General features: G+C 72.8%; 51 protein-coding genes and 1 pseudogene (2 of these 52 only partly in view). 25 read left to right on the top strand and 27 right to left on the bottom strand.

The window, feature by feature from the left end:
• Positions 1-284, top strand: a pseudogene (locus tag ACGFZP_RS05595) (dihydrofolate reductase family protein) (it extends 843 nt beyond the left edge of the window).
• Between the two features lie 65 nt (positions 285-349).
• Positions 350-1,018: an HAD-IA family hydrolase gene (locus ACGFZP_RS05590; RefSeq protein WP_392928913.1), complete on the top strand. Its 669-nt coding sequence runs from the start codon at positions 350-352 to the stop codon at positions 1,016-1,018.
• 33 nt (positions 1,019-1,051) lie between these two features.
• Here the strand turns inward: ACGFZP_RS05590 and ACGFZP_RS05585 are convergent, their stop codons facing one another.
• Positions 1,052-2,353, bottom strand: coding sequence for a M20 family metallopeptidase (locus ACGFZP_RS05585; protein WP_392928911.1), 1,302 nt, complete (start codon positions 2,351-2,353; stop codon positions 1,052-1,054).
• Positions 2,354-2,608: 255 nt separating this feature from the next.
• On the opposite strand from ACGFZP_RS05585, the gene ACGFZP_RS05580 reads away from it, so the two are divergent.
• Positions 2,609-3,190, top strand: coding sequence for a Uma2 family endonuclease (locus ACGFZP_RS05580; RefSeq protein WP_392928909.1), 582 nt, complete (start codon positions 2,609-2,611; stop codon positions 3,188-3,190).
• Positions 3,191-3,288: 98 nt separating this feature from the next.
• Here ACGFZP_RS05580 and ychF read toward each other — a convergent pair whose 3' ends face one another.
• Together ychF and ACGFZP_RS05570 are read right to left on the bottom strand one after the other, a co-directional pair.
• Positions 3,289-4,362: a redox-regulated ATPase YchF gene (gene ychF, locus ACGFZP_RS05575; protein ID WP_392928907.1), complete on the bottom strand. Its 1,074-nt coding sequence runs from the start codon at positions 4,360-4,362 to the stop codon at positions 3,289-3,291.
• Between the two features lie 75 nt (positions 4,363-4,437).
• A complete protein-coding gene (locus ACGFZP_RS05570) occupies positions 4,438-4,830 on the bottom strand; it encodes a glyoxalase (RefSeq protein ID WP_392928906.1) in 393 nt (130 codons plus the stop codon).
• A gap of 255 nt (positions 4,831-5,085) precedes the next feature.
• Between ACGFZP_RS05570 and ACGFZP_RS05565 the strand changes: the two genes are divergently transcribed.
• Positions 5,086-5,601, top strand: a complete 516-nt coding sequence (locus tag ACGFZP_RS05565; RefSeq protein ID WP_392928904.1) for a DUF6542 domain-containing protein — start codon at positions 5,086-5,088, stop codon at positions 5,599-5,601.
• An 89-nt stretch (positions 5,602-5,690) separates the two neighbouring features.
• Here ACGFZP_RS05565 and ppgK read toward each other — a convergent pair whose 3' ends face one another.
• On the bottom strand, positions 5,691-6,437 hold the full coding sequence (ppgK, locus tag ACGFZP_RS05560; protein ID WP_392928901.1) for a polyphosphate--glucose phosphotransferase: 747 nt from the start codon (positions 6,435-6,437) through the stop codon (positions 5,691-5,693).
• A gap of 158 nt (positions 6,438-6,595) precedes the next feature.
• Positions 6,596-7,570 carry a 4-hydroxy-3-methylbut-2-enyl diphosphate reductase gene (locus tag ACGFZP_RS05555; protein ID WP_392928900.1) on the bottom strand — a complete coding sequence of 325 codons (975 nt, stop codon included), beginning with the start codon at positions 7,568-7,570 and terminating at the stop codon, positions 6,596-6,598.
• Between the two features lie 87 nt (positions 7,571-7,657).
• On the opposite strand from ACGFZP_RS05555, the gene ACGFZP_RS05550 reads away from it, so the two are divergent.
• From ACGFZP_RS05550 to ACGFZP_RS05535, 4 genes are all read left to right on the top strand, one after another.
• Positions 7,658-9,001, top strand: a complete 1,344-nt coding sequence (locus tag ACGFZP_RS05550) for an APC family permease (protein ID WP_392928897.1) — start codon at positions 7,658-7,660, stop codon at positions 8,999-9,001.
• 10 nt (positions 9,002-9,011) lie between these two features.
• Positions 9,012-10,226, top strand: coding sequence for an exodeoxyribonuclease VII large subunit (xseA, locus tag ACGFZP_RS05545; RefSeq protein WP_392928895.1), 1,215 nt, complete (start codon positions 9,012-9,014; stop codon positions 10,224-10,226).
• Positions 10,227-10,285: 59 nt separating this feature from the next.
• A complete protein-coding gene (locus tag ACGFZP_RS05540) occupies positions 10,286-10,537 on the top strand; it encodes an exodeoxyribonuclease VII small subunit (RefSeq protein ID WP_392928893.1) in 252 nt (83 codons plus the stop codon).
• Between the two features lie 111 nt (positions 10,538-10,648).
• Positions 10,649-11,251, top strand: a complete 603-nt coding sequence (locus ACGFZP_RS05535; protein WP_392928891.1) for a malonic semialdehyde reductase — start codon at positions 10,649-10,651, stop codon at positions 11,249-11,251.
• 83 nt (positions 11,252-11,334) lie between these two features.
• Here the strand turns inward: ACGFZP_RS05535 and ACGFZP_RS05530 are convergent, their stop codons facing one another.
• A complete protein-coding gene (locus ACGFZP_RS05530) occupies positions 11,335-11,871 on the bottom strand; it encodes a DUF4245 domain-containing protein (protein WP_392928889.1) in 537 nt (178 codons plus the stop codon).
• A gap of 215 nt (positions 11,872-12,086) precedes the next feature.
• Between ACGFZP_RS05530 and glpX the strand changes: the two genes are divergently transcribed.
• Positions 12,087-13,127, top strand: a complete 1,041-nt coding sequence (gene glpX / locus ACGFZP_RS05525) for a class II fructose-bisphosphatase (RefSeq protein ID WP_392928887.1) — start codon at positions 12,087-12,089, stop codon at positions 13,125-13,127.
• Between the two features lie 163 nt (positions 13,128-13,290).
• Here glpX and ACGFZP_RS05520 read toward each other — a convergent pair whose 3' ends face one another.
• Together ACGFZP_RS05520 and ACGFZP_RS05515 are read right to left on the bottom strand one after the other, a co-directional pair.
• On the bottom strand, positions 13,291-13,647 hold the full coding sequence (locus ACGFZP_RS05520) for a WhiB family transcriptional regulator (RefSeq protein WP_392929650.1): 357 nt from the start codon (positions 13,645-13,647) through the stop codon (positions 13,291-13,293).
• 348 nt (positions 13,648-13,995) lie between these two features.
• Positions 13,996-14,733: a DUF1707 domain-containing protein gene (locus tag ACGFZP_RS05515; RefSeq protein ID WP_392928885.1), complete on the bottom strand. Its 738-nt coding sequence runs from the start codon at positions 14,731-14,733 to the stop codon at positions 13,996-13,998.
• A gap of 155 nt (positions 14,734-14,888) precedes the next feature.
• Between ACGFZP_RS05515 and ACGFZP_RS05510 the strand changes: the two genes are divergently transcribed.
• On the top strand, positions 14,889-16,556 hold the full coding sequence (locus ACGFZP_RS05510) for a fumarate hydratase (RefSeq protein WP_392928883.1): 1,668 nt from the start codon (positions 14,889-14,891) through the stop codon (positions 16,554-16,556).
• An 80-nt stretch (positions 16,557-16,636) separates the two neighbouring features.
• On the opposite strand, the gene ACGFZP_RS05505 is transcribed toward ACGFZP_RS05510, so the two are convergent.
• On the bottom strand, positions 16,637-17,395 hold the full coding sequence (locus ACGFZP_RS05505; protein ID WP_392928881.1) for a GntR family transcriptional regulator: 759 nt from the start codon (positions 17,393-17,395) through the stop codon (positions 16,637-16,639).
• Between the two features lie 194 nt (positions 17,396-17,589).
• Between ACGFZP_RS05505 and ACGFZP_RS05500 the strand changes: the two genes are divergently transcribed.
• A complete protein-coding gene (locus ACGFZP_RS05500; RefSeq protein ID WP_392928878.1) occupies positions 17,590-17,820 on the top strand; it encodes a hypothetical protein in 231 nt (76 codons plus the stop codon).
• 163 nt (positions 17,821-17,983) lie between these two features.
• Positions 17,984-18,118 carry a hypothetical protein gene (locus ACGFZP_RS05495; RefSeq protein ID WP_392928876.1) on the top strand — a complete coding sequence of 45 codons (135 nt, stop codon included), beginning with the start codon at positions 17,984-17,986 and terminating at the stop codon, positions 18,116-18,118.
• Positions 18,119-18,182: 64 nt separating this feature from the next.
• Here ACGFZP_RS05495 and ACGFZP_RS05490 read toward each other — a convergent pair whose 3' ends face one another.
• Positions 18,183-18,464: a hypothetical protein gene (locus ACGFZP_RS05490; protein ID WP_392928874.1), complete on the bottom strand. Its 282-nt coding sequence runs from the start codon at positions 18,462-18,464 to the stop codon at positions 18,183-18,185.
• A gap of 214 nt (positions 18,465-18,678) precedes the next feature.
• On the opposite strand from ACGFZP_RS05490, the gene ACGFZP_RS05485 reads away from it, so the two are divergent.
• From ACGFZP_RS05485 to ACGFZP_RS05475, 3 genes are all read left to right on the top strand, one after another.
• Entirely contained in the window at positions 18,679-21,657 is a 2,979-nt protein-coding gene (locus tag ACGFZP_RS05485; protein WP_392928872.1) for a BTAD domain-containing putative transcriptional regulator, read from the top strand.
• A 601-nt stretch (positions 21,658-22,258) separates the two neighbouring features.
• On the top strand, positions 22,259-23,023 hold the full coding sequence (locus tag ACGFZP_RS05480; RefSeq protein ID WP_392928870.1) for a class I SAM-dependent methyltransferase: 765 nt from the start codon (positions 22,259-22,261) through the stop codon (positions 23,021-23,023).
• 56 nt (positions 23,024-23,079) lie between these two features.
• Positions 23,080-24,891, top strand: a complete 1,812-nt coding sequence (locus ACGFZP_RS05475; protein ID WP_392928868.1) for a SpoIIE family protein phosphatase — start codon at positions 23,080-23,082, stop codon at positions 24,889-24,891.
• A gap of 74 nt (positions 24,892-24,965) precedes the next feature.
• Here the strand turns inward: ACGFZP_RS05475 and ACGFZP_RS05470 are convergent, their stop codons facing one another.
• Positions 24,966-27,158, bottom strand: a complete 2,193-nt coding sequence (locus ACGFZP_RS05470) for an MMPL family transporter (protein ID WP_392928866.1) — start codon at positions 27,156-27,158, stop codon at positions 24,966-24,968.
• 156 nt (positions 27,159-27,314) lie between these two features.
• On the opposite strand from ACGFZP_RS05470, the gene ACGFZP_RS05465 reads away from it, so the two are divergent.
• Positions 27,315-27,929, top strand: a complete 615-nt coding sequence (locus tag ACGFZP_RS05465; RefSeq protein WP_392928864.1) for a TetR/AcrR family transcriptional regulator — start codon at positions 27,315-27,317, stop codon at positions 27,927-27,929.
• 91 nt (positions 27,930-28,020) lie between these two features.
• Here ACGFZP_RS05465 and ACGFZP_RS05460 read toward each other — a convergent pair whose 3' ends face one another.
• On the bottom strand, positions 28,021-28,998 hold the full coding sequence (locus ACGFZP_RS05460; RefSeq protein ID WP_392928862.1) for a LysR substrate-binding domain-containing protein: 978 nt from the start codon (positions 28,996-28,998) through the stop codon (positions 28,021-28,023).
• 192 nt (positions 28,999-29,190) lie between these two features.
• Here ACGFZP_RS05460 and ACGFZP_RS05455 point away from each other — a divergent pair, with 192 nt between their 5' ends.
• The 3 genes from ACGFZP_RS05455 to ACGFZP_RS05445 all read left to right on the top strand — a co-directional run bounded on the left by ACGFZP_RS05455 (position 29,191) and on the right by ACGFZP_RS05445 (position 30,720).
• The gene (locus tag ACGFZP_RS05455) at positions 29,191-29,742 is read left to right on the top strand and encodes a peroxiredoxin (RefSeq protein ID WP_392928860.1); all 552 of its coding nucleotides are present in this window, start codon (positions 29,191-29,193) and stop codon (positions 29,740-29,742) included.
• A 3-nt stretch (positions 29,743-29,745) separates the two neighbouring features.
• Complete coding sequence (locus tag ACGFZP_RS05450) at positions 29,746-30,288, top strand: alkyl hydroperoxide reductase (protein ID WP_392928858.1); 543 nt, start codon at positions 29,746-29,748, stop codon at positions 30,286-30,288.
• Positions 30,289-30,408: 120 nt separating this feature from the next.
• The gene (locus ACGFZP_RS05445) at positions 30,409-30,720 is read left to right on the top strand and encodes a hypothetical protein (RefSeq protein ID WP_392928856.1); all 312 of its coding nucleotides are present in this window, start codon (positions 30,409-30,411) and stop codon (positions 30,718-30,720) included.
• Between the two features lie 119 nt (positions 30,721-30,839).
• On the opposite strand, the gene ACGFZP_RS05440 is transcribed toward ACGFZP_RS05445, so the two are convergent.
• From ACGFZP_RS05440 to ACGFZP_RS05425, 4 genes are all read right to left on the bottom strand, one after another.
• Positions 30,840-32,414: an AI-2E family transporter gene (locus ACGFZP_RS05440; protein ID WP_392928853.1), complete on the bottom strand. Its 1,575-nt coding sequence runs from the start codon at positions 32,412-32,414 to the stop codon at positions 30,840-30,842.
• 449 nt (positions 32,415-32,863) lie between these two features.
• Positions 32,864-33,631 (bottom strand): transglycosylase SLT domain-containing protein, encoded by a 768-nt coding sequence (locus ACGFZP_RS05435; RefSeq protein ID WP_392928851.1) that lies wholly within the window; start codon positions 33,629-33,631, stop codon positions 32,864-32,866.
• A gap of 440 nt (positions 33,632-34,071) precedes the next feature.
• The gene (locus ACGFZP_RS05430) at positions 34,072-35,406 is read right to left on the bottom strand and encodes a PhoH family protein (RefSeq protein WP_392928849.1); all 1,335 of its coding nucleotides are present in this window, start codon (positions 35,404-35,406) and stop codon (positions 34,072-34,074) included.
• Between the two features lie 215 nt (positions 35,407-35,621).
• Positions 35,622-36,416, bottom strand: coding sequence for an isoprenyl transferase (locus tag ACGFZP_RS05425; protein ID WP_209417189.1), 795 nt, complete (start codon positions 36,414-36,416; stop codon positions 35,622-35,624).
• 403 nt (positions 36,417-36,819) lie between these two features.
• On the opposite strand from ACGFZP_RS05425, the gene ACGFZP_RS05420 reads away from it, so the two are divergent.
• Positions 36,820-38,439, top strand: a complete 1,620-nt coding sequence (locus tag ACGFZP_RS05420; protein WP_392928847.1) for a chitinase — start codon at positions 36,820-36,822, stop codon at positions 38,437-38,439.
• Between the two features lie 167 nt (positions 38,440-38,606).
• On the opposite strand, the gene ACGFZP_RS05415 is transcribed toward ACGFZP_RS05420, so the two are convergent.
• Positions 38,607-39,320: a prepilin peptidase gene (locus ACGFZP_RS05415; RefSeq protein ID WP_392928845.1), complete on the bottom strand. Its 714-nt coding sequence runs from the start codon at positions 39,318-39,320 to the stop codon at positions 38,607-38,609.
• A 391-nt stretch (positions 39,321-39,711) separates the two neighbouring features.
• On the opposite strand from ACGFZP_RS05415, the gene ACGFZP_RS05410 reads away from it, so the two are divergent.
• Complete coding sequence (locus ACGFZP_RS05410; protein WP_392928843.1) at positions 39,712-40,926, top strand: pyridoxal phosphate-dependent aminotransferase; 1,215 nt, start codon at positions 39,712-39,714, stop codon at positions 40,924-40,926.
• Positions 40,927-41,102: 176 nt separating this feature from the next.
• On the opposite strand, the gene ACGFZP_RS05405 is transcribed toward ACGFZP_RS05410, so the two are convergent.
• Positions 41,103-42,929, bottom strand: a complete 1,827-nt coding sequence (locus ACGFZP_RS05405; RefSeq protein WP_392928841.1) for a phosphoenolpyruvate carboxykinase (GTP) — start codon at positions 42,927-42,929, stop codon at positions 41,103-41,105.
• A gap of 275 nt (positions 42,930-43,204) precedes the next feature.
• Between ACGFZP_RS05405 and ACGFZP_RS05400 the strand changes: the two genes are divergently transcribed.
• A complete protein-coding gene (locus tag ACGFZP_RS05400) occupies positions 43,205-43,870 on the top strand; it encodes a hemolysin III family protein (RefSeq protein WP_392928839.1) in 666 nt (221 codons plus the stop codon).
• Here ACGFZP_RS05400 and ACGFZP_RS05395 read toward each other — a convergent pair.
• A complete protein-coding gene (locus ACGFZP_RS05395; RefSeq protein WP_392928837.1) occupies positions 43,841-44,260 on the bottom strand; it encodes a hypothetical protein in 420 nt (139 codons plus the stop codon). The two genes, ACGFZP_RS05400 and ACGFZP_RS05395, sit on opposite strands and share 30 nt — an antisense overlap.
• A gap of 306 nt (positions 44,261-44,566) precedes the next feature.
• Here ACGFZP_RS05395 and ACGFZP_RS05390 point away from each other — a divergent pair, with 306 nt between their 5' ends.
• Together ACGFZP_RS05390 and ACGFZP_RS05385 are read left to right on the top strand one after the other, a co-directional pair.
• On the top strand, positions 44,567-46,129 hold the full coding sequence (locus ACGFZP_RS05390; protein WP_392928835.1) for an MFS transporter: 1,563 nt from the start codon (positions 44,567-44,569) through the stop codon (positions 46,127-46,129).
• Positions 46,130-46,137: 8 nt separating this feature from the next.
• Positions 46,138-46,794 carry a TetR family transcriptional regulator gene (locus tag ACGFZP_RS05385; RefSeq protein WP_392928832.1) on the top strand — a complete coding sequence of 219 codons (657 nt, stop codon included), beginning with the start codon at positions 46,138-46,140 and terminating at the stop codon, positions 46,792-46,794.
• A gap of 86 nt (positions 46,795-46,880) precedes the next feature.
• Here ACGFZP_RS05385 and ACGFZP_RS05380 read toward each other — a convergent pair whose 3' ends face one another.
• Positions 46,881-47,729, bottom strand: a complete 849-nt coding sequence (locus ACGFZP_RS05380) for a hypothetical protein (protein WP_392928830.1) — start codon at positions 47,727-47,729, stop codon at positions 46,881-46,883.
• 9 nt (positions 47,730-47,738) lie between these two features.
• Positions 47,739-48,407 carry a papain-like cysteine protease family protein gene (locus tag ACGFZP_RS05375; RefSeq protein WP_392928828.1) on the bottom strand — a complete coding sequence of 223 codons (669 nt, stop codon included), beginning with the start codon at positions 48,405-48,407 and terminating at the stop codon, positions 47,739-47,741.
• 252 nt (positions 48,408-48,659) lie between these two features.
• On the opposite strand from ACGFZP_RS05375, the gene ACGFZP_RS05370 reads away from it, so the two are divergent.
• A complete protein-coding gene (locus tag ACGFZP_RS05370; protein WP_392928825.1) occupies positions 48,660-49,592 on the top strand; it encodes a hypothetical protein in 933 nt (310 codons plus the stop codon).
• A gap of 25 nt (positions 49,593-49,617) precedes the next feature.
• On the opposite strand, the gene ACGFZP_RS05365 is transcribed toward ACGFZP_RS05370, so the two are convergent.
• The 6 genes from ACGFZP_RS05365 to ACGFZP_RS05340 all read right to left on the bottom strand — a co-directional run.
• Positions 49,618-50,376: a sterol desaturase family protein gene (locus ACGFZP_RS05365; RefSeq protein WP_392928823.1), complete on the bottom strand. Its 759-nt coding sequence runs from the start codon at positions 50,374-50,376 to the stop codon at positions 49,618-49,620.
• A gap of 85 nt (positions 50,377-50,461) precedes the next feature.
• On the bottom strand, positions 50,462-51,316 hold the full coding sequence (locus ACGFZP_RS05360; RefSeq protein ID WP_392928821.1) for a GNAT family N-acetyltransferase: 855 nt from the start codon (positions 51,314-51,316) through the stop codon (positions 50,462-50,464).
• A 62-nt stretch (positions 51,317-51,378) separates the two neighbouring features.
• A complete protein-coding gene (locus tag ACGFZP_RS05355; protein WP_392928819.1) occupies positions 51,379-53,442 on the bottom strand; it encodes a thioredoxin domain-containing protein in 2,064 nt (687 codons plus the stop codon).
• 112 nt (positions 53,443-53,554) lie between these two features.
• A complete protein-coding gene (locus tag ACGFZP_RS05350) occupies positions 53,555-54,988 on the bottom strand; it encodes a tyrosine-type recombinase/integrase (RefSeq protein ID WP_392928817.1) in 1,434 nt (477 codons plus the stop codon).
• Positions 54,958-55,392 carry an ImmA/IrrE family metallo-endopeptidase gene (locus ACGFZP_RS05345; RefSeq protein ID WP_392928814.1) on the bottom strand — a complete coding sequence of 145 codons (435 nt, stop codon included), beginning with the start codon at positions 55,390-55,392 and terminating at the stop codon, positions 54,958-54,960. Before ACGFZP_RS05345 ends, ACGFZP_RS05350 begins: the two co-directional genes overlap by 31 nt.
• 124 nt (positions 55,393-55,516) lie before the next feature.
• Positions 55,517-55,823: the 3' portion of a helix-turn-helix transcriptional regulator gene (locus ACGFZP_RS05340; RefSeq protein ID WP_392928812.1), read on the bottom strand. 272 nt of this gene lie beyond the right edge of the window; 307 of the gene's 579 nt are visible here — the last part of the coding sequence; the start codon falls outside the window, past its right edge; it ends in the stop codon at positions 55,517-55,519.

The following is a 55,823-nucleotide window of genomic DNA, read 5'->3' as shown; positions in this document are numbered from 1 at the left end:
AGGCGGCCCTGGCCAAGCTCCCGGCCGGGGACGCCCGACTGCGCGGCGCGACCGTCTACAGCTCGCTGGAGCCGTGCGGTCAGCGGGCCTCCCGGCCGCTGCCCTGCGCCCGGCTGCTCATCGCGGCGGGCGTCCCGCGGGTGGTGGTGGCCTGGCGCGAGCCGGACCTGTTCGTCACCGACTGCCAGGGGACGGCCCTGCTGGAGGCGGCCGGGGTCGAGGTGGTGGAGCTGCCGGAGCTGGCCGACGCGGCCCGTGCGGTCAACGCCCACCTGCTGGGGTAGGGTTTTGTATCGTTACTGAACAATAGACTCGCAGGTCTTCCGAACCCGTAGCGAGGAGCCTCGCCATGCCCGTCAACGCCACCCTGCCGCCCGTCCGCGCCCTGCTGCTGGACATGGACGGCACCCTGGTCGACTCCGACGCCGTGGTCGAGCGCTGCTGGCACCGCTTCGCCGACACCCACGGCCTCGACCGCGCCGAGGCGCTGCGCGTCGCGCACGGCCGCCAGGGCCACCTCACCATGGCCCTGCTGCTCCCCGACCGCCCGGCCGAGCTCAACCTCGCCGACAACGCGCGGATGCTCGCCGACGAGAAGGCCGACGTCGAGGGTGTCGTCGCCGTCCCCGGCGCCGCCGCCTTCCTCGCCTCGCTGGCCGGCCTCCCGCACGCCCTGGTCACCTCCGCCGACGAGCCGCTGGCCCGGGTCCGGATGGCCGCCGCCGGGCTGCCGCTGCCGTCCGTCCTGGTCACCGCCGAATCGGTCGGCGCGAGCAAGCCCGACCCGGAGGGCTTCCTGAAGGGCGCCGCCGCGCTCGGCTTCGCCCCCGCCGACTGCCTCGCCTTCGAGGACTCCGAGGCCGGTATCGCCGCGGCGCTGGCCGCCGGCATGCCCGTGGTCGGCATCGGCCCGCGCGCCGCCGCCCACCACCCCACCGCGCACGCCCTCACCCTGGAGGCGGTCACGGTCACCGCCGCCCCGGACGGCGCCCTCACCGTCGGCATCGCCGGACGGTGAGGGCACCCGCACCCGGGCGGCGGCCTCAGCCGCTCACCCGCGGGCGCGGGTGGCGAGCCAGCCCGCCATCGCCCTGACGCCGACGCCGATCGCCCGCTCGTCCGGCACGAAGGTGTCGTAGTGCGGGAAGGCCGACATCACCCCGGCGCCGGGCGAGCGCACACCGAGGAAGGTGTAGGTGCCCGGGATCCGACGCAGGAACAGCGCGTAGTCCTCCCCGTTGAAGGGGAACGCGCCGTGGTTCACCGTCACCCCGCGGGCGCCGAGAGCCCGGCGCAGGTGCCGGGCCAGCGCGTTGGCGTCGTCCGCGGGGCAGACCATCGCCGGGAACGGGTCCCGGGGGAAGGCCACCGCCGCGCCGGGGTACGACCGCGCCAGCCGGCGGACCTCCTCGCGCAGCTCGGCGGTGCGCTCCTCGGGCCAGCAGCGGTACGTGGCGGCCACCTGGACCTTGCCCTCGGCGTCGGTCTGCACCCGGCTGCGGGCGACCACGAACCGCGTCAGCGGCCCGTCCGGCGTCTGCACGTCCGCGACGAGCCGCGCCAGGTCCGCCTCCGTCTGCGGCAGGGCCACCGTGGCCAGGCCGTTGATCTCGGCCGCCAGCCGGCCCGCCGCCGCGGCCGCGTCCGGCCCGGTCAGCGTCACGGTGGCCCAGTCCTGGCCCGGCAGCCCGCTGCCCGGGGTCACGGACAACTGCCCCACCGGGAACGGTCCGCAGTGCAGGGCGTGGACCTCCTCGGCGCCGGTCTGCTCCAGCACGCCCGCCTTGATCATCGCCGCGGCGCCCTCCAGCCTCTCCTCGCCGGGCTGGAAGAGGAAGGCCACCGTGCCGCTCAACCGGTGCCGCAACTGCGCCAGCACCTGTGCGACGCCGACCCCCACCGCGGTGTGGATGTCGTGCCCGCAGGCGTGCGCCGCCGGGCGGCCGTCCACCGGGGGCATGATCCCGTCCCCCGGCACCGCGTCCATGTCGGCCCGGTAGGCCACCGTCCGCCCGGGGCGCGCGCCCCTCAGCACGGCCACGACCCCGTTGCCGCCCACGCCGGTGGTCACGGTGAGCCCGGCGGCGGTCAGCCGCTCGGCCACCGTCGCGGCGGCGAACGCCTCGGCCCCCGCCACCTGCGGGTGCCGGTGGAGGTCGCGCCGCAGCGCGATCAGATCACGGTCGAGCCGGGCGGCGACGGCCTCGACCGCGGCCTGGTCCACCGGGTCCCGGCGGCGGCCGGAGTCCGCCGCGGCCGGAGCGCCGGACGCCAGCACGGCACCGACGCCGGCCGCCGCGGTGCCCCCGATCAGACCGCGACGACTCAGGACAGGCTTGCTCGGACGGGTCATTCTTCCCCCTGTGATCATGCGGAGCGCCTCCCCGCCCACCGGCACGACCGGCGGCGGGGGCATGGACGGCCTACACCCAGGGCGACGACGAGGGCGACGACCGCCACCGCTCCCACCCCCCTGGAGAACTGATCAACAGTCAATCAAACATTCATCCGATCAGGTCAACCGCCTGCGAATGAACACCAACCGGGAGATCGCGTTCCGCATACCGCCCGCCCTCCGGCCCGGGCCGCGGACCGCTACCGTGAAGCCATGACCGCACTGCCCGACTGGATGCGCCCGCCCCGCGCGGAAGGCTGGTTCGCGGAGGACCTGGACCGCCTCCCCGAGGCGCCACGCCACACCGAGCTCATCGACGGAGCACTCGTCTTCATGATGTCGCCGCAGCGGTCCTGGCACGGCCGCCTCGTCACCGCCCTGACCACCACGCTCGCGGCGCAGGCGCCCGCCGGCATCGAGGTCGAGCGGGAGATGACGATCCGCCTCGACGCCCGCAACCGCCCCGAGCCGGACCTCCTGCTGACGGACCTGCCCTACGACCCCGACCGCACCTGGTACGCCCCCGGGGACGTGAAGCTCGTCGTGGAGGCCGTCTCCCCCGAGTCCGCCCATCGCGACCGCACGGTGAAGCTCCGCAAGTACGCGGAGGCGGGCATCCCGCACTACTGGTGCATCGAGGACGAGGACGGCGCAACTGTCGTCCACGTCTACGAGCTCGACGGACCGACCGGCGCCTACGCACCCGCCGGCATCTTCCGCGGCACCCTCCAGCGCCCGGTGCCCTTCGAGATCACCCTGGACCTCGACAGCCTCACACCGCCGCGCAACAGCTGAGAGGTCGGCCCGGAACGGAGAAGGGGCCCGCCCCTGAGCGGGCGGACCCCATCCGACCCGCCTGTTCGGCAGATCATCCACGCAAGGCGCAGAACCGGTCACACGTTGAAGCGGAACTCCACCACGTCGCCGTCCTGCATGACGTAGTCCTTGCCCTCGATCCGGGCCTTGCCCTTGGAGCGGGCCTCGGCGATGGAGCCGGTCTCGACCAGGTCGGTGAAGGAGATGACCTCGGCCTTGATGAAGCCCTTCTGGAAGTCGGTGTGGATCACACCGGCGGCCTCGGGGGCGGTCGCGCCCTTCTTGATGGTCCAGGCCCTGGTCTCCTTGGGGCCCGCGGTGAGGTAGCTCTGCAGGCCGAGGGTCTCGTAGCCGACGCGGCCGAGGGTGGCCATACCGGTCTCCTCCTGGCCCATGGACTGGAGGAGCTCCAGCGCCTCGTCCTCGTCCATGCCGATCAGCTCGGATTCGATCTTGGCGTTCAGGAAGATCGCCTCGGCGGGGGCGACCAGCGCGCGCTGGGCCTCCTTGAACTCCTCGTCGACCAGCTCGTCCTCGTCGACGTTGAAGACGTAGAGGAAGGGCTTGGTGGTGAGCAGGTGCAGCTCGCGCACCGAGGAGGCGTCGAAGCCCGCCTCGAAGAGGGTCTTGCCGGTCTCCAGGATCGCCTGGGCGGCCTCGGCGGCGGCCAGCGTGGCGGCCGACTCCTTCTTCAGGCGGGCCTCCTTCTGGAGCCGCGGCAGCACCTTCTCGATCGACTGGAGGTCGGCGAGGATCAGCTCGGTGTTGATGGTCTCGATGTCGTCCTTCGGCGAGACCTTGCCGTCGACGTGCACCACGTCCGGGTCGACGAAGGCTCGGATGACCTGGCAGATCGCGTCCGACTCCCGGATGTTGGCGAGGAACTTGTTGCCCAGGCCCTCGCCGACCGAGGCGCCGCGCACGATGCCCGCGATGTCGACGAAGTCGACGGTGGCGGGGAGGATGCGCTGCGAGCCGAAGATCTCCGCGAGCTTGCCCAGCCGCGCGTCCGGTACGCCGACGACGCCCACGTTCGGCTCGATGGTGGCGAACGGGTAGTTGGCCGCCAGCACGTCGTTCTTGGTCAGGGCGTTGAACAGGGTCGACTTGCCGACGTTCGGCAGGCCGACGATTCCGATCGTGAGCGACATGAAGCGCAGTCCCGTGGGCTTGGAGGAGTTGGGTCGGCACCGTGCGGGCCGATCCCCCAGTCTACGGGCAGCGGCTCAGGCGCCCGCCGCCGCCGGTAGCGGCTCCAGGAACTCCAGCCGGTTACCGAGCCGGTCGCTGGAGTGGAACCGACGGTGACCGGGCAGGTTGTCGTCCCAGACGACCTCATGACCATGGGCGGCCAGCCGCTCGGCCAGTGCGTCCAGCGAGCCCACCTGGATCCCCGGGTGGCCCTTGCGGGCCGGCCGGAACTCCGGGACCACGCCGAGGTGCACCTCGACCCCGCCGCCGCGGAACCAGCAGCCGCCGCGTGCGGCCAGCACCGGCGGCTTGACCAGCTCGGTCATACCGAGCACGCCCGCCCAGAACGCGCGGCAGTCCTCCTCCGCGCCGGCCGGAATGTCGAGCTGCACATGGTGCAGGCGTTCGAAGGTGAAGCCGCCGGCCATGAATCCCCCTGGACGAGTTGATCGAAGATCACATCAGTACTCCGTCCGGAGACACGGAGCAAGTCCGAACCGCCATTACACAGTGTGGCGATGATCGGACCGTACGTTGGACGGGTGGAGCAGAGCATCCGAACCCAGCCGCCAGGGCCCAGACGCCGACCGCCTAACGGCGCGGCCGGGGCCGCCGTCCCCGGGCCCGGGCGGGCCCCCGAGACCGACGGGGCCGCCGCAGGACCCTCCTCCCGGCTACGCCCCGTGGCCGGCGCGCCCGAGCGGGCCCGCTCGGGCGGCGCCCGGCTGCGGCTGCCGTTCGGCCCGCGCGCCGAGGGACGTGCGGACGCCCGCGGCGAGGGCCGCCCCGAGGTGCGCGTCTACGGTCGCCGGCGCAACGGCCGGCCGGCCCGGCTGACGGCGGTCGGGGCCGGTGTGGTCGCACTGGCGGCGACCGTCGCGGTGGCCGCCGTGGACCGGATGGTGTTCGGCGGCCTCGGGGTGCTGTTCGGCGTCGGCTACCTGGTGATCTGCTTCCAACTGGCCGTCCGGGTGCGCTTCGTCGACCTGCTGGCCGCCCCGATCAGCGGGCCGATCGCGTTCGCCGCCGCCCTGCTGCTGCTCGGCCCGGTGACCTCCACCGGCGTGACCGCCCAGGTGGTGGCCCTCGCGACGGGGCTGGCGCTGCGGGCCGGCTGGCTGTTCGCCGGCACCGGTCTGGCGGCGGCGATCGTCATCGCCCGGTTCGTGGCCCAGAAGCGGATCCACCGGGCGCGTTGAGGACTGGAAAGTCGGCCGGTTCGGCTTTCCGCTCCTCAACGCGCCCACGGCTCCCGGCTCCACACTCACGACCTACCGCCGAACGGCGGTCAGCCCGCCGCCCGCGCGGCCGCCATGGCCGCCCCGACGATCCCCGCGTCGTTGCGCAGCTCCGCCGGGACGATCCGCGCCTCGCGCTCGCGCAGCAGCGGCAGGAACTTCTCGTGCTTGCGGCTCACCCCGCCGCCGATCACGATCAGCTGCGGCGAGAACAGCATCTCCACCAGGTCCAGGTACTCGTCCACCCGCCCGGCCCACTGCTCCCAGTTCAGCCCGTGCCGCTCCTTGGCCGCCGAGGAGGCGCGCCGCTCGGCGTCCTTGCCGCGCAGTTCGAGGTGCCCCAGCTCGGTGTTGGGCACCAGCGCGCCGTCCACGAACAGGGCGCTGCCGATGCCGGTGCCGAAGGTGAGCACCAGCACCACCCCCGACTGGTCGCGGCCGGCGCCGTGCGCGGTCTCGGCGAAGCCGGCCGCGTCCGCGTCGTTGAGCACGGTGGCCGGAAGGTCCAGCGCCTCCCGGAACAGGCCCGCGGCGTCCAGGCCGATCCAGCCCTTGTCCACGTTGGCCGCGGTTCTGGTCTGCCCGTTGACCACCACCCCGGGGAAGGTCAGCCCGACCGGGCCCTGGTGGTCGAAGTGGCGGACCACCTCGCGGACGGCGGCGACCACGGCCTCCGGCGCGGAGGGCTGCGGGGTGAGGACCTTGTGCCGCTCCTGGGCGAGCACGCCCCGGCCGAGGTCGACGGGGGCGCCCTTGATGCCCGAACCGCCGATGTCCACACCGAATACCGCCGTCATGACGAACACCCTCCGCCGGAGCGTTGCCCGGGACGGCCGTCCCGGACCGTTGTCCACAGGCCTGTGCACAACTGTGCACAAAACTACGAGAACGGGCCCGGCCCTGCACAGCGCAGTGCCCGGCACCCCAGAGGGGCACCGGGCACCGTGCGACGGGACTACAGCTTGCCGGCGGCCTCGGCGCGCAGGTCGCGGCGGAGCTCCTTGGGCAGCGAGAAGATCAGGTGCTCCTCGGCGGTCTTGACGGTCGACACGTCGCCGTAGCCGCGCGCGGCCAGCCAGTCGAGGACGCCCTCGACCAGGATCTCCGGCACCGAGGCGCCGCTGGTCAGGCCGACCGTGGTGACGCCCTCCAGCCAGGACTCCTGGATCTCCTCGGCGAAGTCCACCAGGTGGGCGGCCTTGGCGCCGTACTCCAGGCCGACCTCGACCAGGCGTACCGAGTTGGAGGAGTTCTTGGAGCCGACCACGATCAGCAGGTCCGTCTCGGGCGCCATCTGCTTGACGGCGACCTGGCGGTTCTGGGTGGCGTAGCAGATGTCGTCGCTGGGCGGGCTGACCAGCAGCGGGAAGCGCTTCTTCAGCTCGCCGACGGTGGCCATGGTCTCGTCCACCGAGAGCGTGGTCTGGGAGAGCCAGACGACCTTGGACTCGTCGCGGACCTCGACGTTGGCGACGTCCTCGGCGCCGTCGACCAGGTGGATCCGGTCGGGCGCCTCACCCATGGTGCCGACGACCTCCTCGTGGCCCTCGTGGCCCACCAGCAGGATGTCGAAGCCCTCGTCGGCGAACCGGACGGCCTCCTTGTGCACCTTGGTGACCAGCGGGCAGGTGGCGTCGACGGTGGCGAGCTTGCCGGCCTTGGCCTCGTCGTGGACGGACGGCGCGACGCCGTGGGCGGAGAACACCACGATCGAGCCCTCGGGCACCTCCTCCGTCTCGTCGACGAAGATCGCGCCCTGCTTCTCCAGGGTCTGCACCACGTACTTGTTGTGGACGATCTGCTTGCGGACGTAGATGGGGGCCCCGTACTGCTCCAGGGCCTTCTCCACGGCGATCACGGCACGGTCGACGCCCGCGCAGTAGCCCCGGGGGGCGGCGAGCAGGACACGGCGCTGCGCGGTGTTGGACATGGCTCCATCGTACGGGCGGTACCGAGCCGCGCCGACGGTTGGCGCCTTCGGGTCGGAATCCGCCGCAAATGCTCAAATGTGGAGTCTATGAGCGAGCAAGCGGGTCACGGCGAGCTGCGGCGCACCCTGAGCGTGCGCGACCTGATGGTGTACGGGCTGCTGTTCATCGCCCCGATGGCGCCGGTCGGCGTGTTCGGGGTCCTGGACGCCAAGAGCCACGGCGCGGTGGCCTCGGTGTACCTGGCGGCCACCGTGGCGATGGGGCTCACCGCCTTCTCGTACGCCCAGATGGTGCGCGCGGTGCCGCAGACCGGTTCGGTGTTCGCCTACGCGCGGGCCGGGCTGGGCGAGGGTCCGGGCTTCATCGCCGGGTGGATGGCGATGCTGGACTACCTGCTGATCCCGGCGGTGGCGTACCTGTTCTCCGGGATCGCGCTGCACTCGCTGGTGCCGGAGGTCTCGCGCTGGGTGTGGACCGCGCTGGCGGTGCTGGTGACGACCGCGCTCAACCTGGTCGGGGTGCGGACGGCGGCCTCGGTCGGGTTCGCGGTGCTGGCGATGGAGATCGCGGTACTGGCCGTCTTCGTCGTCTCGGCGGTGGTGGTGCTGGTCCGGGACGGCGCGCAGCGCGGCTGGGACACCCCGTTCACGGCGGTCGGCGGCTTCTCGGCGGCGGCGGTGATCTCGGCGGTGTCGGTGGCGGTCCTCTCCTACCTGGGCTTCGACGCCATCGCGACCTTCGTGGAGGAGGCGGTGGGAGCCTCGGCGGCGGTCGCCCGGGCGGTGCTGTGGTGCCTGGTGCTGGCCGGGGTGCTGTTCGTGCTGCAGACCTATCTGGCGGCGCTGCTGGAGCCGACGACCCCGCAGCAGCTGGCGGCCGATCCGGCGGCGCAGGGCTCGGCCTTCTACGACACCGTGGAGAGCGGGATCGGGCACTGGCTGCACGTCCTGGTGGCGGCCGGCAAGGCGATCGGCGCGGCGTTCGCGGCACTGGCCGGGCAGGCCGCGGCCGGGCGGCTGGTGTACGCGATGGCCCGGGACGGTCGGCTGCCGCGCCTGCTGGGCACGGTGGACCCGGCCACCTCGGTACCGCGCCGGGCCCTGCTGGTGGCGGCGGTGATCACGCTGGGCGCGGCGGTCTGGGCGGCCGACCGCGACGACGGGCTGGACCAGCTGACCTCGGTGGTGAACATGGGCGCGCTGACGGCCTTCGCGCTGCTGCAGGCCTCGGTGATCGGCTGGTACGTGGTGAAGCACGGCTCGCGGGACTGGCTGCGGCACGTGGTGGTGCCGGTGCTGGGCATGGCGGTGATCGGCGCGGTGGTCTACGAGGCCTCGCACACGGCGCAGCTCGCGGGGGCGGTCTGGCTGGGCGCCGGGCTGCTCGTCCTGCTCGTCCAGGGGTCCTCCGCTGTCGGCATCCGCCGCTAGCCTCGTACGCATGGCCAACACCAGCTCCCCCGAAGCCCCGCTCCCGGTCGGCAAGGTCTCCGCGCTGATCGGCGGCTGGGTCGACCGGCTCGGCGCGGTCTGGGTGGAGGGCCAGATCACCCAGCTCAGCCGGCGGCCGGGCGCGGGCGTGGTGTTCCTGACCCTGCGCGACCCGCAGGCCGACGTGTCGCTCACCGTGACCTGCTTCCGGTCCGTCTTCGAACAGGTCGCGGACGTGGTGCAGGAGGGCTCGCGGGTCATCGTGCACGCCAAGCCGGAGTGGTACGCGGCGCGCGGGCAGCTCTCGCTGCGGGCGGCCGAGATCCGGCTGGTGGGGCTCGGCGAGCTGCTGGCCCGGCTGGAGCAGCTGAAGCGCCGGCTCGCCGGGGAGGGCCTGTTCGCCGCCGAGCGGAAGCGGCCGCTGCCGTTCCTGCCGCAGTGCGTCGGCCTGGTCACCGGTCGCGACTCGGCGGCCGAGCGGGACGTCCTGGAGAACGCCCGGCGGCGCTGGCCGGCCGTCCGCTTCGAGGTGCGCAACGTGCCGGTGCAGGGCGTCAGCGCGGTCGAGCGGGTGAGCGCGGCGGTGCGGGAGCTGGACGAGCACCCCGAGGTGGACGTGATCATCGTGGCCCGGGGCGGCGGCAGCGTGGAGGACCTGCTGCCGTTCTCGGACGAGGCCCTGGTGCGGCTGGTCGCGGCCGCCCGGACGCCGGTGGTCAGCGCGATCGGGCACGAGCCGGACCAGCCGCTGCTGGACTTCGTCGCCGACCTGCGCGCCTCCACGCCGACCGATGCCGCCAAACGGGTGGTTCCGGACGTCGGCGAGGAGCTGACGAAGGTCCTGCACCTGCGCGACCGGGCCCGCCGGCACGTGCTCGGCCGGGTCGACCGGGAGCAGCACGGGCTGGACGGCCTGCGCAGCCGCCCGGCGCTGGCCGCGCCGCACCGGATGCTGGACGGGCGCGGCCAGGAGGTGGCGGGCCTGCTGGAGCGGGCCCGGCGCACCCTCGGGCACCGGCTGGACCACGCGCAGAGCGACCTCGGGCACACCCTGGCCCGGGTGGTGGCGCTCTCCCCCGCCGCGACCCTGGAGCGCGGCTACGCGGTGCTGCAGCGCGCGGACGGCACGGTGGTGACCGATCCGGCGCAGGTCTCGGAGGGCGACGCGCTGCACGCCCGGGTGGCGGGCGGCGGCTTCGACGTGACGGCGGGCCCGCAGCCGTAGGTCGCCGCTGGGGCGCCGGGTTCCGCGCGGTGTCGGCGCCAGCGCCTACGCTGGCTCCCATGGCTGAGCAGGAGCAGGTGGAGGCGGCGCCGCGGACCCCGGACGACGCGCTGGGGTACGAGCACGCCCGGGACGCGCTGCTGGAGGTCGTCCGGCAGCTGGAGAACGGCGGCACCTCGCTGGAGGAGTCGCTGGCGCTCTGGGAGCGCGGCGAGCAGCTGGCGAAGGTCTGCCAGCGCTGGCTGGACGGCGCCCGGGCCCGGCTGGACGCCGCGCTGGCCGCCGAGGAGGGCGGTCCGGCGCAGCAGTGACGCGGGTCACAGCGCCGCCGGGAACAGTTGAAAGTTCACTCATGTTGTGACCACATGACCGGCGCCGCCGGCCGTCCAGACGAACCCGTCACGCATGAGGTGCAGACAAGCATGACCACCGACGCCCTGGTACTCGACACCGCTGCTCAGGACCTGCTGTTCCGCGAGGCCCGCACCGCGAACACCTTCACCGACGAGCCGGTCTCCGAGGAGCAGGTCCAGGCCATCTACAACCTGGTCAAGTTCGGCCCGACCGCGTTCAACCAGCAGCCGCTGCGCGTCGTCCTGGTCCGCTCCGCCGAGGGTCGCGAGCGCCTGGTCCAGCACCTGGCGGACGGCAACAAGGCCAAGACCGCCGCCGCGCCGCTGGTCGCCATCCTGGCCGTGGACAACGAGTTCCACGAGGAGCTGCCGACCCAGCTGCCGAGCTTCCCCGAGGCCAAGGACATCTTCTTCACCGAGCGTCCGGTCCGCGAGTCCTCCGCGCTGCTGAACGGCGCCCTGCAGGCGGGCTACTTCATCATCGGCGTGCGCGCCGCCGGCCTGGCCGCGGGCCCGATGACCGGCTACGACGCCGCGGGCATCAACAAGGAGTTCTTCGCCGACGGCGAGCACTCGGTGCTGGCCGTGGTCAACATCGGCAAGCCGGGCGAGAACGCCTGGTACCCGCGTTCGCCGCGCCTGGCCTACGACGAGGTCGTCACCACCGTCTGACACCCCGCCTCGCGGCTGCCGCGAGGCATGCGGAAGGGCCCGCACCGGCCGTACCGGTGCGGGCCCTTCCGCTTGCTCCGGGCCTACCTGAGCGCCGCGGCCAGCTCGGCCAGCTCCTCGTAGGAGGCGGTTCCGGTGAGCACGGTGGTGGCGCCGCCGCTCTGGACGGCCAGGGCGCGGGACTTGGCGCCCTGGATGCGGTCCCAGGCCTGGCCGGCCACCTCCGAGGTGCCGTCCGGCTTGCCGCCGGCCACCATCGCGTCGAGCAGGGTGTCGCGGGAGACGTCGCTCTGCTCGACCGCCGCGTACTGGCCGGACGGGGTGACGAAGCCCAGGTGCCAGGCGTTGCCCCGGCCGCCGCCCAGCGACGCCGGGTCGTACTTCACCGAGGTGGCGCGCCACTGGCCGGACAGGCCCTCCGGCGCCAGCAGCGGGTACGGCGCGGCCCGCTTCGCCGAGGCCGCCGCCACCTTGTACTCGACCTTCCGCACACCGTCGCCGTCCGCGTCGTGCGGGAGGAACAGGTACCCGACCCAGACCACGACACCGACCGCCAGCATCGACAGGACCATGTCCCGTACCGTCTGCCGGCCCCTCATGCCCTTGCTCTCCGCTGCCACCCCCACATGGTGACTCATGGGGTTCGCACCCCCCGCACCCGGGGTGTCCACGTACGGGTGAAGCGGGGCAAACCGCACGACCCCGGCAGGGGGTGGCGACCCGCGCCACAGACAGTCATCTCGTGGGCAGATACGATCGCAGGACCCTCACCACGGCGTTCGACCAGGCAGTAGTCGGGCGCTTACTGGCCGTCGCGTACAGAGAGGTAACGACGATGACCACGCAGTACCCGCACAACCTCCCCCGATCCCTTGAGGTCGCGCCCGAGGCTCCCGACCGGAACCTCGCGCTCGAACTCGTCCGGGTCACCGAGGCGGCCGCGATGGCCGCCGGCCGCTGGGTCGGCCGGGGCGACAAGAACGGCGCCGACGGTGCCGCCGTGAAGGCGATGCGCACCCTCGTCTCGACCGTCTCGATGAACGGCATCGTCGTCATCGGGGAGGGCGAGAAGGACGAAGCCCCGATGCTCTACAACGGCGAGCGGGTCGGCGACGGCACCGGCGCCGAGTGCGATGTCGCCGTGGACCCGGTCGACGGCACCACGCTGACCGCCAAGGGCATGAACAGCGCCGTCGCGGTGCTGGCCGTGGCCGACCGCGGCACGATGTTCGACCCCAGCGCCGTGTTCTACATGGACAAGCTGGTCTGCGGCCCGGAGGCCGCCGAGTTCGTCGACATCACCGCCCCGGCCGCCGTCAACATCCGGCGGGTCGCCAAGGCCAAGGGCAGCGCCGTCGAGGACGTCACGGTCGTCATCCTCGACCGCCCGCGCCACGAGGGCCTGGTCCAGGAGATCCGCGAGGCCGGCGCCCGGATCAAGTTCATCTCCGACGGTGACGTCGCCGGCGCCATCATGGCCGCCCGCGAGGGCACCGGTGTCGACCTGCTGATGGGCGTCGGCGGCACCCCCGAGGGCATCATCGCGGCCTGCGCCATGAAGTGCATGGGCGGCGTGATCCAGGGCCGGCTCTGGCCCAAGGACGACGCCGAGCGGCAGAAGGCCCTCGACGCCGGTCACGACCTGGACCGCGTCCTGACCACCAACGACCTGGTCAGCGGCGAGAACGTGTTCTTCGTCGCCACCGGCATCACCGACGGCGAGCTGCTGCGCGGTGTGCACTACCGCCAGGAGACCGCCACCACCAGCTCGCTGGTGATGCGTTCCAAGAGCGGCACCATCCGGGAGATCCACTCCACCCACAAGCTGTCCAAGCTGCGGGCCTACAGCGCGATCGACTTCGACCGCGCCAACTGACGGATCCCGAAAGCGGGTTGCGGCCGGCCGGCGGTGGACCGGCGGCCGGTGCGCAGGCGCTTCGGCCGACGGTTCGCGACCGGGCCTCGGCCGGTTGTGCACGACGGGGCGCGGTCTCGGCGGAATCCCCCTCCGCCGAGGCCGCGCCCCGTCGTTCTCCCGCTCAGCCCGCTATCCGGCGAGGGGAGGCCGGCACCCGGGCCGCCTCGCGCAACTCCGCCTCGCGGCGCCGGCGGCGGGCCAGCACCACCCGGCGCTCGGCGGCCGTCAGACCGCCCCACACCCCGTACGGCTCGGGCTGCGCGAGCGCGTGCTCCCGGCACTCCAGCAGCACCGGGCAACGGGCGCAGACCTGCTTCGCCTGCTCCTCGCGCGAAAGCCGGGCCGCCGTGGGCTCCTTGGACGGCGCGAAGAACAACCCCACCTCGTCCCGCCGGCAGGCCGCGCCGGTGTGCCAGGGATCGTCCTCGCTCTGCGGCTGGGCGCCTGGCCTGCGGTCCAGCACCTGGGCGGCGGCGATGGGCGAGGTGGTGCGGGACTCGATCGGATGCAGCACGGCCGTACTCCTGACGAGGCTCTCGGACACGGGGAAGCTCGCTCCCCTGCCCGGCTGCGAGCCCCCGCTCTTCACCCCCCGGGCCGGCCACAGGCCGCCCCCGGTGCGCAGCCGTACAAGAAGCGATGTGCGAGAGGAATTACCCCGCCGCGCCGTGATTCATGCACACTGCACGCAATCGACTACGGAGTGCACCGAACACAACGAGGAGTGCCCGGCCGGGAGTTGTCCCCGGCCGGGCACTTCGGACACTTCGGGCACGCCGGCCCCGGAACGGCTCCTCGGCCGCCCCGGCCGGCCCGCCGGGCGGGCCTACTCCGCGCCCAGCTGCTTGCGCACCCACTCCTTGAGCTTCTTGCCCTTGCGCGGCCGCGCCTCGCAACCGCCGAACACCGCGGCCCCCTTGACCCGGACGACGGGCGCGTACGGGTCCGCGGCGGTCTGCTCCTTCACGTCGAAGCCGCCGAAGATCCCGACGCCTCCGCCGTGCAGGCTGACGTTCTCCGGCACCTTGATGTCGACCCCGCCGAACACCGCCGTCACCTCGATCACCACCTCGGGCGACTCGAAGACGGCGTCGGTCAGGTCGATCTCGATGCCGCCGAACAGCGCGAGCGCCCGCAGGTGCGAGCCGACCCGCCAGCGGCCCTTGCGGGAGGCGCCGCCGAAGATCGCCACCATGGTCGGCGCCTCCTGACGGGCCGGCAGCCGCACCGGTCCGTCCGGGCGGGTCCCGGGGGCGCCCAACGAGGGCTTCTCGAAGGAGATCGGCCGGTGGGTCGGCAGGTCACGGGTGAGCGGTACGAGTTCGCCCAGCGTCTTCGCGGCGTACGCGGCCTCGATCCGCTCGGCGTGCTCGTCCACGTTCAGCCGGCCCTCGGCGTAGGCGTCGCGCAGCAGCTCCGCGACCCGCTCGCGGTCGGCGTCCGAGGCCCGCATCTCGGCCTCCGCGACCGGGGCGTGCACGGCCCGGACGGGCGGCGCGGCCTCCGGCTTGGTCATGGGTACGGGCGACTGCCCCTGGTCGTCGTGCGACGGCGAGTTGTCCACGGCCCAAGACTAGTCACCCGGGCAAGCCTCGTACGCATGCCCGAGTGACACCGGTCACGCAGGCTGCCCTGTCCGCGTGCGACGCATCCCCGGGTCCTACCCTTGAGGGTGCTTCGCCGACGCAGCCGGAACACGGAACACTAAGGACCGCCCCCATGGCTCCCACGCCAGACTTCGAGTACAGCGACCTGCTCCCCCTGGGCGCTGACCCGACCCCGTACCGCAAGCTGACCTCCGAGGGTGTCTCCACCTTCGAGGCCGGCGGTCGCACCTTCCTCCAGGTCGAGCCCGAGGCCCTGCGGCTGCTCACCGCCGAGGCGATGCACGACATCTCGCACTACCTCCGGCCCGCCCACCTCGCCCAGCTGCGCCGTATCCTGGACGACCCGCAGGCCAGCCCGAACGACCGCTTCGTCGCGCTGGACCTGCTGAAGAACGTCAACATCTCGGCCGGCGGCATCCTCCCGATGTGCCAGGACACCGGTACGGCGATCGTCATGGGCAAGCGCGGCCAGAACGTGCTGACCCAGGGCGGCGACGAGGCCGCCATCGCGCGCGGCGTCTACGACGCGTACACCCGGCTGAACCTGCGCTACTCGCAGATGGCGCCGGTCACCATGTGGGACGAGAAGAACACCGGCAGCAACCTGCCCGCGCAGATCGAGCTGTACGCGACCGACGGCGACGCCTACAAGTTCCTGTTCATGGCCAAGGGCGGCGGCTCGGCCAACAAGTCGTACCTGTACCAGGAGACCAAGGCGATCCTGAACGAGGCGAGCATGCTCTCGTTCCTGGAGCAGAAGATCCGCTCGCTCGGCACCGCCGCCTGCCCGCCGTACCACCTGGCCATCGTGATCGGCGGCACCAGCGCGGAGTTCGCGCTGAAGACCGCCAAGTACGCCTCGGCGCACTACCTGGACCAGCTGCCGACCGAGGGCAACGCGAAGACCGGCCACGGGTTCCGGGACCTGGAGCTGGAGGCCAAGGTCACCGAGCTGACCCAGCAGATCGGCATCGGCGCGCAGTTCGGCGGCAAGTACTTCTGCCACGACGTGCGGGTGATCCGGCTGCCGCGCCACGGCGCCTCGCTGCCGGTCGCGATGGCCGTCTCCTGCTCCGCCGACCGCCAGGCGCTGGGCAAGATCACCGCCGAGGGCGTCTTCCTGGAGCAGCTGGAGACCGACCCGGCCGGGTACCTGCCGGACACCACGGACGAGCACCTGGACGACGACGTGGTGCGCGTCGACCTCAACCAGCCGATGTCGGCGATCCGCGCCGAGCTGTCCAAGTACCCGGTCAAGACCCGGCTCTCGCTCACCGGCACGCTGGTCGTCGCGCGCGACATCGCCCACGCCAAGATCAAGGAGCGGCTGGACGCGGGCGAGGGCATGCCCAAGTACCTCCAGGACCACCCGGTCTACTACGCCGGCCCGGCGAAGACCCCCGAGGGCTTCGCGTCCGGCTCCTTCGGCCCCACCACGGCCGGACGGATGGACTCCTACGTCGACCAGTTCCAGGCGGCCGGCGGCTCGATGGTGATGCTCGCCAAGGGCAACCGCAGCAAGCAGGTCACCGACGCCTGCGCCGAGCACGGCGGCTTCTACCTCGGCTCGATCGGCGGCCCGGCCGCCCGTCTCGCCCAGGACTGCATCAAGAAGGTCGAGGTCCTGGAGTACGCCGAGCTGGGCATGGAGGCCGTCTGGCGCATCGAGGTCGAGGACTTCCCCGCGTTCATCGTGGTGGACGACAAGGGCAACGACTTCTTCCGCGAGACCACCGAGGGCCCGCTCATCACCAGTCTGCGGGTCCGCTCGAAGGAGTAGGCGCCCCGCCGCCCGGCCTGTCCCGCCCGCCCCGGTCGCGCGCCCGCGACCGGGGCGGGCGGCGGTCCGGGGGCGGTGCCTCAGGCGTCGAAGTCGTACTCCAGGACGTACGAGGCCGCGTCGAGGGTCATCTCGTTGAGCTCGACGACCTGGCCCTCGTCGGCGAAGGCCGTCCGGCAGATCACGATGACCGGCGTGCCCGCCGAGAGTTCGAGCCGGGCGCCCTCCTCGGCCGCTGGCATCCGGGAGCGGACCTCCTCGCGGAAGTGGACCGGCTTCGCGCCGATCTCCGCCAGCCGCGCGTACGTGCCGCCCGGGCCGGTGTCCTCGCGGGTGATCGCGGTGCCCGCGACCAGGCCGGCGGGCAGGTAGGACGTCGACAGCAGCACCGGCTTGCCGTCGAGCACGAAGCGGCGGTGGCGCACGCACATCGGCGCCCCCGGATCCACCCCCAGCACCCGCGCCACGTGCTCGGGCGCGCCCTGCTCGGTGACCGACACCTGGTCCACCACCAGCGTGCGGTTGTCGATGTCCGCGGACCATATCGAGCGGCCCGAGCCCCACTGCCCCTGGGCGAGCCGCTGGATCCCGCGCCGCCGCAGCGGGCGGAAGTCCCGGACGAAGACCCCCGCGCCCTTGCGCGCCTCGGCGATGCCCTCGCTCTGCAGCACGCCGAGCGCCTGGCGGGCCGTCATCCGGGCCACGCCGAACTCGTCCATGAGGTCGTTCTCGCCCGGCAGGCGGTCGCCGGCGCGGTACTCGCCGGAGTCGATGGCCGCCCTGAGCGTGTCGGCGATCCGTTGGTACTTGGGTTGCTTCCCGCCGCTGCTGCCGGTCATCGCCCCGTCCTCTCCCTTGCCAGAAATCGTAGGCGCGCCTCCGGCCGCTGGTAAGCCGGTAGGACCGTTGACATCTCTAGAGATATTAGCTTCTCTAGAGATGCTGGGTAGTCGCCGAGCAGAACACAAGCAACGACAGCGACCAGGGCCGGTGAATCCATCGCCGCGCCCGCACCGGAGCAAGGAGCAGTGCGGTGAGCCCCCTGAAGCGCGACGCAGCGGCCTACCGGCCGCGTGTGGGTGAACTCGTCCTGGACAGCAGGACCGGACGCACCGGCATCTACATGGACACCATCGGCGGGGAGCGCTACCTGCGGCCGCCCGACGGCGGCTGCGAGTGGACCGCCCGGCCCGAACACCTCGGCCCGGCACCGGCACCCGCCGAGCAGGACCCCGACCCGGCGGCCGCGACCCGGGCCGCCTGACCTCGGGCCGCCGCCCCGGGCCGCCCGGCCGGGTAGCGATATCCGGCCACCGACCCGGCGGGCCGGGCACCCGCCCACGACTCCGAACCAGCTTTCGAGTCCGGCGCGAGTCACCACCGCCACCCTGCGCACGATTCATCCGTCGAGTGGGCACGCCTTCGCGGTGAACGATCTCACCCACCGGGAACAAAACCCGCAGAATATGGATGAATACGAAATTCCGCTGCTGATCACCGAACGCGACGGGCTCGCGGAGACTCGCGTTCGAAGTGGCGGCGGTAGCGGCGTGAGCGATTAACCCGCGCCACGACGACCGGTGCCCCGTGCCCACGATTCGTGGGCACGGGGCACCGGAAATGTCGTCACGGACGGCTGGCGATGATGCCCTGGGGCTCATACGGCCCGTCGTCCCCCGCGCCGCCCGCGGCGGCGGGCTCGACGACCCGGTCGGACTCGCCGCCGAAGACGTCGTCCTCGATGTCCGCCTTCTGCTCGGCGGTCGGCTCGGTGTACCCGGTCTGCCCCGAGGCAGCGGCCACGGCGCCCCCGACAGCCTCGCCCGCTGCCGCCACCGCATCCTGCGCCGAGTTCTCGGACACGGTCTGAGACGACGACACGGGCGCCTCGCTCTCGTTGTTGGCCATGGAACAGCCGCCTTTCAGTCATCGGATCGCTCTGGCCCGACCGGCTTGGCGCGGGCGCGCGGACAGTATCGTAGGGTTGATTAAATGTCCGATAAACATCGTGCGGCTTACCATGCCGTCAGGCAGAGTCGGCCCTCCGCCTAAGCTGAAGGCACAACGGCGGACCGCCGAGCGCCCTACGCGAAATCGACACCACAGGCCATCGGGGGATTACATGGAGTTTCGGGACTCGCCGCCCCCTCCTGCGCTGCGCTTCCAGGTGCTCGGTCCCGTTCAAGCCTGGCTCGACGGCAGGCAGCTGTCCCTCGGTTCACCGCAGCAGCAAGCCGTCCTGACCGCGCTGCTGCTGCACTCCGGCCGACCCGTCACCACGCAGGACCTGGTCGACGGCCTCTGGGGGGACCGTCCGCCCGCCCAGGCGATCGCGGCACTGAGGACCTACGTCTCCCGGCTGCGCACCGTCATCGAACCCAAGCGGACCATCCGCACTCCGGCCGAGCTGCTGGTGTCGGTCAGCGACGGCTACGCGTTGCGCATCCCGGCGGACGCCGTCGACGTGACGGTCTTCGAGGCCCGGTCCGCGGAGGCCGGCGCCGCCCGCGCCGCCGGGGACCCGCACGAGGCGCACCGGCTCCTGGTCGACGCGCTCGGGCTGTGGAGCGGTCGAGCCCTGACCGGCGTCCCCGGGCCGTACGCGGAGACCCAGCGCCTGCGGCTGGCGGAGCGCCACGTCACGGTCTCCGAGGAGCGGTGCGCCGCCGCCCTCGACATCGGCCTGCACGCGGAGATGGTCGGCGAACTGAGCTCACTGGCCGCCGAACATCCGCTCCGGGAGCGGCTGCGCGAGCTCCTGATGCTCTCCCTCTACCGCTGCGGCCGACAGGCCGAGGCCCTCGGCGTCTACACCGACACCCGGAAGCTGCTGATCGACGAACTCGGTGTCGAACCGGGTACCGGGCTCTCCGCCATGCACTCCCGCATCCTGGCAGCCGACCCGGCACTGGCGCTCACCTCCGTCGTGTCGATCGACGGGCCGCCGCGGGACGACACCCCGGCCGCCCTGACGCCTCCGGCCCAACTCCCCGCCGACGTATCCGACTTCAGCGGCCGCACCGTGCTGGTGAGCGATCTCTCGGCCGTCCTGATGAACGCCACCGGGCAGGCCGTGGTGGTCACCTCGCTCGCCGGGATCGGCGGCGTCGGGAAGACCACCCTGGCGGTGCACGTGGCCCACCGGGTGCGTTCGGAGTTCCCGGACGGACAGCTCTACGTCGATCTGCGGGGCGCGGGCGCCTCACCCGCCGACCCGGCCGTCGTGCTCGGCGACTTCCTGCACGCCCTCGGCGCCGCCGAGATCCCCGACTCGCTCGAACAGCGTGCCGCGCTCTACCGCTCGCTGCTGGCCCGCCGGCGGATGCTCATCCTGCTGGACAACGCCCAGGACGCCCAGCAGATCCAGCCGCTCATCCCTGGCGTGTCCGGCTGCGCCGTCCTCGCCACCAGCCGCTCCCGGCTCGCCGGGATCCCCGGCGCCCACCTGGTCGACGTGGAGGAGCTGACCCCCGAGGAGGCGCTCGCGCTCTTCTCGGCGATCGTCGGCGAGCAGCGCGTCGCCGACGAACGCGAGGCGGCCATGGCCGTCGTCGCCGCCTGCGGCTTCCTGCCGCTCGCCGTTCGCATCGCCGCCGCCCGGCTGGCCAGTCGGCCGCGGTGGAGCGTCTCGGACCTCGCCCGGCGCTTAGCCGACCAACGGCGACGTCTGGACGAACTCCAGCTGGGCAACCTGGCAGTGGAGACCACCATCGGCCTCGGCTACGGGCAGCTCTCCCCCGCCGAGGCCCGCGCCTTTCGGCTGCTCTCCCTGATCGACGCCCCGGACCTCCCGCTCTCCTGCGTCACCGCGCTGCTCGGCGTGGACGAGGACACCGCCGAACAGCTCGCCGAGGCGCTGGTCGAGGCGAACATGCTGGAGTGCTTCACCCCGGGGCGCTACCGGTACCACGACCTGCTGCGGCTCTACGCACAGCGCCAGAACGAGCGGATCGGCGACCTCGGCGAGCAGCAGGCCGCGGTGCGCCGACTGCTCGACCTGCTGCTGCCCACCGTCCGCAACGCGGCGCAGACCATCGAACCGGACGACCAGCTGCCGGAGCCGCTCAACGGCCTGAGCTCCCAGGGCCTGGAGCTGCCGACGAACCGGTCGGCCCGGGAGTGGCTCCGTGCCGAGGTCGCTCTCCTGCTGAGCTCGGTCGAGGCCGCCGTCCACGGTCCGAGCGGGCTGCTCCGGCCCGCGGTCGACCTGCTGATCGTCCTGGACAGCCTGGTGGAGGACCCGACGCACGGCCCGCGCGTGCGCCGGATCCTGGAGACCGCGGACCAGAACGCCCAGTCCGCCGAGGACCGGGCGGCGCTGGCCCGGGTGCACTTCGCCCTCGGGACCCTGCAGTCGATCACCAACGACTTCCAGAGCGCCGAGCACTCGCTGCTGAAGAGCCTGAGTCTGCAGGACGCCGAGGACGTGACCATCCTGCGCTCGGCCACCGCCAACACCCTGGGCATCATCCTCAGCGTGGCGAACCGCTCCGCCGAGGCGCTTCCGTTCTTCGGGCAGGCCCTCGCCATCAGCCGGGTGGTCGGTGCGCCCATCGGCGAGGCGCGGCTGCTCGGGAACATCGCCCGGGCGCAGTTGGACACCGGCGACGTCCAAGCGGCCGTCAACTCCGCGACCGACGCGGTCAGCAGCGCCCGGGCGTCGAAGAACGGGCCGTGCCTGGCCGACACCCTGTACCAGCTCGGCGTCGTCCTCTCCTCCGCCGATGCCCCCGGCACCGCGGTCGCCCATCTGCGCGAGGCGCACCAGCTCTACCAGTCCCAGCAGAACCGGCTCCGCGAGGGCTACGCGCTGGCGCGGCTCTCGGTGAGCCTGTTGGCCGGGCACCAGCACCCCGATGCCGCCGAGGCCGCCGAGGAGTCCCTCGCCATCGGGCAGGAGATGGACTCCGCCTACTGCCAGGGCCTCGCCAACGCCGCACTGGGAGAGGCGCTGCTCGGCCTCGCACAGCCGGCCCGCGGGCTGGCGTGTCTGCGGGAGGCCCACGCGATCTTCACCCGGCTCGGTGTGCCAGAGGCCTCCCCCGTGGCGGACCTCATCTCCCGGCAGCACACCGAGCCCGTCCCTCCCCCCGCGCCGTGAGCCTCCGTCCCCCGACGGGAGGCTCCCCCCTTGAGCGTTCGGTGCTCCCGCAGCCCCCCGGCTGCGGGAGCACCCTCAACGCTTCCCCGGCGCTGGACTCCACTGTGCACCGGGACGATTGACGTTCAATAAACGTCGGGTTGTCGGCCCGGAGGTGCGGAAAACCGCAGGTCGGACGGGCTTCCCCGGCGCACCGCACGGCGTGCGCGCCCGGTCCGCACCACCCTTGCCGCACCCCGTGCTTCCGCAATCCGGGCCGTCGCACGCCAACCGGCGCGAGTTGGCCGGAAACGGACCCCATGGCGCAGTGATCACGCTTATTCTCGGATTCCAGTACACACCCGAGTGCAGCACCGGGGTGTCCAACCGGGCAGGTCGACCGACTTGTCCGGGGAAGCATCCTGAAACGGCAGCGCGGCGGCGCTCCGACAGTGCAGAGTGTCTCTGTGCAGAGTGTCAGAGTGCAGTCAGTGTGACGCGGGGAGCGTGACGTACCGCCACCGGCAGCGGGCCGGCGGGGCAGCACGGGCGCCGGGAGGGCGGGGCGGCCCAAGCCCCGTACAGCCGACCGGAGGCCAGGGTGGAAAGGTGCCTCTCAATCGTGACGACCGGACAGATATCCGACCCGTCCCCCGTCGGCGAGGACGCGGGGGACGGCCAGGACGACGTACTGCGCCGTAGGGCCGAGCGCGCCCTGCAGGCGGTCGCCTTCGACACCATCGGCGCGGACTACGGCGAGGCCTTCCCCGCCAAGAGCGGGCAGCTCGCCTGCGGGCGGCGGCTGCTGGCCGAGCTCGAACCGGGCGCCGACGTCCTGGACGTCGGCTGCGGCACCGGCGACCCGACCGTCCGGCAGCTGACCGCCGGCGGGCTGCGGGTCACCGGTATAGACCTTTCGGACGTCATGCTCTCCCTGGCACGACAGGCGGACCACCCGGGCGCGCACGCCCCCGCCTTCCACCGCATCGACATGTACGACCTGGCCACCGAGCGCGCCGACCACGCCTGGAACGTCGCCCCCCTCGGGCCGCGCGGCCGCGGCACGTTCGCCGCCGTCACCGCCTTCTTCTCCCTGATCCTGCTCCCCCAGGCGGAGATCCCCACCGTCCTCACCCGGATCCGCGAGCTGCTGCGCCCCGGCGGGCTGCTGGCCCTCGGCATGGTCGAGGCGGACCTGGACCACGTCCCGCTGCCGTTCCTCGGCCGGGAGCTGCGGATCAGCGGCTATCTGCGGGAGGATCTCGAACGGGTACTGGTGGAGTCCGGGTTCGCCGTCGAGGAGCAGTCGGGGCACCCCTACGCACCGGCCAGTACCTCGCTGCCGCCGGAGGAACAACTGTTCCTGTGCTGTCGACGCGTCGGCTGAACCCGGCCCACCAAGGAAAAGCCAGCACCCCACACCACTCCCCAGGACAGGCAGCCGTGCGCGACCAGCTCAAACCACAGGCCGGGCAGCCGCCTGCCGTCCCGAGTCAGCGCCGTCCACCGCCGCAGGACGACGACCGGGTAGCCGAACGGCTCGCCTACCTCGACTCCGCGACCCGGCGGATCAACAGCGCGCTCGACCTCGCCGCGACCCTGCGCAACATCGGCCGGGTGCTCGTCCCCACCCTGGCCGACGCCGCCGTCGTCCACCTGCGCGACCCGCTGCCCAACGTCGAGCGCGAGCCCGGGTTCCCCGACGAGCTGCGCATCCACCACAGCCACGGCACCCGGCTCGGCCGCCGCGGCCGGCCCAGCACGGGGGACGACCACCGCAGCTCCCGCTACGGCACCCGGTACGGCTCGCGCTCCTCCGCCGACACCGGGCCCGCCACACCCGTCACCCGCGGCGGCGCGCTGGCGCACGCCCTGCTCAGCCGCCGCCCGGTCGAACCCGTCGTCCTCGGCACCCCCGGCGACGAACGGACCGCCACCCTGCTGCGCGAGCTGTACGGCGCCCGCGGGCTGGCCCGGCTCGGTACCGGCGCCTCCGTACTGGTCCTCCCGCTGCGCGGCCGCAAGGCCGTCCTCGGCCTGCTGGTCCTGATCCGCCGTCCGCCGGAGAAGACCGGCCGTCCCGGCTTCGACGCCACCGACACCGCCACCGCCACCCACCTCGCCACCCAGGCCGGCCTCGCCGTCGACACCGCCCTGCGGTACGCCCGCGAGTGGGAGATAGCGAACGAGCTCCAGCGCAGCATGCTGCCGCTGCGCCTCCCCCAGCCGCACGGCGTCCGGCTCGCCCAGCGGTACCTGCCCGGCGAGCGCGGCGCCCAGGTCGGCGGCGACTGGTACGACGCCGTCCCGCTGCCCGGCAACCGGATCGCGCTGATCGTCGGCGACGTGATGGGCCACTCGCTCACCTCGGCCGCCATCATGGGCCAGCTCCGCACCAGCGCGCAGACCCTGGCCGCGCTCGACCTGCCACCGCACGAGGTGCTGTACCACCTCGACGAGCAGGCCCAGCGGCTCGGCCGCGAACAGCACCTGGCCACCTGCGTGTTCGCGGTCTACGACCCGATCGCCAACCGCGTCGTGCTCGCCAACGCCGGACACGTCCCGCCGGTGCTCGTCCGGCCGGACGGGACGGCGGAGCTGCTGGAGCTGGAGTCCGGGGCGCCGATCGGCGTCGGCGGGGTCGACTTCACCTCCGTCGAGCTGCCCGCGCCGCCCGGCTCGGCCCTGCTGCTCTTCACCGACGGCCTGGTGGAGACCCGCAGCCGCCCGCTCAGCGACGGCCTGGAACTGCTGCGCGCCCGGCTGGCCAACGCCCACCGGCACTCCCCCGAGCACCTCTGCCAGGACGCGCTGCGGATCCTGCCGCCCGGCGACCGGGGCGACGACATCGCGCTGCTCGCCGCCTGCTTCGACGGGATCCCGGCGGGCGACGTCGCGCACTGGTACCTCCAGCCGCGCAACGAGACCCCGGGGCGGGCCCGCCGGCTGGCCGCGCACACCCTGCGCCGCTGGGGGCTCGAAGAGCTCAGCGAGGCCACCGAGCTGATGGTCAGCGAGCTGGTGACCAACGCCGTCCAGCACGCCACCCGGCCGGTCACCCTGAGCCTGGTGCGCACCACCCGGCTGCGCTGCGAGGTGGGGGACGACAGCCCGCTGCTCCCCCGGCCGCAGCGCACCGGACCGGAGGACGAGCGGGGCCGCGGGCTGCAGATAGTGGCCAGGTGCGCGGAGCGCTGGGGCTCCACCCGGCTGGGGTCGGGCAAGGTCGTCTGGTTCGAGCAGCGCCTGCCGTAGCCCCTGCCCTAGGGCTGTACGCGCAGGTGCCCGGCGGTCCGTGCGGACCGCCGGGCACCTGCGCGTCGGACGGCTCAGACCCGCTCCGCCACCTTGGCCTCACCCGGGGCGGTCTCGGCCGCCAGCCGGGCCATCAGCTGCTCGCCCTCCATGTCGACCCTCGGCACGACCTTGTCCAGGCTCTTCGGGAACCACCAGGCCGCCCGGCCGAACAGCGCCATCGCCGCCGGCACCAGGGCCATCCGCACCACGAAGGCGTCCACCAGCACGCCCACCGCGAGGGCGAAGCCGATCGGCTGGACGATCGGGTCGTGGCCGAAGACGAAGCTGTCGAAGACCGCCACCATGATCAGCGCCGCCGCCGTGACCACCCGGGCGCCGCCCTGGACCCCGGCGACCACCGCGTCCCGGGGGGCCGCTCCGTGCACGTGCTGCTCCTTCATCCCGGAGACCAGGAACAGCTCGTAGTCCATCGCCAGCCCGAAAAGCACCCCGATCAGCAGGATCGGCACGAAGCTCACCACCGGGCCGACCTTCGGCACGTCGATCAGGCCGTCCAGCCAGCCCCACTGGTAGACCGCGACCACCGCGCCCAGCGAGGCCGTGACACTGAGCAGGAATCCGGCCACCGCCTTGAGCGGCACCAGGACCGAGCGGAAGGCCAGCGCCAGCAGCACCATCGCGATGCCGGCGATCACCAGCAGGAAGGGCGGCAGGGCCTGCCCGAGCTTGGCGGAGACGTCGATGTTGGCGGCCGTGGTGCCGGTGACGTCGATCCGCGCGCCGGTCTCGGCCATCAGTGCGTCGCGCTGGCCGCGGATGTCGGAGACCAGGGCCCTGGTGTCGGCGTGATCGGGGCCGGTGTCCGGGATGACGGTCAGCAGCGCCGTCCGGCCGGACTCGTCGACGGTCGGGGGAAGCAGGGTCCGGACCCCCTCCAGCGTGCCCAGCCGCTCGGCCACGCCCTGCACCGCCTGCTCGGGCCGCGGTGCGCCGGCGGCGTCCACGACGACCACCAGCGGGGCGTTGAAGCCCGGGCCGAAGCTCTCGCCGACCAGGTCGTAGGCCTTGCGGGCGTCGGTGCCGACCGCCTGTGAACCGCCGCCCGGCAGGCCGAGGTCGAGGCTGGCGGCGGGCACCGCGAGGGTGGCCAGCGCGCCCAGGCCGGCGAGCAGCACGGGCAGCGGGCGGCGCACCACGAACCGGGCCCAGCGCTCGCCCAGCGGGGTGCCCCGGGGTACCTTCGGCGCCCGGCGGCGCACCGGCAGCCGGTCGATGGACCGCCCGGCGAAGCCGAGCAGCGCGGGCAGCAGGGTGATCGCGACGAGCACCGCCACCACCACCGCGCCGGAGGCGGCCAGGCCCATCACGGTCAGGAACGGCACGCCGGCGACGGCCAGCCCGGCGAGCGCGACCACCACCGTCAGACCGGCGAAGACCACCGCGCTGCCGGCCGTCGCGTTGGCCCGGGCCGCGGCCTCGTCCGGCTCCAGGCCCTCGGCGAGGTGGCGGCGGTGCCGGGAGACGATGAACAGGGCGTAGTCGATGCCGACCGCCAGACCGACCATCAGCGCCAGCACCGGCGCGGTGGTGATGATCTCGAACGAGCCGGAGAGGGCCAGCAGCGCGGCCATCGCCACGCCCACCCCGACGAAGGCGGTGAGCAGCGGCAGCCCGGCCGCGACCAGCGAGCCCAGGGTGAGCACCAGGACCACGCCGGCCACCGCGAGGCCGACCGCCTCGCCGCCCTCGACCTGGGCCATCCGGTTGTAGGCGTCGCCCCCGAACGCCACCGTCAGCCCGGCGGCGCGGGCCGGTTCGGCGGCGGCCCGCACCGCTTCGCGTTGCTCCTCGGTGATGTCGCCGAGCTTGCGGTCGAAGGAGACCAGCCCGATCGCGGCCTTGCCGTCCGGCGAGAGCGCGCCGGTGGCGTACGGGTCGGGCGCGGCCGCGACGCCGGGGGCGGTGGCGATCCGGGCGACCGACTCCTCGACGGCCCGGCGGGCCTCGGGTGCGGCGATCCCCCCGGGCGATCCGGCGGCGAAGACGACCTGGCCGGAGCCGTGGCCCTGCGCGGGGAAGGTGTCCTTGATGCGGTCCAGCGTGGTCTGCGCCTCGGTGCCGGGCACCTTGAACTCGTCACTGGTCTTGCCCGCGAACGCCCCGGCGGCGCCGCCGACGGCGATCAGCACGGCGATCCAGACGGCGAGCACGGCGCGCCGTCGGCGGTGGCAGTAACGGCCTAGGCGGTACAGGTACGTGGCCATGAGTGAGCCTTCGGTCAGGTCGGTCGGGCAGGCGAGTGCCTGAGCGGGTCGCGACCCACCGTACGCATAAGTTGTTCAGGTGACAAAGTCGACCGACACGAGCAGGCGACAGATTCATCCGACCTGGTTGTGTGATCGGAGCGCTACCCTGGCCCAATGGCTCATGTCCCCGCCTCCGAAAGACGCCCGCAACTGATCCGGGCCGCGATCGACCTGATGACCCGCGAGGGCGTCGCCGCCGGCAGCACCCGGGCCATCGCGGCCGAGCTGGGGGTGGCGCAGGCGACGGTGCACTACACCTTCGGCACCAAGAAGGACCTCTACCGGGCGGTGGTGGAGCAGCTGATGGCCGACTTCATCGGCCAGGTGCGTGCCGCCTCCCCGGGCGACGGCCCCTTCGGGGAGCAGGTGCGGACCCTGGTGCACGCGTTGTGGACCAGCACCGTCGCCGAGCCGGGGCGGTGCATCCTGCTGTCCGAGGTCGAGACGCTGGCCCTGCGCGACCCGGAGCTGCGGGAGGTGATCCGCGGCCTCCAGGACGAGACCGAGCAGATCGCGGCGGGCATGCTCAGCGCGCTCGCCGACGCGCACGGCCAGGCGCTGGCGGTGCCCGCGCGCGATGTCGCCGTGCAGTTCCTGGCGGGCTTCGACGGTCTGTGCGGCCGCTACCTGGTGCTCGGCCCGGCCGACGCCGAGGCCGACGCGGAGGCGCTGCGCGCCCTGGACCTGCTGGTCGCCACGACGGTCGGGCTCTGCCTCTCGGCCCCCTGAGCCGCCGCGGCCGCCTGAGCGCCGCGAGTCGCTTCGGCCGCCGTCGACGCCTTGGCCGCCTTGATCGCCGTCGACGCCCCGGCCGCCCGGGTCACCGGACGATCCGGACCGGCAGCTCCGCCAGCACCTCCCGCAGCGAGGCGGCGAAGCGGTCGTACTCCGCGCTGCGCGCCGAGCCCGGCCGGGTGGCCAGGCCGATCCGGCGGCCGGGGGCGGGCGCGGCGAAGCGGACGGCGGCCAGCCGGTCGGTGCGGCCCGCCTCGACGTCCAGGGCGGTGGCGGGCAGCAGGGTGACCCCGAGGCCGCCGGCCACCAGCTGGACCAGGGTGGAGAGCCCGGCCGCCCGGGTGGTGGAGCCGTGGGGGAGCCCCCGGCCGGACGCCGAGGACACGTCCACCCCGACCTCCCGGCAGATGTCGAGCGCCTGGTCGCGCAGGCAGTGGCCCTCCTCCAGCAGCAGCACGTCCAGGTCGAGCAGCACGTCCCGCGGGACGTCGATCCGCCCGGCCAGCGCGTGCCCGGGCGGGGTGACCAGGACGAAGTCCTCGTCGAACAGCGGGATGTCCCGGGTCGCCGAGGGCCCGCCGGCCGGCAGGGCGAGCAGCAGCACGTCCAGCCGCCCGGCGGCCAGCCCCTCCAGCAGCGAGGGCGTGCGCTCCTCGTGGACGTGCAGCTCCAGGTCGGGGTAGCGGTCGCGGACCAGCCGCAGCACGTTCGGCAGCAGGTACGGCGCGACGGTCGGGATGACGCCCAGGTGCAGCGGGCCGGTGAACGGCCGGCGGGCGGCCTCGACCTCCTCGGTGAGCGCCTGGAGCGAGCCGAGCACCCGGCGCGCGTGCTCGACCACGCGCTCCCCCAGTGGGGTGACAATCACCTTGCGCGTCGTACGCTCGACCAGCTGCGCGCCCAGCGACTCCTCCAGCGCCGCGACCGCGCCCGAGAGTGCGGGCTGGCTCGTCCCGGTGGCGGCGGCGGCCTCCCGGAAGTGCCGGTGCTCGGCCACCGCGACGAAGGCCCTGAGCTGGGCGACGGTCGGCGTACGGGGGCCGCGGGCTGTGGGACTCGCCACACCGGCTTCGGGTTTGCGCGGGGCACCCCTGCGGGGCTGGGGCTGTGACGGGCGCTGAGGGGTATTGATAACTCTCTCCGATCAGACACATCGAGTGTAGCTATTTCCCTGATCAGTCCACGATGTGGAATCGTGGAACACGTTCCGCAATCCGGACAAACCTCCCCTCATCTCACTTCAGGAGAAGCGAACGTGCTCACGATCGGTGACAAGTTCCCCGAGTTCGAACTCAACGCCTGCGTCGACCTGGACGCCGCGAACGCCTTCGCCGAGATCAACCACAAGTCCTACGAGGGCAAGTGGAAGATCGTCTTCTTCTGGCCGATGGACTTCACCTTCGTCTGTCCGACCGAGATCGCCGCGTTCGGCAAGCTGAACGAGGAGTTCGCCGACCGCGACGCCCAGATCCTCGGCGTCTCCGGCGACTCCGAGTTCGTGCACCACGCCTGGCGCAAGGACCACAAGGACCTGCGCGACCTGCCCTTCCCGATGCTGGCCGACGTCAAGCACGACCTGATGCGCGACTGCGGCGTCGAGGCCGCCGACGGCACCGCCCAGCGCGCGGTGTTCATCGTCGACCCGAACAACGAGATCCAGTTCGTCATGGTGACCGCCGGCTCCGTCGGCCGTAACCCCAAGGAGGTCCTGCGGGTGCTGGACGCCCTGCAGACCGACGAGCTGTGCCCGTGCAACTGGACCAAGGGCGAGGACACCCTCGACGCCCAGGCCCTGCTGGCGGGCTGACCGATGGCCCTCGACGACCTGAAGTCCGCCCTCCCGGACTACGCCAAGGACCTCAAGCTCAACCTGAGCGCGGTCATCGGCAACTCCGACCTCCCCGCCCAGCAGCTCTGGGGCACCGTGCTCTCCTGCGCGATGGCCACCCGCAGCGCCGCCGTCCTGCGCGCGCTGGAGCCCGAGGCCAAGGCCAACCTGTCCCCGGAGGCGTACACCGCCGCCAAGGGCGCGGCCGCGATCATGGGGATGAACAACGTCTACTACCGGACCACCCACCTGCTCTCCGACAAGGAGTACAGCGGGATGCGGGCCGGTCTGCGGATGAACATCATCGGCACTCCGGGCGTCGAGAAGATCGACTTCGAGCTCTGGTGCTTCGCGGTCTCCGCCATCAACGGCTGCGGCCAGTGCCTCGACTCGCACGAGAACGTGCTGAACAAGGGCGGCGTCGCCCGCGAGGTCGTCCAGGCCTCGATCAAGATCGCCGCTGTTCTCCAGGCCGTGGCGGGCGTGCTCGACTCGGAGGCCGCGCTGGCCGCCGTCGACGCCTGACCCGACGCCGTACCGTGCAGGGCCCCGCCGGACACCCGGCGGGGCCCTCGCGCGTTCGGAACCGCGCCGGCCGATTCGCGCGTCCGAGCCCAAGGAAGATCAACTCCGGGGGGAACCGCCATGGCAGACCTGCACCGACCGCCACCGGGCTCGGCCTGGCCGACCCTCGCGACGATCGGTTGGGGGCTGGCCGGCATCGTGGTGGCCGGTTGGGTGGCGATCGGCTCGCTGGCCACGGACTTCGGCCGGGACGGCGCCGCGCCGGTCGTCTTCCTCCCCCCGCTGGCCGGACCGCTCCTCGGCGCCCTGCTCAGCTGGTCGGCCCTGGCCCTGACGCCCGCCCGCCACTGGGCCAGAGCGGTCAAGGCGGCGCTGACCGGCCAGGCCGCCCTGTTGGGATGCCTGGCCATGCCGTTCCTGTTCGCGCTCTAGGGTCCGTCCGGGCAGGGTCCGTCCACGGCGGGGCCGTCCGGGCAGGACCGCCCTGCCGCTGGGCGCCGGGGCGTGTTTGCAAAGTCCGATGCGACTTTGCAAACAGTTCGGAGAGGGCTCTACGCCTGTCCGGCCGGAGCGGCTGCCGGGCCCTGGGCGGGCGCCGGAGCGGGTGCTGCGGCGGGTGCCGGTGCGGCCGCCGCGGTGGCCGCCGGAGCGGCGGCGGTGCGTTCGGCCGCCTCGCGGGCGGCCTCCAGGGCGAAGAAGACGGCCTGGCCCGCCTCGTTGCGACGGCGCAGGTGGGTGACCACGGTGTTGGTGACGGCGATCAGCGGGACGGCGACGATCGCACCGCCGATGCCGCCGATGATGCCGCCGGCGGCGACACCGAGCACCACGCCCAGCGGGTGGACCCGGACGGCCCGGCCGAGGATCAGCGGCTGGAGGATGTGGCCCTCGATCTGCTGCACGGCGATCAGCACCACCAGCACCATCAGCGCGGTGAACGGCCCCTCGGTGACCAGGGCGATCAGCACCGCGACGGTGCCGGTGACGAGCGCGCCGACCAGCGGGACGAAGGCCCCCAGGAAGATGATCACCGCGAGCGGCAGCGCCATCGGGACACCCAGCATCTGGATGCCGACGCCGATGCAGACCGCGTCGATGAAGGCCACGCAGACGGTGCCGCGGACGTACGCGGTGAGCGTCGCCCAGGCCTTCGGACCGGCGCCGGCCATGGCGTACCGGGAGTGCCGGGGCAGACCGCGCAGCGCCCAGTTCCAGATCCGCTCGCCGTCGTAGAGCAGGAAGAAGGTGGTGAAGAAGGCCAGCAGGACGGCCGTCAGCACCTCCACGGCGATCTGCGCACCGGTGAGGCTGGCCGAGGTGATCTGCTCGGTGTTGGTGCTGATCGCCTTGGTGATCTGGTTGGCGAAGTCGGTGATCTGCTGCTGGGTCAGGTGCAGCGGCCCGGTGATCAGCCAGTCCCGCAGCTGGTCGACACCGGCCTGGACCTTGGTGGTGACCGTCGACAGGTTGGTGGTCACCTGCCAGACGACGAACCAGCCGACCAGCCCGATCCCCGCCAGGCCGCTCATGAACACCCCGCCCGCGGCCAGCGACCGCGGCACGCCGTGCCGGCGCAGCCAGGACACGGTGGGCTCCAGCAGCGCGGAGATCAGCAGCGAGGCGAGCACCGCGAAGGCCACCAGCCGCAGCATGTCGACGACCATGAAGACCACGTAGAGCGCGGCGCCCAGCAGCAGCAGCCGCCAGGTCGACTCGGCCGCCACCCGCAGACCCCACGGCACCGCCTCGGCCGGGGTGGCGGGCCGCCCGGGGTGCAGCTCCCGACCGAACGCGCCGTGCGCGACCGGCGCGCCGACCGGGACGGCGACACCGTGCGGAACCGCGGCACCGTGTGGAACGGCCGCACCGACCGGGGCCGCGGCGGCCTCGGGCGCCGCCACCGGGACGGCGACGGGGGCGGCGGCGACCGGAGCGGCGGGCAGCGCGTCGACCCGAGGCGCCGGAAGCGGCCCCACCGGGTCGTCGAGCGCGACACCGGCCAGCGCGGGCTCGTGGTAGTCGGCCGCCATCGCGGCCCGTCGGCGCCGTTCGATCACGGCGGCCGCGCTTGCCACCAGGGCCACGCCCTTGGCCACGGCCTTGAAGGCCTTCCCGCCCCGCGCCATCCTCACTACCACCGCTCACCGCTGGGCCGCCGTGCCGGCGGTACGCCGTGGTCCCGCCACGGCCGTCGGGGACGACGCTACCCGCCCGACCCGCCGCGAGTCCGCCCGGACGGGGGATATCGGGGGTGACTAAGGGTTGGTACGAGCTCGATGCACCGCGGCGCCGCAGGGGCATTGCCGGTCAAACCCGTCCGGACCGGCTGGTTTCAGGCGCCGGGCAGCGGGGAGGAGTCCCGACGAGGACCGGAGCCATCTGTCGGCGGACCGGCGCCGGAAGCAACCAGGACCCCTTCCGCGCCCCGCGTCCGCACCAGGACCGCACCGCCCGTGGGCGCACTGGTCAGCGCAGCCCGGGCGGCGCGGCCCGCCCGTCGTACGAGCAGGACGACGAGGGCCCCCGACCGCGCTGAGCGGTCGGGGGCCCTCGTCGGAAGAGCGGTCCGGTCTTCTTAGTACCAGTGGTGCGACTGCCAGAACGACCAGGCGCCACAGGGGCTGCCGTAGCGGTTGTTCATGTAGTCCAGGCCCCACTTGATCTGCGTCGCCGGGTTGGTGCGCCAGTCGGCGCCCGCCGAGGACATCTTGGAGCCGGGCAGCGCCTGGACCAGGCCGTAGGCGCCGGAGCTCTTGTTGGTCGCGGTGTAGTCCCAGCCGCTCTCGCGCTTCACGATCTGGCTGAAGCACTGGAACTGCGCGTCGCTGCCGACGATCTGCTGGGCGAGCGCCTGGACCGAACCGGGGCTGACCGAGACCGGCGGAGCCGCCTGGGTGGCGGAGTCGGTGGCGGCCATCGCCGAGCGGGCCTTGGAGCGGTTCGCAGCGGCCTCGTCGGCCTTGCGCTTCTCCTCGGCGGCCTTGGCGGCCTTCTCCGCGTCGGCCTTCGCCTGGGCATCGGCCTTCGCCTGGGCGTCGGCTGCGGCCTGCTGGCGCGCGGCCTCCTCGGCGGCCTTCTGCTCGGCGGCGGCCTTGGCCGCAGCGTCGGCCGAAGCCTGCTGCGCGGACGCCTGCTGGCCGATGTTGTCACTGATGGTCTGCGCCTGGGCGCCAGAGGGGACTTCGGCAAGCAGGGTCGCGCCGGCGACATCGACCGTCTGCGTCGTCTTGCCCTCGCTGCCCGAGGCCACACCCACAACGGCACCGACAGCGGTGACCGCGGTGGCGGAGGCCACAGCAACTCCCCGGACCGAGATCCGAGTCACATGGATTCCTTCCAGCATCGCCCACGCGTGACCGTACGGACGCAACATGCCCCTTGGCGCTGTCCTCCGTACGGTGCTGGTCACGGGAGGTACTGACCCGGCGTCCGGCCGCGTTGGGGCGGCCGGGCGTTGTGACGGGCGGCGTACGGCTCATCGGTGTTCAATTATGCGTCCACTGACCGGAGTTGGCGGACCGTCCGGGCCGGGATCCCGCTGCGCGGAAGCCCTGCCATGCCGTACGCGGGGCCTGACAGAACCCTCACCATGCCGCACCGGGCACTGTCGACGCAATTCCCTGTTGCGTGGCGCATCTCACATTCACCGCACCGGAGTTCTCCGGACAGAAAGCACTCGATGTGATGAAAGGGACGCGGGGCCCGCTCCGTCAGGAGCGGACCCCGCGCCGAAAGTTGACCGGATTGTCCGACTATGGGCAGAACGCCCGGATCAGTCGACGCTCACGGGCTGATGTCCTCCAGCATCTCCGTGACCAGAGCCGCGATCGGCGAACGCTCCGAGCGCGTCAGCGTGATGTGGGCGAACAGCGGATGCCCCTTGAGCTTCTCCACCACCGCCACCACGCCGTCGTACCGGCCGACCCGGAGGTTGTCCCGCTGCGCCACGTCGTGGGTGAGCACCACCCGCGAGCCCTGCCCGATCCGGGACAGCACCGTCAGCAGCACGTTGCGCTCCAACGACTGCGCCTCGTCCACGATCACGAAGGCGTCGTGCAGCGAGCGCCCGCGGATGTGGGTCAGCGGCAGGACCTCCAGCATCCCGCGGGAGATGACCTCCTCGATCACGGCCGGGGTGGTGACGGCGGAGAGGGTGTCGAAGACCGCCTGCGCCCAGGGGCTCATCTTCTCCGTCTCGGAGCCCGGCAGGTAGCCGAGCTCCTGGCCGCCGACCGCGTACAGCGGCCGGAAGACCATCACCTTGCGGTGCTGCTGGCGCTCCAGGACGGCCTCCAGGCCGGCGCAGAGCGCCAGCGCGGACTTGCCGGTGCCGGCCCGGCCGCCCATCGAGACGATGCCGACCTCCGGATCGAGCAGCAGGTCCAGCGCGACCCGCTGTTCGGCGCTGCGCCCGCGCAGCCCGAAGGCCTCGCGGTCACCGCGCACCAGCCGCACCCGGCCGTCGCCGGCGACCCGGCCGAGCGCACGGCCGCGCTCGGAGCTGAGCACCAGTCCGGTGTGGACCGGCAGCTCGGCCGCACCCTCGATGTCCACCCCGGCGTCGTGGCCCGCGCTGAACAGCGCGTCCACGTCGTCCCCGGCGACATGCAGCTCGGCCATGCCCGTCCACCCGGAGGTGATCGCCAGCTCGGCGCGGTACTCCTCGGCGAGCAGGCCCACCGAGCTGGCCTTGATCCGCAGCGGCAGGTCCTTGGAGACGACGGTGACGTCGTACCCCTCGGCCTGGAGGTTGCGGGCCACCGCCAGGATCCGGGTGTCCGCCTCGCCGCCTCCGGCCCGGTAGCCCGCCGGCAGTATCGACGTGTCGGAGTGGTTGAGTTCGACCCGGATGGTCCCGCCGAGCTCGCCGACCGGGATCGGCTCGTCCAGCCGGCCGTGGCGGATCCGGTAGTCGTCGAGCAGGCGCAGCGCCTGGCGGGCGAAGTAGCCCAACTCAGGGTGGTGGCGTTTGGCCTCCAGCTCGGTGACCACGACCACGGGGAGGACGACCTCGTGCTCCTCGAAGCGGGTCATGGCGAGAGGGTCCGCCAGGAGCACACTGGTGTCGAGAACGTACGTGCGCCGGTCTGGCGTCCGGCGGCTCTTGGAACTGACCACTAGGCCTCCAGAGCGGATGACCCTGCGTCATCCGCGGCAAGCCGGCCCCCGCTGCCCCGGTGGCCTCGGGGCCGGTCTGAGGGGAGTATTCCCAGGCGAGGGGCGGTGCATTCGCGTCCTCGGAGAACTGACGGATCATTGCCGGTGAACGTTTGGCCCCGCTCCGCGGCCGGGTAGGCCAGCTCTACTGGGGCCCTGGTCCCGTCCGGCCGGGATCAGAGACCCATCCGCCGGTGCCGCTCCTCGTACGCGCGCAGCGCCCGCAGGAAGTCGACCTTGCGGAAGGCCGGCCAGTACGCCTCGCAGAAGTAGAACTCGCTGTGGGCGCTCTGCCAGAGCAGGAAGCCGGAGAGCCGCTGCTCGCCCGAGGTGCGGATGACCAGGTCCGGGTCCGGCTGGCCCTTGGTGTAGAGGTGCTCGGCGATGTGCTCGACGTCGAGGATTTCGGCCAGTTCCTCGATCGAGGTGCCGCGCCCGGCGTGCTCCTGGAGCAGCGAGCGGACGGCGTCGGCGATCTCGTGCCGACCGCCGTAGCCGACGGCGACGTTGACGGTGATCCCCTCGATGCCTGCGGTCTCCTCGGCGGCCCGCTTGAGCACGTCGGCGGTGTGCTGCGGCAGCAGGTCCAGCGCGCCGACCGGGTTGACCTTCCAGCGGCGGGCGGCGGCCAGGCCGGTGACGGCGTCCTCGATGATCCCGAGCAGCGGGACGAGCTCGTCGGCCGGCCGGGAGAGGTTGTCGGTGGAGAGCATCCACAGCGTGACGACCTTGACGTGCGTCTCGTCGCACCAGCCGAGGAACTCGCTGATCTTGTCGGCGCCGCGCTGGTGGCCGTACGCGGTGGAGCCCCCGGTGGCCTTGGCCCAGCGGCGGTTGCCGTCCAGGATCACGCCGATGTGGTGGGGGGTGCGGGCGAGGTGGACCTCGACCCGGCGGCCGTAGAGGCCGTACATACCGTCCAGCAGGGTGCGCAACCCCGGCGTACGTTCGACGACATCGCGCAGACCCATGGTTTTCGGCCCCTCCGTAACTCTTCACCGGGGTGCGTCACAACCCCCGGCGCAGCCTACTCCCGCCCGGAGGCAGTCGGTAAAGCCGCAGGTAGCGGTCCGGTCACGGTCCGGTGTGGAGTGCATTGCGACCGGCATGGCGTGCGTGGCCGGAAGGCGTTCGGGGGCTTGTCCGCGATCCCCGACTACTCCGGATACGGAACGGTCTCCGATTCCTTAAAGAATCCGTAAGACGACGTTCAATGCTTGACGACCGCCAGTGGTCTAGTCCAGCTTTTGACCAAGGCGGAACGAGCACCCCGACCGCCCGACCCGAGGCAGTACTGCGGACCTCCCCTCCCCCACACGCGGCCGCCGCGCCCCCCACCGCGGCGGCCGCCCTCCTCTCCCAGGAGCGCACGCCATGGCCCGTACGCTGAACCAGCCCGCGCACAAGCGCCGGCGCAGCACCCTTCCGGCCCTCGCGGCCGGCGCCACCGCCCTCGCCCTGGCCGGCACCGGCCTCGCCCTCTTCGCCGGCGGCGCCAACGCGGCGGTCGGCAACCTGGTCTCCAACGGCGGCTTCGACACCGGCAACCTGGCCGGCTGGAGCTGTACCGGCGCCGCGAGCGCCGTCTCCACCCCGGTCCACTCCGGCACCGGCGCCCTGCAGGCGACCCCGGGCGCCGCGGACACCGCCGAGTGCACCCAGACCGTCAGCGTCCTGCCCAACACCAGCTACACGCTGAGCTCCTGGGTGCAGGGCCCGTACGTGTACCTCGGCGCGCGGGGCACCGGCGGCACCGACCCGAGCGCCTGGTCCAACCAGAACAGCTGGAACCAGCTCTCCACCACCTTCACCACCGGTGCCTCCGCCCGCAGCATCACGCTCTACGTGCACGGCTGGTACGGCCAGAGCGCCTACTTCGCGGACGACATCACGCTGACCGGCCCGGCCGGCACCGCGTCGCCGACCCCGACGGCCACCCCGAGCCCGACCGCCACCGCCTCGCCGACCGCCACGGCCACGCCGACCCAGACGGCGTCCCCGACCGCGACCGCGACGCCCACCCAGACGGCGACGCCGACCCAGACCGCCACGCCGACCCCCACGGCCACCGCGACCACCACCCCGCCGGTCACCGGTCTGCCCAAGCACGTCGTCACCGGCTACTGGCACAACTTCGACAACGGCGCCACCGTCCAGAAGCTGGGCGACGTCCAGAGCGCGTACGACATCATCGCGGTCTCCTTCGCCGACGCCGTGCCCACCAAGGGCGGTGCGATCAGCTTCACGCTCGACCCGGCGCTCTCCAAGGCCCTCGGCGGCTACACCGACGCGCAGTTCCGCGCCGACGTGAAGGCCAAGCAGGCGGCCGGCAAGAAGGTCATCCTCTCGATCGGCGGCCAGAACGGCGCGATCACCGTCGGCGACGCCGCCGCCGCGACCGCGTTCACCGACAGCGCCTACGCGATCATCAAGGACTACGGGTTCGACGGCATCGACGTCGACCTGGAGAACGGCGTCAACGCGACCTACCTCGGCAACGCGCTGCACAGCCTGCAGAGCAAGGTCGGCCCGAACTTCGTGCTGACCATGGCCCCCGAGACCATCGGGATGTACAGCACCGCCGGCGCCTACTTCCAGCTGGCGCTGAACACCAAGGACATCCTGACCGTCGTCAACACCCAGTTCTACAACTCGGGCGGCATGAACGGCTGCGACGGCAAGGTCTACACCCAGGGCACCATCGACTTCATCACCTCGCAGATCTGCACCCAGATCCAGGGCGGCCTGCGGCCCGACCAGGTCGGCATCGGCGTCCCGGCCTCCAGCAAGGCGGCCGGCGGCGGCTACGTCTCGCCGACCGTGGTGAACAACGCGCTGGACTGCCTGGCCACCGGCAAGAACTGCGGCAGCTTCGTCCCGCCGGCCAAGTGGCCGACGATCCGCGGCGCGATGACCTGGTCCACCAACTGGGACGCCAACAACGGGAACGCCTTCTCCAACGCGGTCGGCCCGTTCGTCCACCAGATGCCGTAACTCCCCCGGCGCGCCGCTCCTTGAGGGTGGGGCCTGCGCGCCGACGGCGGGGCCCGTCGTACCTGACCGGTACGACGGGCCCCGTCCCGTTTCCCGACCCGCCCGGCCGCCCGCACGTCCGCACGTCCGCATTCACATCGCCCTTGGCTGGCACGCCTGTCGGGGGCCTAGCCGAGGAGCGCCGCCGCGAGCGTGCCGAGCAGCAGGAACGGGCCCATCGGCAGGTCCAGCCCGCGCACCCGCCGGCGGCGGGCCAGGGCGGCCACGGCCAGGCCGATAGACCAGATCCCGGCGAGCACCGAGGCCGTGAACAGCCCGGTGAAGGCGGCGGACCAGCCGTACCGGCCGAGCAGCGCGCCGAGGCCGAGCGCGAGGACGGAGTCCCCGCCGCCCATCAGCCCCAGCCAGACGGGCAGTTCGTACAGCGCGCCGGCGGCGAGCGCGACCAGCAGACAGCGCAGCAGGACGTCCGGGCGGCCGGCCGACAGCTCCACCACCGTCAGCAGCAGCGCCAGGCCCGCCGCGAGCGTCCAGCTGAGCACGTACGGCAGGCGGCGCGCCCGGGCGTCCACGAAGCCGAGCACCACACCGGGCCCGGCCGCCCAGAGCAGCAGCACCGCGTCGGCCGGGTGCGCCACCGCGAGCACGGCCGCCGCCACCGCGACGGTGACCGCCTCCACCTGCCAGGCGCCGGGGCCGAGCCGCTCCCGGCAGCCCGGGCACCGGCCGGTGGGCGGCAGCCCGCGCAGCGCCCGCCCGCACGCCGGGCAGCGCGTGCACGGCGGTTCGCCCTCCGGCACGGCATGGCGCACCACCAGGCCCCGCAGGGCCGGCGCCACCAGCAGGCCCCCCAGTACCGCCCCGAGCGCGGCTGCGATCACGGCGCCCCCTCTCGCTCACCTCGCCGGCACCGGTCCCGGAGGACCGTCCGACACCCTCGGCGTCCGACGTCGGCGGCGCGCCGGAGGAGCCCGGGCGCCGCACGGACCACATCATCCACGGCACGGGCGCCGTCATCGAGGGCGGACCGGGCGCCGGGCCCGGCGCGCCCGCGGCCGGCCGACGCCGGCGGCGGTGTGCGGTCCGTCTCCTCTCCTTCTTCCACTCCCCCGGGATTCCTCGGCTTCGGCAGCGTTCCGAATGCCGGGACACTGATCCGGAAGGCCGGTCGCCGCCCCCGCCTGCCGATCGAAGGACGCCGTCACAGGCGGTGCGGCACGTGTCCCGGGCCACGCGCCGAAGGGCCCCGCCGTACCCCTAAAGTAGGCAGGCATGCAGGTCATCCAGTCCAGCAAGCTCGCCAACGTCTGCTACGACATCCGCGGCCCGGTGCTCGACGAGGCGATGCGGCTGGAGGAGCAGGGCCACCGCATCCTGAAGCTCAACACCGGCAACCCCGCCGTGTTCGGGTTCGAGGCGCCCCCGGAGATCCTCCAGGACATCCTCCGCAACCTGGCCTCCGCGCACGGGTACGGCGACTCCAAGGGCCTGCTGTCCGCCCGCCGCGCCGTGGTGATGCACTACGAGGACCGCGGCCTGCACGGGCTCACCGTCGAGGACGTCTTCCTCGGCAACGGCGTCTCCGAGCTGATCCAGCTGGCGATGACCGCACTGCTGGACGACGGCGACGAGGTGCTCGTCCCCGCCCCGGACTACCCGCTCTGGACGGCCTCGGTCTCGCTGGCCGGCGGCACCGCCGTGCACTACCGCTGCGACGAGCAGTCCGAGTGGTACCCGGACCTCGCCGACATCGAGTCCAAGGTCACCGACCGGACCAGGGCGATCGTGGTGATCAACCCGAACAACCCGACCGGCGCGGTCTACCCGCGCGAGGTGCTGGAGGGCATCGTCGAGATCGCCCGCCGGCACAAGCTGGTGGTCTACGCGGACGAGATCTACGACAAGATCCTCTACGACGACGCCGAGCACATCCCGCTGGCGACCCTGGCGCCGGACCTCTTCTGCGTCACCTTCAACGGCCTGTCCAAGGCCTACCGGGTGGCGGGCTTCCGCTCCGGCTGGATGGTGCTCTCCGGCGACCGGCAGCGGGCCGGCAGCTACATCGAGGGCCTCACCGTGCTCGCCTCGATGCGGCTGTGCGCCAACATGCCGGCCCAGCACGCGGTGGCCGCGGCGCTCGGCGGCCGGCAGTCGATCAAGGACCTGGTGCTGCCCGGCGGCCGGCTGCTGGAGTCCCGGGACGCCGCGTACCGGCTGCTGAACGAGATCCCGGGCGTCAGCTGCGTCAAGCCGAAGGGCGCGCTGTACGCCTTCCCCCGGCTGGATCCGAAGATCTACAAGATCAAGGACGACGCGCAGATGGTGCTGGACCTGCTGCGCTCCCAGCGCATCCTGCTGGTCCAGGGCACCGGCTTCAACTGGCCCGAGCCGGACCACTTCCGGCTGGTGACCCTCCCCCGCGCCGAGGAGATCACCGACGCCGTCACCCGGATCGGGGACTTCCTCGGCGGCTACACCCAGCCCTGACGGCGGTCTGTCACGGGCCGGCGGCCCCGGGCCGGAAAAGCTACGGCCGGAGTCCCGGTCCGGACGATCTCCTTGGTCGGGGAAAGATCATCCGGCGGGGCTCCGGCCGTCCTGTCGCTCGTCCGGTGCGCGATTCGTGCCACGCACCGGCCGTGATGTCGGGCTGAGGCTCAGGCTCAGCCGAGTCGCGCGACCAGGTCTCGGTACTCATCCCACAGCTCGGTGGGGGTGTGCTCGCCGAACAGCTCCAGGTGGGCCGGGACGAGCGCGGCCTCCTGGCGCCAGATGTCGGCGTCGACGGTGAAGAGCAGGTCGAGGTCCTCCTTCGACAGCTCCAGACCGTTCAGGTCGAAGCCGTCGACCGTCGGCAGCACGCCGATCGGGGTCTCGACGCCCGCGCCGTCGCCCTCCAGGCGCTCGACGACCCACTTCAGCACGCGGCTGTTCTCGCCGTAGCCGGGCCAGACGAACTTGCCCTCGCCGTTCTTGCGGAACCAGTTCACGTAGTAGATCTTCGGCAGCTTCGCGGCGTCCGCCTGGGCGCCGACCTTCAGCCAGTGGCCGAAGTAGTCGCCCATGTTGTAGCCGCAGAACGGCAGCATCGCGAACGGGTCGCGGCGCAGCTCGCCGACGGTGCCCTCGGCGGCGGCGGTCTTCTCGGAGGCGATGTTGGCACCCAGGAAGACGCCGTGCTGCCAGTTGAAGGACTCCGTCACCAGCGGGACGGCGGTGGCGCGGCGGCCGCCGAACAGGATGGCCGAGATCGGCACACCCGCCGGGTCCTCCCACTCGGGGGCGATGGTCGGGCACTGCGCCGCCGGGACGGCGAAGCGGGCGTTCGGGTGGGCGGCCGGGGTGCCGGACTCCGGCGTCCAGTCGTTGCCGCGCCAGTCGGTGAGGTGGGCCGGGGGCTCCTCGGTCAGGCCCTCCCACCACACGTCGCCGTCGTCGGTCAGCGCGACGTTGGTGTAGACGGTGTTGCCCCAGAGGGTCTCGATGGCGTTGGCGTTGGTGTCCACCCCGGTGCCGGGGGCGACGCCGAAGAAGCCGGCCTCGGGGTTGATGGCGTACAGGCGGCCGTCGGCGCCGAAGCGCATCCAGGCGATGTCGTCGCCGATCGTCTCGACCTTCCAGCCCGGGATGGTGGGCTGGAGCATGGCGAGGTTGGTCTTGCCGCAGGCGGACGGGAAGGCCGCCGCCACGTACTTGGCCTCGCCGCTCGGCGGGGTGAGCTTGAGGACGAGCATGTGCTCGGCCAGCCAGCCCTCGTCGCGGGCCATCGTCGAGGCGATGCGCAGCGCGTAGCACTTCTTGCCGAGCAGGGCGTTGCCGCCGTAGCCGGAGCCGAAGGACCAGATCTCCCGGGTCTCCGGGAAGTGCGAGATGTACTTGGTGGTGTTGCACGGCCAGGCGACGTCCGCCTCGCCCTCTGCCAGCGGGGCCCCGACGGTGTGCACGGCCTTGACGAAGTCGCCGTCCTCGCCGAGCTGGTCGATCACGGCCTGGCCCATGCGGGTCATCACGCGCATCGACACGGCGACGTAGGCGGAGTCGGTGATCTCGACGCCGTACGCGGCCAGCGGGGAGCCGACCGGGCCCATCGAGAAGGGCACGACGTACATCGTGCGGCCCTTCATCGAGCCGCGGAACAGGCCGTTCTCCCCCTGGAAGATCTCCCGCATCTCGGCGGGCGCCTTCCAGTTGTTGGTCGGGCCCGCGTCCTTCTCCTGCTCGGAGCAGATGTAGGTCCGGTCCTCGACGCGCGCCACGTCCGTGGGGTCCGAGGCGGCGTAGTAGGAGTTGGGGCGCTTCTCCTGGTTGAGCTTCTTGAAGGTTCCCTGGGCCACCAGCAGATCCGCGAGGCGCTGGTACTCCTCCTCGGAACCGTCGCACCACTCGATGCGAGCCGGCTGGGTGAGCTCCGCGATCTCGCTCACCCAGGCCAGCAGTCGCTTGTGGCGGGTGGGCGCGGATGCGCTGAGAGCAGAGTTCTCGTACGACACGATCGCTCCGTTTCACGCCATCTCGGCAGGGAGACGGCGTAGCGGGGGTTTGAGGGTGCTTGCAGCGTAGCTCCGGCCTCAAGCCCCGAATACGGCACAGCGGTGAAATTGACGCATCTTTTACTACTTTCAGTACTGTTACTTGCCAGTAACAAGTCGCTTCCGGCCGAGCGGGGGCATGCGCACCATCACCTCGAACACTCCAAAACGTCCAAGAGTGACGATCGCCACTTCCTACGGGCGAGTAACCTACGCATCCGTAGGTAGCCGGTAGCATGCTGCCCATGACTGCTGAGCTCGCTGAGAGCAAGCCGAAGTGGCGCGGCTGGCTGCACGCCGGAATGTTCCCCGCCACCGTCGCCGCCGGGATCGTGCTGATCTGCCTGGCCGAGTCCACACCCGCCAAGATCGCGTGCGCGATCTACTCCGCCAGCGCCTGGCTGCTGTTCGGGGTGAGCGCGGTCTACCACCGCTTCGACTGGGGCCCGCGCGGCGACGCCGTGCTGCGCCGGCTCGACCACGCGAACATCTTCCTGATCATCGCGGGCACCTACACCCCGTTCACCATCCTGCTGCTGCGGGGCGCCTCGCAGCAGGTGCTGCTCTGGGCGGTCTGGGGCGGCGCGCTGGCGGGCATCGCGTTCCGGGTGTTCTGGGTCGGCGCGCCGCGCTGGCTGTACACACCGGTCTACATCGCCCTGGGCTGGGCCGCCGCGTTCTTCCTGCCGGACTTCCTGCGCACCGGCGGCGTGACCGTCCTGGTGCTGATGATCGTCGGCGGCGTGCTCTACAGCCTCGGCGGCGTGGTGTACGGCCTCAAGCGGCCCAACCCGTCACCGCGCTGGTTCGGCTTCCACGAGGTGTTCCACGCCTTCACCCTCGGGGCCTTCATCGTGCAGTACGTAGGGGTCTCACTGGTGGCGTACAGCGCGGCCGGCTGAGCCCGACAGCCCATGGCGGGCGGCAGGCCGGTCCACGGACCGGTCGGCCGCCCGTTCTGCGATCCCGCCCGGCGGACGGCCCGGCGGGCGGCCGGGAGCCCGGCGGACCTGGCGGGCGTCCAGCGCCTCGCGGGCCCGCGCACAGCGCTCGCAGTGCGCCGCACCCGGGGCGCTGCGCCGGTGCTCACCGTGGCCGCCCGGCCTGACCGGCCGGTGCAGCGCCCGCCACCTGCGGGCGACGTACACCATCAGCAGCAGCGTCTCGACTCCGGCGACCGCCAGGACCAGCGCGGCGCCGTTGATCAGGTAGGCGGCGACCACGGCCAGCGCGGACGTCACCACCACGGCGGCGCCCCACACCTGCGCGCCACCCGTTTCCCTACCGGCCATTCGACTCCCCTTCCTGCGCCGGGCTTGTGGTCGGCTCCTGCCGCCCCACCCCTTCTCCGCTCTCGGCACGCATCGGTCCGCACTGACCGATTGCCACATGGTATCTACCGACAGTCACCCGCCAGGCCCCCGAGGCGGCGAACGACAGATCAACGTTGCGTCAATTCCGTGTGCGGAACGCGCACTTCCCAGACACGTCACCGCAGGTAGCCGGGCGGTCACGGCTCCCCCGACATTGACGGCGACCATCTTTTGAGAGTTACTGTCATTTGACGGAAACTTTCCCCTGGGCCCCGGAGGTTCGCCATGCCGCCCGTTCCCGACCCACGCCGCTGGCTCGCACTGGTCGCCGTGGCGCTCAGCGTCCTGGTGATCAGCTTCGACATGACGATCCTCAACGTGGCCCTGCCCACCCTGGCCACCCAGCTGGAGGCCACCACCGGGCAGCTGCAGTGGATCGTCGACTCCTACACCGTGGTCTTCGCCGCCGTGATGCTCCCGGCCGGGCTGATCGGCGACCGCTTCGGCCGCCGCCGCACCCTCACCAGCGGCCTCGCCCTGTTCGGGCTCGCCTCCGCCGTCGGCATGCTCGCCGACAGCCCCGGCACCCTGATCGCCGCCCGGGCCGCGATGGGCCTGGCGGGTGCGCTGGTCATGCCGATGTCCATGGCCGTGATCCCCGGGCTCTTCCCGCCCGGCGAGCAGCGCCGCGCGACCGCGATCCTGGCCGGGGCGCTCGCCGCCGGCATGCCGTTCGGCCCGCTGATCGGCGGCTTCCTGCTCCAGCACTTCTGGTGGGGTTCGATCTTCCTGATCAACCTGCCGCTGGTCGCCATCGGCATCACCGCGTGTCTGCTGCTGCTCCCGGAGAGCCTCAACCCCGACGCCCCGCGGATCGACCTGGTGGCCACCGCGCTCGGCGCGGGCGGGCTCTCGGCGCTCACCTACGGGATCATCGAGATCCCCGCCCGCGGCTGGACCGACCTCCTGGTCCTCGGAATGCTCGGCGGCTCGGTGGTCGCGCTCACCGTGCTGGTGCTGCGCAGCCGGCGCCAGCGCAGCCCGATGCTCGACCTGGCACTGCTGGCCGACCCGACCTTCCGGTGGTCGGCGGTGGCCGCGACGCTGGTGTCGGTCGTGCTGTTCGGCGGGTTCTTCGTCCTGCCGCAGTACTTCCAGAACGTGCTCGGCGCCGACGCCCTGGGCACCGGTCTGCGGCTGATGCCGCTGATGGGCGGCCTGATGGTGGCCGCCCGGCTGAGCGACCGGCTGGTCGCCCGGATCGGCCCGCGCGCCGTGATCTCCATCGGGCTCGCCGTGCTGGCCGCCTCGCTCCTGCTGGGCAGCACCACCGGCGTCGAGGACGGCTACGGCCTGGCCGCGGTCTGGCTCCCGCTGCTCGGGCTCGGCATGGGGATGTCGATCATCACCGCGCAGGCCTCGGCGCTGCTCACCCTGCCGCCCGCCCGGGCCGGCGTCGGCTCCGGGCTGATGCAGACGCTCCGCCAGGTCGGCGGCGCGATCGGGGTCGCCGTGTTCGGCAGCCTGCTGGCCGGGTCGTACCGGCACGCGCTGGACACCGCCGGGCTCCCCGCCGAGGCCGCGGACAAGGCCGGGCAGTCGGTGGTCGCCGCCGACGCCGTCGCCACCGCCACCGGCAACCCCGCACTGGCGGCCTCCGCGCACGCCGCGTACATCCACGGCATGACGCTGGTCCTGCTGGTGGCCGGGGTGATCGCCGTCCTGTCGGCGGTGCTGGTCGCCCTGCGGATGCCCGCCGCCGAACCGCACACCGCCGAGCCCGCGGCCGAGGAGGCACCGGAGCCCGGCGCGGGACCGGCCACCGTACCCGCCGCCGATCGCGGATAATCGAAGATATGAGCGCACTGCAGCCGACAGCGGCACCCTCGGCAGGCCAGACCACCCTGGTCCAGGCGATGCTGGAGGCGCCGCTGTCGCTGCGCGAGCGAAAGAAGCTGAAGACGCGCCAGGCGATCCGCCGCGAGGCGTACCGGCTGATCTCCGAGCAGGGGTACGAGAACACCACGGTCGACCAGATCGCGGCGGCGGCCGAGGTCTCGCAGTCCACCTTCTTCCGGTACTTCGCCACCAAGGAGGACCTCGTCCTCAGTGACGAGTACGACCCGGCCCTGGTCACCGCGCTGCTGGGCCGCCCGGCCGACGAACCGTTCCTGCAGTCCTGCCGGGAGACCGTCATCGGTCTGATCCGCGAACTGCTTCAGGACGAACGCGAGGAGCTGCTCACCCGGATGCGGCTGGTCAGCGAGGTCCCCGTGCTGCGCGCCCGGATGCACGAGCCGCCCAACGACCCGCAGCAGCTGTACCTCACCGTGCTCACTCGGCGGGCCGGGATCGAACAGCCCACCCTGGACATGCGGATCACCGCCGCGGCCGTCGCCGCCGCCACCACCGAGGTGGTGCTGCACTGGGCCGAGAGCGACGGCCGGGACGACATCGCCGACCTGGTCGACCACGCGTTCGCCGTCCTGGAGCGCGGTTTCCGCGGCGTCTGAGGCCGGCTCCGCGCCGAGCCGAAGCCGCGGGGGCGGTGGGACCGGCCGCCGCCGGATCCCGCCGCCCCCGCGTACGGGTGGGCGCCCTACCCTCGTCGGGCACCCGCCCGCCGCCGCAGGGCGATGCCCGCGCCCGCGAGCGCCGTGGCGCCCAGGGCGGCGGCCGCCGTGACGGCGGGCAGCGCCGAGCCGCCGCCCTCCGCCGCCGCCCCGGGCGCGGCGTCGGGCTGGTACCCGCCGCCCTTCCCGGCCCGGTCGTACGCCGAGCCGGGCAGCTTGTCGCCGTACCGCTGGTGGACCAGCCGCTGGTACGCCGCCAGGCTCACCCCGGACGTGCCCACCGAGCGCCGCGCCTCGTCGTCCAGCGGCAGCACCCGGCCCTCGCGCAGCACGTACCAGGCGTTGAGCTGCGGCTCGCGGAACGCCGTGCCGCCGCCCGCCGCCGCCTTCGCCGCGTAGTCGCCCTCGTCCCCGCCGGAGGCGATGTTGACGACCTGCCAGGTGTCGCCCTGCTTGACCGTCCAGACCGAGGCGACCTGGCCGTCCGCCGACACGGCCCGGCTCGCGGTGAACTCGGCCTTCGCCACCGGCGCGCCCGAGGTCCCGGCCACGAAGGCCGCGTCCAGGGTGTAGACCGGCACCGTCTCGCCCGCCAGCGTCGGCGCGGCCGCCGTGGCCGCCCGCGCCTCCTCGGCCGCGCCGATGGTCAGCTGCTGGGTGGGCGGCACGCCCTTGCGGGCGAAGAAGTGGCCCAACCGGTCCAGGACCGCCGGGCTCTGGGCCGCGCTGCGGGCCTGCGCCAGCTCGGCGGCGGTGACCGGCACGGGGGCGCCGGCCGGGGTGTCCGCGTGCGCGGCCGGGGTGACGGCCAGGCCGAGGCCGGCCGCGAGCAGGACGGTGACGGCTGCCCGGCGGGCCTTGCTGAGGTCAGTCATGATCGCCCCTCACGCGCCGATCCGGTACAGGGAGTGGGTCCAGGAGAACGTGCCGTTGGACACGTAGTAGTTGTAGTCCGCCCAGTTGTAGCGGTTGTTGGAGGGCCACGGATCGCCCCAGTAGACCCAGTTGCTGCCGGTGTCGTAGCCGTACAGCACGTGCATGTGGCCGCCGCCGGAGCTCCACTGGATCCGGGTCTCGATCGGCCGGTTGGCGTTCACCTCGGTCTGCACCGTGCTGTAGCGCAGGTAGCCGGTCACGTACGAGCCCGGGTTGAGGCCGACCCAGCTCAGGCCGTTCTGCACATCGCCCAGGGTGGCCTGGCTGTTGGGGCAGCTGGAGTTGATCGAGCGGCCGAACGCGGCGTTGCAGAACTGGTTCTGGCTGTAGGTGTAGCCGAACCAGGTGGCGATGGTGTTCCCGCTCGCCGCCCAGCACCAGTTGGTCTGCTGTTGCTGCTGCATGGCGATGTTGAGCTTCTTGTACGTACCGGCCAGATCGGCCGTACTGCCCGCCGCGGCGGCCGGCCCGACCTGGGCCGACGCCGTGGGGGCGGCGTGGACCGGGGTGGCGGCGCGGGCGGGGGTGGTGGCGGCGACGGTGAGGGCCGGGCCGAGCACACCGAGCGCGAGCACCGAGACCGCACGGCGCAGGCGTGTCCGTGGACGTGGAGACATGGGGAATCCTCCTTGCACAGGGCAGGAGTTGGGGTGTGGGGGTGCGGTCCGGATCGCGTCCTGAGCATCGCGCCGTTGACGCAGGCGGGTCAACGGCCTCACGACCCCCCGCACCGGGGTGTGAACGGCCCCCGGCAGGTGTGAACGCGCCCGCGGAAATCCCCGCGCAACAGGGCCCGGCCAGTGACAAACCGGGCTCCGCATGTGAATATTCACGACCAGCCCGGGTGCTCGCCGGCCGAGGAGGAAGCCATGCCGCGCAGCGAACACACCGACCTCGCCACCGCACTGCGCAACGGACCGTTCCACCTCGCCCTGCGCACCGCGATCGCCGCCCGAGGCCTCGCCCTGCACCGGGTCCGCGAACACCTCGCCCAGCGCGGGGTCCATGTCGGGCTCACCAGCCTCAGCTACTGGCAGCAGGGCCGCCGCCGTCCCGAACGCGCCGAATCCCTGCGCGCGGTACGGGCGTTGGAGGAGGTGCTGGACCTGCCCGAGCACTCCCTCACCCGGCTCCTCGGCCCCCGCCGGGCCACCCCCGCCGACCCGGCCGGCCCGCCCGTACGCCCCTACCGGGACCTGATCGCCCCGGCCGGCGCCGTCGACGACCTGCTCGCCGCCATCTCGGGCCCGCGGGACACCGGGCTGCACACCATCACCCACATCGAGCGCATCCGCATCGGCGCCGACCGCGCCCTGTTGCGCCGCGACTCCCAACACGCCCTGCGCGCCCACCGCGACGGCATCGACCGCTACCTCGCCCTCTACCAGGGCGACCCGGGCTGCGACATCTCCCGCGTCGGGGTCCGCGCCGAGGAGAACTGCCGCCCCGGCCGCGTCCGCCGCGACCAGGCCCACGACCTGCTCGTCGCCGAACTCCTGCTGGACCGGCGCCTACGGGCCGGTGACACCCACCTGCTCGGCTACGGCTTCGACGACGCCCCGTCACCCGAGCCCAGCTGCGAATACGTCCGCGGCTTCAACTCCGGCGCCGGCCAGTACGTCCTCCAGGTCACCTTCCACCCCGACGCCCTCCCCGTCCGCTGCCACCGCTTCGCGCTGCGCTCCCCCGGCGAGAAGCCCTACGAGACGGAGGAGCTGACCCTCGACGGCCACCGCTGCGTCCACCTGGTGGCCACCGCCCTGCAGCCGTGCCTGCTGGGCATCCGCTGGGACTGGGAGTAGCCCCCGCCTGCCGCTCCCGACGGCCTCAGGCCCGGGCCGGGTGCTCCGCCGCGCGCCTGCGGTCGTACGCCGGGTCGATCGTGCCGAACAGCCGGTCCCAGACGGTGGTGTAGAAGCCCAGGTTCACCCCCGGGTCGGCGTGGTGCCCGGCGTGGAACATCGGCAGGGCCACCCAGCGGAACAGCGCGCGCCGCCGGATCCGGGCGGGGAAGGGCTCCACACCGAGGTGCCCCAGCAGGCCGAACAGCAGGTTCACGCCGATGTACCCGGCCAGCGCGGCGAGGGAGATCTCCCGCAGGCAGAGCACCGCGATCCAGGTGCCGCCGAAGCCGAGCACCTCCAGCGGGTGCAGGACGAAGAGGGTGGACGGCCTCGGGTCCGGGTAGCGGTGGTGCAGTTCGTGCGCCAGCCGGTACAGCCGGCGCTGGTGGGCGAGCCAGTGGCCGAGGTACATCAGGGCGTCCATCACCAGGGTGAACACCAGCAGTTCGGCGGCCGCCCGCAGCCCGGTGTCGGCCGTCAGACGGATCCAGCCGGCCTGCCACAGCGCCCAGCCGGCCACGCCGACGGCGGAGTTGAGCAGGACGGCGACCACGACCAGAGCCAGCTCGCGCCGGTCGGGCGGCGGGGGCGGCGGGGTCACCCGCTGTTCGCCGAAGCGCCGGACCAGCAGCGTGCCGACGGCCAGCGACACCGCCAGCAGCCCCAGGTTCGCGGCCAGCGCCCCGGCCACCACCTCCGCCAGGCCCAACCGGCCAGCCCACGCCAGTAGTTCGTCCATCATCACGACACCCCCACCCCCCGGCCTACCCGGACGGGCGGCGCGGCAGACCCGACGGGCCCGCGGCCGCGGGCCGGCCGTCGGCCGCTCAGCTCGGGAAGTCCAGCGTCAGGCAGTCCTCCACCGGACGGTAGCCGATCCGCTGGTAGATGGAGTTGCTGGTCGGGTTGGCCAGGTCGGTGTAGAGCAGCACCTCGGCCGCCCCGCGGTCCAGCGCGTGCGCCGAGGCGGCGGCGGTGACCCCGCTCGCGTAACCGCGCCCGCGCAGCTCGGGCGGGGTGAACACCGGGCCGACCCGGGACATCCCGGCGATCACCGGGCTGACACCGGCCATCGCGACCGGGCGGCCGGCGTCCTCCCAGAGGCACAGCCCGCCCGCGGCCGTCCGATCGTCCACGCTGCGCGCGACGTTGGGCAGCAGCACCCCGGTCTCGGTCAGGAAGGCCTGGTACCAGCCGATCAGCAGCTCGCGGTCGGCCGCCACCGCCGGGCGGTGGCGCCCGGCCGGGGTACGGGCCGGGTCCAGCGTCAACTCGCCCAACCGGTAGAGCCGTTCGCTGCTCTTGACGGACTCGGCGGCCCCGGTGGCGGCCTGCCAGGCCGCGCTGAACGCCCGCGCCGGGCCCTCGCCACCGGACACCCCCCGTACGTCCGCGCCGGTCGCCGCCAGCACCGCGGCGAGCTCCGCCGCGGCCTCGACGGGCATCGCGCCCAGCCGCGGCTCGTACGGCGGGGTCTGCAGGAAGGCTCCCGCGACCGGGCCGCCCGGCTCGGCCCGCCACCAGCCGAAGACCGGCGCCCCCTCCCCGAAGACGTCCAGGCCGTACCCGGCGAGCCGGTGCACGACCGTGAGCAGCACGGTGTTCTCGGCCGGGCGCTCGGCCAGAAAGGCGTCCGTGTGCGCGCGGAAGTCGTCGAGGGAGCCGCTCACCGTCCAGGTCATGGCGCATTCTCCCGCGCCGGCCGGACCGGGGACAAAGCGTTTTCCACCGGCCCGGACACCTGCTACCGGGCGGTGCCGCCCAGCCGCTCCAGCAGGACCTCCGGGTCCGTGGTCGGCGCGTCGCAGCTGAAGTGCCGGCAGACGTACGCGGCGGGCGCACCGCCGACCAGCGGGCGATCCGCCAGCAGCGGCACCTCGTCCGACCCCGGGCCGCCGTCCGCCGCCGGCTCGCCGAGGGCGACCACCGCGCCGGGCGCGGTGCCCAACAGGGCGGCCCGGTGCAGCGCGGCCGTCGCCGGATCGCCGGCCGGGCCGACCACGGCGACCTCGCGCGGCCCGTCCGCCAGCGCCTCGGCCGCGGCCAGGCCCCAGCCGATGAAGCGCGGGGCCCGCGAGGCGAGCGCCCCGACGATGCCGAGGGCCCGCTCGGCGGCGGTGCGGTGGCGCGCCGAACCGGTGTACGCGGCGTAGCCGAGCAGGGCGTTGGCGGCCGCCGTCCAGCCGGACGGGGTGGCGTTGTCGGTCGGGTCCTGCGGGCGCCGGATCAACTCCTCGGCGTCGTCGGCGGTGTCGTACAGCGCACCGGACGCCTCGTCGGCGAAGTGCTTCAGCACGGTGTCGAGCAGCCCGCCGGCCAGCTGCAGCCACTCCGCCTCGCCGGTGACGGCGTACAGCGCGAGGAAGCCCTCGGCGGTGTCGGCGTAGTCCTCCAGGACGCCCGCGTTGGCACCGGCCCGGCCGTCCCGGGAGGTGCGCAGCAGCCGGCCCTCGGGCGTCAGGTGGACGGCGAGCAGCAGGTCGGCGGCGCGCTCGGCGGCCTCGACCAGGTCGGGGCGCTCCAGCAGGGCGCCGGTCTCGGCCAGGGCGGCGATGGCGAGGCCGTTCCAGGCCGCGACCACCTTGTCGTCCCGGGCGGGCGCCGGCCGCTGGGCCCGCGCCTCGAACAGCCGGGCCCGGACCAGCTCGGCCGCGGCCTGGTCCTCGGGGTCGCGCAGCAGCTGCAGCACCGAGGAGCCGTGCTCGAAGGTGCCCTCCGGCGTCACCTCGAACAGCTCCGCCGCGTAGCCGCCGTCCGCCTCGCCCAGCACCTCGGCCAACTGCCCGGGCGTCCATGCGTAGTAGGCCCCCTCGGTGGACTTCCCGCTCGCCGGGTCGAGGCTGTCCGCGTCCAGCGCCGAGGCGAACGCGCCCTCGGGGGTGCGCAGTTCGCGCAGCAGGAAGTCGGCTGTGGCGAGCGCGACCCGGCGGGCCCGCCCGTCGCCGGTGGCGCGCCAGAGGTGCAGGTACGCGCGGAGCAGCAGCGCGTTGTCGTAGAGCATCTTCTCGAAGTGCGGCACCACCCAGCCGGCGTCCACCGAGTAGCGGGCGAAGCCGCCGCCGAGCTGGTCGTGGATGCCGCCGCGGGCCATCGCGTCCCCGGTGCGGACGGCCATCTCCAGGGCGGCCTCGGAGCCGGTCCGGGCGTGGTGGCGCAGCAGGAACTCGATCACCATGGCCGGCGGGAACTTGGGCGCCCCGCCGAAGCCGCCGCGGGCGGCGTCGAAGGAGCGGCTGAGGGCGACCAGCGCCTGGTGCAGGTCCGCCTCCCCGGGCGGCTGGTGCACCCCGCTGCCCGTCGAGTACACCGAGGCCCGCTCGGCCAGATCGGCCCGGATCCGGGCGGCGACCTCGCCGACCTCCTCCCGCCGCTCGCGCCAGGCGCTGTCCACACCCTCAAGCACCTGCCGGAACGACGGCATGCCGTGCCGGGGCTCGGGCGGGAAGTACGTGCCGAAGTAGAACGGGTCCTTGTCGGGCGTGAGGAAGACCGTCATCGGCCAGCCGCCCTGCCCGGTCGCGGCCTGCACGGCCTCCATGTACACCGCGTCGACGTCCGGCCGCTCCTCCCGGTCGACCTTCACCGCGACGAACCGCTCATTGACGTACCCGGCCACCGCCTCGTCCTCGAAGGACTCGTGCGCCATCACATGGCACCAGTGACAAGCGGCATACCCCACGCTCAACAGCACCGGCACCCCCCGCCGCCGGGCCTCCTCGAACGCCTCCGGGGACCACTCCCACCAGTCCACCGGGTTGTCGGCGTGCTGCTGCAGATACGGCGAGGTCGCGCCCGCGAGACGATTCACGCCGCCACCCTCTCACGGCGGCCCGGGGCCGGAGGGAATGCCGTGGCCACGGGTCGGCGCGTGCCCGGGTGGGGCCGGGGCGGCGGCCGCCCGTCCGGTCAGGCGGGCGCCGTCACTCCTTCGGGGACTCCGGCTCCTCGACGAAGTTCACGCGCTTGAACTGCTTGTTCATGCCCGCCTTGGTGTCGCCCCCAGCCCCGACCAGCGTGAACTCCTCGGCCCATCGGGCCAAGGCGGCTGCCAGGGAGTCCTGAGGGAGATTTTGCGGCTGGGGAGCATCGAACCAGTCGTCGATCGCTGCGAGGCCTCGCTGTACGGCGCCCGGCACCATGTGACCGTACACCTCCAGAGTAATCTTCAGCGAGGCGTGGCCCATCCACGAGCAGACCGCGGCCGGGGCCTCGCCGGCACCGAGGTTGACCGAGGCGTAGGTGTGGCGAAGGCAGTGGTAGCCGTGCTCACGCGTGTCGCCGTACGTCTTTTTCGGCCGCCGCCACTTCACCGGCGGCAGCGTCGAGAGGTCGAGCCGCGCGATCACGCCCGCGGATTCCAGCGCTGGTTTCCAGTAGATGCGGTTGAAGACGTCGGCACCCACCGGTTCGCCCGCGCCTGTCACGACCAGCAAGTGCGCGGTCCGCGGCCTGCGCTGCTTGACCTCGGCCTCGGTCAGCGGCTCCTCGGGGTCCTGCCAGGGCAGCGTCGTCGACACCGGAGTGTGCTGGGCCAGGTGCTCACGGATCCGAGCCGCCAGCCGCGGCGCGACCGGCACGCGCCGGGTCTTCTTCCCCTTCGGGAGGCAGTAGTAGGCCCGGCCGTGCACGTCATGGCGGAGCTGGCGCTGAACGAAGACGGTCCCGGCCTCCCAGTCGAAGTCCTCCGCCCCGAGGCCGAGGGCCTCACCCTGCCGCAGGCCGAGGCCGGCACCGAGGTCAACCAGGACCCGGTAGTGCTCCGGCAGGCCGTCCCGGATTCCGTCGACCGTCGACCGGGCCCAGGCCTTCGCCTTGCGCCCCTCGCCAGCCTCCGGCCGCAGCTCGGAGTGCTCCCGGCAGGGGTTCTCCGCGATCCGCCGGCCCTTACGCGCCGCCTCCAGGATGCTGTTCAGGTGCGCCCAGATCGCCTGTGCTGAGCTCGACGCCACCCGCCTAAGCAGGTCCTTGCGCCACTGCTTGAGCACCTCGTAGTCGATCTCATTGAGCTGGAGGTGCCCGAGCAGCGGAATGACGTGGTTCCAGACCCGGCTGCGGACGGTGGAGCGGGACGACGGCGGGTACTCGGTGCTCGGCCACCACGTGGTCTCGATGTAGTCCCCGAGGAGCACCTGGCCGTCGCGCGAGTCGACGAACTTGCCCTCCGACTTCTTGACGGATGCCTCGTCCTTCCACTTCTTCGCGTCGCCGGACGTTTCGAAGGAGCGCGATCGGACTCCGGGGATGCCGGCGACGCGGTATCGCTTGCCCTTGCCCCAGAGCGCGGTGCGCCGGCGCTTCCCGGTCTCCGGGTCAGGCCGCTTGGTCAGCCAGCGATCTTCGATGTACCCAGCCACTGGGCACCCCCCTCCAGGTCGGCCCCGCGGGTCCGCAGGATCCAGGTCGTGACACCGAGCTCCTCGGCCATCTCCGCCTCGCTGGTAGCCCACTGCCGCACCCGGCAGAAGTCCGACAGGGCCACCAGCTTTCGGGCGGCGCGCAGGTCGGCAAGCCGCTCGGCCCTCAGCCCGTCTCGCCCGCCGCACCCGGTGTCGCCGACGAGGATGTGCTCCAGCTCGTGCGCGAGAACGCATCGCTCCTCAACCGGGGACAGCCCGGTGGCGATGACCACAGCGCGGTGTGCGGGGGACCAGACCCCCCAGGTGTCCCGCAGCCACTGCCGGACGATGGGTATTCCCATGCGGTCCAGCTCGGCAAGCGGGTCGTGCGACAGCCCGGCGACAACAGCGGCAGTGGGCATGCCTCTCCCCCAAAGATCCTGACGTGTGGGAGGCATGCCGGGAGACAGATTCTGGCATATGCGCACGAGGAAACGTGAGGAAATAAGCACGTTAAGTTACGCGTGTCGCGGGTATGTCGGGGAGTTACGGATCCTGACGGCGCCCGCGGTTGTACTCCTCCAACGCCTGCTCGATCCGCACCGCGTCATCCTCCGGCACGCCTGCGTCACCCTCGGCCCACGCGTGCGGCCGATACGCGGCCAGGCCGTACCCAGACTGCTGCACCGCCTTGGGCTGCCCCTGGGGGATCGACCGGAGCAGGCGGTCCGCCACCTCCTCCAGGACATCGCGCAATGCGGGATCGCCGCCGGCCGCCACCGCCGCACGGGCAAAGCGACCGACGAACGGGTACAGGTCCAACGGCGCTGCCGCCGGGGGCATTGGCGCTGGG

The organism is Kitasatospora sp. NPDC048239 (assembly GCF_043202015.1).
Taxonomy (GTDB): Bacteria; Actinomycetota; Actinomycetes; order Streptomycetales; family Streptomycetaceae; genus Kitasatospora.
The sequence above is the reverse complement of the archived record's forward strand: the minus strand, read 5'-3'. Positions and strand labels throughout refer to the sequence as shown.

What these genes read in the sequence shown, in the direction of transcription:
- ACGFZP_RS05590 (WP_392928913.1), top strand. Translation starts at nt 350, where the DNA reads ATGCCCGTCAACGCCACCCTGCCGCCCGTCCGCGCCCTGCTGCTGGAC.
- ACGFZP_RS05585 (WP_392928911.1), bottom strand. Translation starts at nt 2,353, where the DNA reads ATGACCCGTCCGAGCAAGCCTGTCCTGAGTCGTCGCGGTCTGATCGGG.
- ACGFZP_RS05580 (WP_392928909.1), top strand. Translation starts at nt 2,609, where the DNA reads ATGACCGCACTGCCCGACTGGATGCGCCCGCCCCGCGCGGAAGGCTGG.
- ychF (WP_392928907.1), bottom strand. Translation starts at nt 4,362, where the DNA reads ATGTCGCTCACGATCGGAATCGTCGGCCTGCCGAACGTCGGCAAGTCG.
- ACGFZP_RS05570 (WP_392928906.1), bottom strand. Translation starts at nt 4,830, where the DNA reads ATGGCCGGCGGCTTCACCTTCGAACGCCTGCACCATGTGCAGCTCGAC.
- ppgK (WP_392928901.1), bottom strand. Translation starts at nt 6,437, where the DNA reads ATGACGGCGGTATTCGGTGTGGACATCGGCGGTTCGGGCATCAAGGGC.
- ACGFZP_RS05555 (WP_392928900.1), bottom strand. Translation starts at nt 7,570, where the DNA reads ATGTCCAACACCGCGCAGCGCCGTGTCCTGCTCGCCGCCCCCCGGGGC.
- ACGFZP_RS05550 (WP_392928897.1), top strand. Translation starts at nt 7,658, where the DNA reads ATGAGCGAGCAAGCGGGTCACGGCGAGCTGCGGCGCACCCTGAGCGTG.
- xseA (WP_392928895.1), top strand. Translation starts at nt 9,012, where the DNA reads ATGGCCAACACCAGCTCCCCCGAAGCCCCGCTCCCGGTCGGCAAGGTC.
- ACGFZP_RS05540 (WP_392928893.1), top strand. Translation starts at nt 10,286, where the DNA reads ATGGCTGAGCAGGAGCAGGTGGAGGCGGCGCCGCGGACCCCGGACGAC.
- ACGFZP_RS05535 (WP_392928891.1), top strand. Translation starts at nt 10,649, where the DNA reads ATGACCACCGACGCCCTGGTACTCGACACCGCTGCTCAGGACCTGCTG.
- glpX (WP_392928887.1), top strand. Translation starts at nt 12,087, where the DNA reads ATGACCACGCAGTACCCGCACAACCTCCCCCGATCCCTTGAGGTCGCG.
- ACGFZP_RS05510 (WP_392928883.1), top strand. Translation starts at nt 14,889, where the DNA reads ATGGCTCCCACGCCAGACTTCGAGTACAGCGACCTGCTCCCCCTGGGC.
- ACGFZP_RS05505 (WP_392928881.1), bottom strand. Translation starts at nt 17,395, where the DNA reads ATGACCGGCAGCAGCGGCGGGAAGCAACCCAAGTACCAACGGATCGCC.
- ACGFZP_RS05490 (WP_392928874.1), bottom strand. Translation starts at nt 18,464, where the DNA reads ATGGCCAACAACGAGAGCGAGGCGCCCGTGTCGTCGTCTCAGACCGTG.
- ACGFZP_RS05485 (WP_392928872.1), top strand. Translation starts at nt 18,679, where the DNA reads ATGGAGTTTCGGGACTCGCCGCCCCCTCCTGCGCTGCGCTTCCAGGTG.
- ACGFZP_RS05470 (WP_392928866.1), bottom strand. Translation starts at nt 27,158, where the DNA reads ATGGCCACGTACCTGTACCGCCTAGGCCGTTACTGCCACCGCCGACGG.
- ACGFZP_RS05465 (WP_392928864.1), top strand. Translation starts at nt 27,315, where the DNA reads ATGGCTCATGTCCCCGCCTCCGAAAGACGCCCGCAACTGATCCGGGCC.
- ACGFZP_RS05450 (WP_392928858.1), top strand. Translation starts at nt 29,746, where the DNA reads ATGGCCCTCGACGACCTGAAGTCCGCCCTCCCGGACTACGCCAAGGAC.
- ACGFZP_RS05445 (WP_392928856.1), top strand. Translation starts at nt 30,409, where the DNA reads ATGGCAGACCTGCACCGACCGCCACCGGGCTCGGCCTGGCCGACCCTC.
- ACGFZP_RS05440 (WP_392928853.1), bottom strand. Translation starts at nt 32,414, where the DNA reads ATGGCGCGGGGCGGGAAGGCCTTCAAGGCCGTGGCCAAGGGCGTGGCC.
- ACGFZP_RS05435 (WP_392928851.1), bottom strand. Translation starts at nt 33,631, where the DNA reads ATGCTGGAAGGAATCCATGTGACTCGGATCTCGGTCCGGGGAGTTGCT.
- ACGFZP_RS05425 (WP_209417189.1), bottom strand. Translation starts at nt 36,416, where the DNA reads ATGGGTCTGCGCGATGTCGTCGAACGTACGCCGGGGTTGCGCACCCTG.
- ACGFZP_RS05420 (WP_392928847.1), top strand. Translation starts at nt 36,820, where the DNA reads ATGGCCCGTACGCTGAACCAGCCCGCGCACAAGCGCCGGCGCAGCACC.
- ACGFZP_RS05410 (WP_392928843.1), top strand. Translation starts at nt 39,712, where the DNA reads ATGCAGGTCATCCAGTCCAGCAAGCTCGCCAACGTCTGCTACGACATC.
- ACGFZP_RS05400 (WP_392928839.1), top strand. Translation starts at nt 43,205, where the DNA reads ATGCTGCCCATGACTGCTGAGCTCGCTGAGAGCAAGCCGAAGTGGCGC.
- ACGFZP_RS05395 (WP_392928837.1), bottom strand. Translation starts at nt 44,260, where the DNA reads ATGGCCGGTAGGGAAACGGGTGGCGCGCAGGTGTGGGGCGCCGCCGTG.
- ACGFZP_RS05390 (WP_392928835.1), top strand. Translation starts at nt 44,567, where the DNA reads ATGCCGCCCGTTCCCGACCCACGCCGCTGGCTCGCACTGGTCGCCGTG.
- ACGFZP_RS05385 (WP_392928832.1), top strand. Translation starts at nt 46,138, where the DNA reads ATGAGCGCACTGCAGCCGACAGCGGCACCCTCGGCAGGCCAGACCACC.
- ACGFZP_RS05380 (WP_392928830.1), bottom strand. Translation starts at nt 47,729, where the DNA reads ATGACTGACCTCAGCAAGGCCCGCCGGGCAGCCGTCACCGTCCTGCTC.
- ACGFZP_RS05375 (WP_392928828.1), bottom strand. Translation starts at nt 48,407, where the DNA reads ATGTCTCCACGTCCACGGACACGCCTGCGCCGTGCGGTCTCGGTGCTC.
- ACGFZP_RS05370 (WP_392928825.1), top strand. Translation starts at nt 48,660, where the DNA reads ATGCCGCGCAGCGAACACACCGACCTCGCCACCGCACTGCGCAACGGA.
- ACGFZP_RS05365 (WP_392928823.1), bottom strand. Translation starts at nt 50,376, where the DNA reads ATGATGGACGAACTACTGGCGTGGGCTGGCCGGTTGGGCCTGGCGGAG.
- ACGFZP_RS05360 (WP_392928821.1), bottom strand. Translation starts at nt 51,316, where the DNA reads ATGACCTGGACGGTGAGCGGCTCCCTCGACGACTTCCGCGCGCACACG.
- ACGFZP_RS05345 (WP_392928814.1), bottom strand. Translation starts at nt 55,392, where the DNA reads ATGCCCACTGCCGCTGTTGTCGCCGGGCTGTCGCACGACCCGCTTGCC.